The 57,671-nt window shown below is 42.0% G+C and carries 56 protein-coding genes, 1 tRNA gene and 1 riboswitch (1 of these 58 only partly in view); of the genes, 34 read left to right on the top strand and 23 right to left on the bottom strand.

The genetic code is table 11. The annotated features are described in order from the left end of the window. The 3 genes in view from HM003_07935 to HM003_07945 are tightly spaced (at most 32 nt apart) and all read right to left on the bottom strand, a layout consistent with a single transcriptional unit that may run on beyond the window. On the bottom strand, window positions 1–353 hold the 5' portion of the coding sequence (locus HM003_07935; protein MBX5329262.1) for a CoA-binding protein. The gene continues 91 nt to the left of window position 1, outside the view; the window shows 353 of its 444 coding nt (coding positions 1–353); its start codon is at window positions 351–353; the stop codon falls past the left edge of the window. Next, window positions 350–847, bottom strand: a complete 498-nt coding sequence (locus HM003_07940; GenBank protein MBX5329263.1) for a hypothetical protein — start codon at window positions 845–847, stop codon at window positions 350–352. The genes HM003_07935 and HM003_07940 overlap by 4 nt, the downstream gene beginning before the upstream one ends. Before the next feature lie 32 nt (window positions 848–879). After that, on the bottom strand, window positions 880–1,278 hold the full coding sequence (locus tag HM003_07945) for a hypothetical protein (protein ID MBX5329264.1): 399 nt from the start codon (window positions 1,276–1,278) through the stop codon (window positions 880–882). A 314-nt stretch (window positions 1,279–1,592) separates the two neighbouring features. Between HM003_07945 and HM003_07950 the strand changes: the two genes are divergently transcribed. The 10 genes from HM003_07950 to HM003_07995 all read left to right on the top strand — a co-directional run bounded on the left by HM003_07950 (window position 1,593) and on the right by HM003_07995 (window position 12,503). After that, entirely contained in the window at window positions 1,593–1,838 is a 246-nt protein-coding gene (locus HM003_07950) for a hypothetical protein (protein MBX5329265.1), read from the top strand. Between the two features lie 99 nt (window positions 1,839–1,937). Continuing rightward, window positions 1,938–2,939: an adenylosuccinate synthetase gene (locus HM003_07955; protein ID MBX5329266.1), complete on the top strand. Its 1,002-nt coding sequence runs from the start codon at window positions 1,938–1,940 to the stop codon at window positions 2,937–2,939. Between the two features lie 84 nt (window positions 2,940–3,023). Next, window positions 3,024–4,232 (top strand): MFS transporter, encoded by a 1,209-nt coding sequence (locus HM003_07960; protein ID MBX5329267.1) that lies wholly within the window; start codon window positions 3,024–3,026, stop codon window positions 4,230–4,232. Between the two features lie 80 nt (window positions 4,233–4,312). After that, window positions 4,313–5,452 (top strand): trypsin-like serine protease, encoded by a 1,140-nt coding sequence (locus tag HM003_07965; GenBank protein MBX5329268.1) that lies wholly within the window; start codon window positions 4,313–4,315, stop codon window positions 5,450–5,452. Window positions 5,453–5,864: 412 nt separating this feature from the next. Beyond that, window positions 5,865–5,942: transfer RNA gene (locus tag HM003_07970), tRNA-Asp, on the top strand. A 156-nt stretch (window positions 5,943–6,098) separates the two neighbouring features. Next, the gene (locus tag HM003_07975; GenBank protein MBX5329269.1) at window positions 6,099–7,370 is read left to right on the top strand and encodes a hypothetical protein; all 1,272 of its coding nucleotides are present in this window, start codon (window positions 6,099–6,101) and stop codon (window positions 7,368–7,370) included. A gap of 218 nt (window positions 7,371–7,588) precedes the next feature. Next, the gene (locus HM003_07980) at window positions 7,589–8,080 is read left to right on the top strand and encodes a hypothetical protein (GenBank protein ID MBX5329270.1); all 492 of its coding nucleotides are present in this window, start codon (window positions 7,589–7,591) and stop codon (window positions 8,078–8,080) included. 120 nt (window positions 8,081–8,200) lie between these two features. Further along, a complete protein-coding gene (locus HM003_07985) occupies window positions 8,201–9,121 on the top strand; it encodes a sodium:calcium antiporter (GenBank protein MBX5329271.1) in 921 nt (306 codons plus the stop codon). A 72-nt stretch (window positions 9,122–9,193) separates the two neighbouring features. Further along, the gene (locus HM003_07990) at window positions 9,194–10,444 is read left to right on the top strand and encodes a hypothetical protein (protein ID MBX5329272.1); all 1,251 of its coding nucleotides are present in this window, start codon (window positions 9,194–9,196) and stop codon (window positions 10,442–10,444) included. Between the two features lie 421 nt (window positions 10,445–10,865). Next, window positions 10,866–12,503, top strand: a complete 1,638-nt coding sequence (locus HM003_07995; GenBank protein ID MBX5329273.1) for a hypothetical protein — start codon at window positions 10,866–10,868, stop codon at window positions 12,501–12,503. A gap of 7 nt (window positions 12,504–12,510) precedes the next feature. On the opposite strand, the gene HM003_08000 is transcribed toward HM003_07995, so the two are convergent. The 5 genes from HM003_08000 to nucS all read right to left on the bottom strand — a co-directional run bounded on the left by HM003_08000 (window position 12,511) and on the right by nucS (window position 17,405). Beyond that, window positions 12,511–13,335: an ABC transporter ATP-binding protein gene (locus HM003_08000; GenBank protein ID MBX5329274.1), complete on the bottom strand. Its 825-nt coding sequence runs from the start codon at window positions 13,333–13,335 to the stop codon at window positions 12,511–12,513. Window positions 13,336–13,338: 3 nt separating this feature from the next. Next, a complete protein-coding gene (locus HM003_08005) occupies window positions 13,339–15,003 on the bottom strand; it encodes an ABC transporter permease subunit (GenBank protein ID MBX5329275.1) in 1,665 nt (554 codons plus the stop codon). A gap of 130 nt (window positions 15,004–15,133) precedes the next feature. Further along, window positions 15,134–15,667 (bottom strand): inorganic diphosphatase, encoded by a 534-nt coding sequence (locus tag HM003_08010; protein MBX5329276.1) that lies wholly within the window; start codon window positions 15,665–15,667, stop codon window positions 15,134–15,136. 47 nt (window positions 15,668–15,714) lie between these two features. Further along, a complete protein-coding gene (locus tag HM003_08015; protein MBX5329277.1) occupies window positions 15,715–16,614 on the bottom strand; it encodes an MBL fold metallo-hydrolase in 900 nt (299 codons plus the stop codon). After that, on the bottom strand, window positions 16,611–17,405 hold the full coding sequence (gene nucS / locus HM003_08020) for an endonuclease NucS (GenBank protein MBX5329278.1): 795 nt from the start codon (window positions 17,403–17,405) through the stop codon (window positions 16,611–16,613). Before nucS ends, HM003_08015 begins: the two co-directional genes overlap by 4 nt. A gap of 58 nt (window positions 17,406–17,463) precedes the next feature. Here nucS and HM003_08025 point away from each other — a divergent pair, with 58 nt between their 5' ends. The 3 genes from HM003_08025 (at window position 17,464) to HM003_08035 (ending at window position 21,657) form a co-directional block, all read left to right on the top strand. Continuing rightward, the gene (locus HM003_08025; GenBank protein MBX5329279.1) at window positions 17,464–18,024 is read left to right on the top strand and encodes a class I SAM-dependent methyltransferase; all 561 of its coding nucleotides are present in this window, start codon (window positions 17,464–17,466) and stop codon (window positions 18,022–18,024) included. A 253-nt stretch (window positions 18,025–18,277) separates the two neighbouring features. Continuing rightward, window positions 18,278–19,210 (top strand): 4Fe-4S dicluster domain-containing protein, encoded by a 933-nt coding sequence (locus HM003_08030; GenBank protein ID MBX5329280.1) that lies wholly within the window; start codon window positions 18,278–18,280, stop codon window positions 19,208–19,210. Between the two features lie 2 nt (window positions 19,211–19,212). Continuing rightward, the gene (locus HM003_08035; GenBank protein ID MBX5329281.1) at window positions 19,213–21,657 is read left to right on the top strand and encodes a hydrogenase iron-sulfur subunit; all 2,445 of its coding nucleotides are present in this window, start codon (window positions 19,213–19,215) and stop codon (window positions 21,655–21,657) included. Between the two features lie 36 nt (window positions 21,658–21,693). Here the strand turns inward: HM003_08035 and HM003_08040 are convergent, their stop codons facing one another. After that, window positions 21,694–22,953: an amino acid permease gene (locus HM003_08040; protein MBX5329282.1), complete on the bottom strand. Its 1,260-nt coding sequence runs from the start codon at window positions 22,951–22,953 to the stop codon at window positions 21,694–21,696. A gap of 180 nt (window positions 22,954–23,133) precedes the next feature. Here HM003_08040 and HM003_08045 point away from each other — a divergent pair, with 180 nt between their 5' ends. After that, window positions 23,134–23,607 carry a hypothetical protein gene (locus HM003_08045; protein MBX5329283.1) on the top strand — a complete coding sequence of 158 codons (474 nt, stop codon included), beginning with the start codon at window positions 23,134–23,136 and terminating at the stop codon, window positions 23,605–23,607. A gap of 46 nt (window positions 23,608–23,653) precedes the next feature. On the opposite strand, the gene HM003_08050 is transcribed toward HM003_08045, so the two are convergent. From HM003_08050 to HM003_08060, 3 genes are all read right to left on the bottom strand, one after another. Then, window positions 23,654–26,557, bottom strand: a complete 2,904-nt coding sequence (locus HM003_08050; GenBank protein MBX5329284.1) for a DEAD/DEAH box helicase — start codon at window positions 26,555–26,557, stop codon at window positions 23,654–23,656. Between the two features lie 15 nt (window positions 26,558–26,572). Next, window positions 26,573–27,346: a hypothetical protein gene (locus HM003_08055; GenBank protein ID MBX5329285.1), complete on the bottom strand. Its 774-nt coding sequence runs from the start codon at window positions 27,344–27,346 to the stop codon at window positions 26,573–26,575. A gap of 185 nt (window positions 27,347–27,531) precedes the next feature. Continuing rightward, complete coding sequence (locus HM003_08060; protein ID MBX5329286.1) at window positions 27,532–27,750, bottom strand: hypothetical protein; 219 nt, start codon at window positions 27,748–27,750, stop codon at window positions 27,532–27,534. 226 nt (window positions 27,751–27,976) lie between these two features. On the opposite strand from HM003_08060, the gene HM003_08065 reads away from it, so the two are divergent. The 4 genes from HM003_08065 to HM003_08080 are packed head-to-tail and all read left to right on the top strand — an operon-like array spanning window position 27,977 to window position 31,522. Beyond that, on the top strand, window positions 27,977–28,648 hold the full coding sequence (locus HM003_08065; GenBank protein MBX5329287.1) for a hypothetical protein: 672 nt from the start codon (window positions 27,977–27,979) through the stop codon (window positions 28,646–28,648). A 20-nt stretch (window positions 28,649–28,668) separates the two neighbouring features. Further along, on the top strand, window positions 28,669–29,409 hold the full coding sequence (locus HM003_08070) for a CdvA-like protein (protein MBX5329288.1): 741 nt from the start codon (window positions 28,669–28,671) through the stop codon (window positions 29,407–29,409). Between the two features lie 36 nt (window positions 29,410–29,445). Next, a complete protein-coding gene (locus HM003_08075) occupies window positions 29,446–30,345 on the top strand; it encodes a Snf7 family protein (protein ID MBX5329289.1) in 900 nt (299 codons plus the stop codon). A 10-nt stretch (window positions 30,346–30,355) separates the two neighbouring features. Next, window positions 30,356–31,522, top strand: coding sequence for an AAA family ATPase (locus tag HM003_08080; GenBank protein MBX5329290.1), 1,167 nt, complete (start codon window positions 30,356–30,358; stop codon window positions 31,520–31,522). A 128-nt stretch (window positions 31,523–31,650) separates the two neighbouring features. Here the strand turns inward: HM003_08080 and mobB are convergent, their stop codons facing one another. Next, complete coding sequence (gene mobB / locus HM003_08085) at window positions 31,651–32,181, bottom strand: molybdopterin-guanine dinucleotide biosynthesis protein B (protein MBX5329291.1); 531 nt, start codon at window positions 32,179–32,181, stop codon at window positions 31,651–31,653. Window positions 32,182–32,197: 16 nt separating this feature from the next. After that, a complete protein-coding gene (locus tag HM003_08090) occupies window positions 32,198–32,668 on the bottom strand; it encodes a hypothetical protein (GenBank protein ID MBX5329292.1) in 471 nt (156 codons plus the stop codon). 424 nt (window positions 32,669–33,092) lie between these two features. On the opposite strand from HM003_08090, the gene HM003_08095 reads away from it, so the two are divergent. Genes HM003_08095 through HM003_08105 form a run of 3 tightly spaced genes read left to right on the top strand, consistent with a single transcriptional unit; the run spans window position 33,093 to window position 35,259 of the window. Continuing rightward, complete coding sequence (locus HM003_08095) at window positions 33,093–33,800, top strand: hypothetical protein (GenBank protein ID MBX5329293.1); 708 nt, start codon at window positions 33,093–33,095, stop codon at window positions 33,798–33,800. Continuing rightward, complete coding sequence (locus tag HM003_08100) at window positions 33,788–34,864, top strand: hypothetical protein (protein ID MBX5329294.1); 1,077 nt, start codon at window positions 33,788–33,790, stop codon at window positions 34,862–34,864. The genes HM003_08095 and HM003_08100 overlap by 13 nt, the downstream gene beginning before the upstream one ends. A 50-nt stretch (window positions 34,865–34,914) precedes the next feature. Then, window positions 34,915–35,259 (top strand): hypothetical protein, encoded by a 345-nt coding sequence (locus tag HM003_08105; protein MBX5329295.1) that lies wholly within the window; start codon window positions 34,915–34,917, stop codon window positions 35,257–35,259. On the opposite strand, the gene HM003_08110 is transcribed toward HM003_08105, so the two are convergent. Both HM003_08110 and HM003_08115 read right to left on the bottom strand, forming a co-directional pair. Next, window positions 35,253–36,287, bottom strand: coding sequence for a hypothetical protein (locus tag HM003_08110; GenBank protein ID MBX5329296.1), 1,035 nt, complete (start codon window positions 36,285–36,287; stop codon window positions 35,253–35,255). The genes HM003_08105 and HM003_08110 overlap by 7 nt on opposite strands. Continuing rightward, window positions 36,284–37,033, bottom strand: a complete 750-nt coding sequence (locus tag HM003_08115; GenBank protein ID MBX5329297.1) for a hypothetical protein — start codon at window positions 37,031–37,033, stop codon at window positions 36,284–36,286. The genes HM003_08110 and HM003_08115 overlap by 4 nt, the downstream gene beginning before the upstream one ends. A 100-nt stretch (window positions 37,034–37,133) precedes the next feature. Here HM003_08115 and HM003_08120 point away from each other — a divergent pair, with 100 nt between their 5' ends. Then, complete coding sequence (locus HM003_08120; GenBank protein ID MBX5329298.1) at window positions 37,134–38,090, top strand: hypothetical protein; 957 nt, start codon at window positions 37,134–37,136, stop codon at window positions 38,088–38,090. Here HM003_08120 and HM003_08125 read toward each other — a convergent pair whose 3' ends face one another. Further along, the gene (locus HM003_08125; GenBank protein ID MBX5329299.1) at window positions 38,091–39,200 is read right to left on the bottom strand and encodes an ABC transporter permease; all 1,110 of its coding nucleotides are present in this window, start codon (window positions 39,198–39,200) and stop codon (window positions 38,091–38,093) included. Next, entirely contained in the window at window positions 39,197–40,141 is a 945-nt protein-coding gene (locus tag HM003_08130; GenBank protein MBX5329300.1) for an ABC transporter ATP-binding protein, read from the bottom strand. Before HM003_08130 ends, HM003_08125 begins: the two co-directional genes overlap by 4 nt. A gap of 170 nt (window positions 40,142–40,311) precedes the next feature. Here HM003_08130 and HM003_08135 point away from each other — a divergent pair, with 170 nt between their 5' ends. The 5 genes from HM003_08135 to HM003_08155 are packed head-to-tail and all read left to right on the top strand — an operon-like array spanning window position 40,312 to window position 45,685. Then, window positions 40,312–40,719 (top strand): molybdopterin dinucleotide-binding protein, encoded by a 408-nt coding sequence (locus tag HM003_08135; GenBank protein MBX5329301.1) that lies wholly within the window; start codon window positions 40,312–40,314, stop codon window positions 40,717–40,719. A gap of 1 nt (window position 40,720) precedes the next feature. Next, on the top strand, window positions 40,721–42,178 hold the full coding sequence (locus tag HM003_08140; GenBank protein MBX5329302.1) for a formylmethanofuran dehydrogenase subunit B: 1,458 nt from the start codon (window positions 40,721–40,723) through the stop codon (window positions 42,176–42,178). Continuing rightward, window positions 42,179–43,870 (top strand): formylmethanofuran dehydrogenase subunit A, encoded by a 1,692-nt coding sequence (locus HM003_08145; GenBank protein MBX5329303.1) that lies wholly within the window; start codon window positions 42,179–42,181, stop codon window positions 43,868–43,870. After that, window positions 43,870–44,694 (top strand): formylmethanofuran dehydrogenase subunit C, encoded by an 825-nt coding sequence (locus HM003_08150; GenBank protein MBX5329304.1) that lies wholly within the window; start codon window positions 43,870–43,872, stop codon window positions 44,692–44,694. Before HM003_08145 ends, HM003_08150 begins: the two co-directional genes overlap by 1 nt. 28 nt (window positions 44,695–44,722) lie before the next feature. Further along, window positions 44,723–45,685: a methenyltetrahydromethanopterin cyclohydrolase gene (locus tag HM003_08155; GenBank protein ID MBX5329305.1), complete on the top strand. Its 963-nt coding sequence runs from the start codon at window positions 44,723–44,725 to the stop codon at window positions 45,683–45,685. Here HM003_08155 and HM003_08160 read toward each other — a convergent pair. After that, window positions 45,678–46,253: a hypothetical protein gene (locus HM003_08160; protein ID MBX5329306.1), complete on the bottom strand. Its 576-nt coding sequence runs from the start codon at window positions 46,251–46,253 to the stop codon at window positions 45,678–45,680. The two genes, HM003_08155 and HM003_08160, sit on opposite strands and share 8 nt — an antisense overlap. Window positions 46,254–46,390: 137 nt before the next feature. On the opposite strand from HM003_08160, the gene HM003_08165 reads away from it, so the two are divergent. Together HM003_08165 and HM003_08170 are read left to right on the top strand one after the other, a co-directional pair. After that, entirely contained in the window at window positions 46,391–47,638 is a 1,248-nt protein-coding gene (locus HM003_08165; protein ID MBX5329307.1) for a hypothetical protein, read from the top strand. 16 nt (window positions 47,639–47,654) lie between these two features. Continuing rightward, entirely contained in the window at window positions 47,655–48,584 is a 930-nt protein-coding gene (locus HM003_08170; GenBank protein ID MBX5329308.1) for a serine/threonine protein phosphatase, read from the top strand. A 20-nt stretch (window positions 48,585–48,604) separates the two neighbouring features. Here HM003_08170 and HM003_08175 read toward each other — a convergent pair whose 3' ends face one another. After that, entirely contained in the window at window positions 48,605–48,841 is a 237-nt protein-coding gene (locus HM003_08175) for a hypothetical protein (protein MBX5329309.1), read from the bottom strand. Window positions 48,842–48,945: 104 nt separating this feature from the next. Between HM003_08175 and HM003_08180 the strand changes: the two genes are divergently transcribed. Next, entirely contained in the window at window positions 48,946–49,824 is an 879-nt protein-coding gene (locus HM003_08180; GenBank protein ID MBX5329310.1) for a RimK family alpha-L-glutamate ligase, read from the top strand. A gap of 15 nt (window positions 49,825–49,839) precedes the next feature. Beyond that, entirely contained in the window at window positions 49,840–50,616 is a 777-nt protein-coding gene (gene fdhD / locus HM003_08185; protein MBX5329311.1) for a formate dehydrogenase accessory sulfurtransferase FdhD, read from the top strand. On the opposite strand, the gene HM003_08190 is transcribed toward fdhD, so the two are convergent. The 3 genes from HM003_08190 to thiT all read right to left on the bottom strand — a co-directional run bounded on the left by HM003_08190 (window position 50,586) and on the right by thiT (window position 52,853). Further along, window positions 50,586–51,587: a hypothetical protein gene (locus HM003_08190; GenBank protein ID MBX5329312.1), complete on the bottom strand. Its 1,002-nt coding sequence runs from the start codon at window positions 51,585–51,587 to the stop codon at window positions 50,586–50,588. The two genes, fdhD and HM003_08190, sit on opposite strands and share 31 nt — an antisense overlap. Before the next feature lie 17 nt (window positions 51,588–51,604). Then, on the bottom strand, window positions 51,605–52,315 hold the full coding sequence (locus HM003_08195) for a hypothetical protein (GenBank protein ID MBX5329313.1): 711 nt from the start codon (window positions 52,313–52,315) through the stop codon (window positions 51,605–51,607). Between the two features lie 13 nt (window positions 52,316–52,328). Further along, a complete protein-coding gene (gene thiT, locus HM003_08200; protein MBX5329314.1) occupies window positions 52,329–52,853 on the bottom strand; it encodes an energy-coupled thiamine transporter ThiT in 525 nt (174 codons plus the stop codon). Further along, window positions 52,842–52,956: riboswitch (TPP riboswitch) on the bottom strand. (Overlaps the previous gene by 12 nt.) 75 nt (window positions 52,957–53,031) lie before the next feature. Between thiT and HM003_08205 the strand changes: the two genes are divergently transcribed. The 3 genes from HM003_08205 (at window position 53,032) to HM003_08215 (ending at window position 57,528) form a co-directional block, all read left to right on the top strand. Further along, window positions 53,032–55,479 (top strand): valine--tRNA ligase, encoded by a 2,448-nt coding sequence (locus HM003_08205; protein ID MBX5329315.1) that lies wholly within the window; start codon window positions 53,032–53,034, stop codon window positions 55,477–55,479. Between the two features lie 1,528 nt (window positions 55,480–57,007). Further along, window positions 57,008–57,190 (top strand): hypothetical protein, encoded by a 183-nt coding sequence (locus HM003_08210; protein ID MBX5329316.1) that lies wholly within the window; start codon window positions 57,008–57,010, stop codon window positions 57,188–57,190. A gap of 62 nt (window positions 57,191–57,252) precedes the next feature. Then, entirely contained in the window at window positions 57,253–57,528 is a 276-nt protein-coding gene (locus HM003_08215) for a hypothetical protein (protein MBX5329317.1), read from the top strand. Window positions 57,529–57,671: the final 143 nt, after the last annotated feature.

Consider the following 57,671-nt stretch of genomic DNA (forward strand, 5'->3'; position numbering starts at 1 on the left):
TCAGCCGCCTGCTCGTTAACGATTCCCAACTGCATCCAAACCACATACGGCACGCCATGCAGCTTCTTTAACTGAATTGCTTGCTCCACTAATGGCAAAACCTCCGCAGACGGTCTAAAAATGTCCACAACCTCAACACTTTTCTGCACTTCAGCCGGCATATCCAGCAAGCTCTTATAGCTTTTCTCTCCCAAGACTTCATTGGCAGAGGGGTTTACTGGTATAATGCGAAAGCCATGAGCTTTTAGGTATTCAGCCACTCTGTGGCTGTCTTTTGAAGGGTTTTTGGACAACCCAACAACAGCGACGGTTCTGTATCTTGTTAAAATCTCTTCAATAACATTTTGACTCAACTTTCCGGCTCCTTACAATAAAAGATTGAATTAATGGATTTACCAGCTTTGCGAAGAATTATTGCCACAAGTAATATGGTAAAGAGTAAAGTCAATAGCAGTAATGGATTCTGAAATTCGGGGATTTGCACTGGTCCATACCATGAACCGTATCCATCAATATTGCGGTGAGCTCGAACTGTTGCAGTTGGCGTTCCAGAAATAGCTCCTAAATTGCAGTGGACTATAAAGGTTGTTTCTGGTCGAAAGTTCACCGGAAAAGTTTGGGTATCTCCGTCAACGTTTACTTCTATGTAGTCAAGATAGTGTGGGATAGTTTGGCTCTGTGGAGAATGAGAAACCGTGACGTTCAAAACGGTGTCGCCGTCGTCGTTCCAGGCAATCACGTTTGTTACAGTTGGGATTCCTGCAAATGCTCGTGATGTGGAGTTCGCGATGTATAAGATTAACATGCCTAAAGCTATTATGTAAATGAGTCTTTTTGTTTTGTTCAATTATTCCACTTTCTAATTCTTACCAATCAAGGTTAAGGTATAAGATTTGTGTAGAGAAATATATAGACTAAAATGCCGAAGAGCAATGTCATTAGCCATAGAATCATAGTAACCCTCATTATTTTCTTTCTTTTCATGCAAGACTGGAAGGATGATTGTAAATGCCATGAAGCGACAAGCCAAACCGCAAAACTTTCAGCCAAAACTCCTAAGATTACGTGTGTCATGGTGACAAGAGAGAACAAGTTAAAACTGTAATTTAGTCTTAAAGAAGAAGGCAACATCACAACCGCAAATGAAGCCGTATTAAAAACCAACGCAATCAGCATCGTTATTCCATGCAAATACAACTTTCTCTTACTTTTCAACATAAGGCTTACAGAAAGTATAGCCAAAACAATAATCTGAAAGGCAAGGTTAACTTGAGCCACAAACAAATCCACAAACTTCACCGTAGTTAATAGTAAACATGACTAACGGTATAAGATTTTCACTTTAACTTATCTCTCTCCAGAATGTTGGAGTGTCGGTTCATAGAGTGTTTTAAAAGCAGAAAATGCGAAGCGTTTTAACTGCAGTTTGCGAGTGGAGGTGCGCGTATATGGAGCGTTGTAGAAACCCGTGGAATAAGGAATGTAAGAACCCTAACATTGAAGTTTACATTCTCTTCAAGGGAGAAAAAACACCCATTTGCAAACGTTGCTGGAGTAAGCTTGCGAATAAAGAGTTGGAGTGGTGAAAACTGATGGAAAGATTCAGTATGAACACGGCGAGATCCTTTCTCGGAAAAAACGTAAACCTTCACTTGAAAGACGGTTCAATTATAGTGAATGTTTTGCTTTCAGAGATTCTAAAAGACGAGTTTGGAAGGGTGACTTTCGTTAAATGTGTGCCTTACAAGAAAGAAAGCGAGTTCAAGATACCATTAAAGAGCATAGCATGGGCTGAACTTTTGAATCTCAACTTGATTCTCATCGGCGATAACAATTAGGACACAGCCGTAATAGCCTTCTATTTTTGGATAGTTTTTAAACGATATTGTTAAACAACCTTAAATAATTCTCGGCAGACTCTCTAAACGGCGATAAAAATGCCGTGCACAGTTATAGCTGGAGCCTTCTGGGGAGACGAAGGAAAAGGAAAAATAATCTCTTACTTAGCCTTGAAAGACAAACTTGACGTTTGCGTGAGAACGGGTTCTGTTAACGCCGCCCACACAGTATGGTATAAAGGTAACCGTTACGCGTTGCATATGGTTCCCGCAGCCTTTGTCTATGAAAAATGCCGTTTACTAATCGGTGCGGGTTCAAATGTTGAAGTTAAACAGTTACTCGAAGAAATAGAACAAACAGGCACCAAAAACCGCATAGGCGTAGACGCTCAAGCTTCCATAATCGAAGAAAAACACTCAATGCAAGACAAAGCAAGCGCACATCTCAAACAAGTCGTAGGCACAACCGGCAGAGGCGTAGGCCCAGCAATCGAAGAACGCGTCCGCAGAACAGCAAAACTTGCAAGAGACATTCCAGAACTCAAGCCATACTTAACAGACGTGTCGAAAGAGGCTAACGAAGCAATAGATAAAGGCAAAAATGTCATGCTCGAAGGAACACAAGGCTTGTTGCTTTCGCTTTATCATGGAACATACCCCTACGTGACAGGACGAGACACAAGCGCAGCAGCAATCTGCTCCGAAGCAGGAGTAGGTCCAACAAAAATTGATGAGGTCTTAATAGTATTCAAGTCCTTCATGACACGTGTCGGTGCAGGCCCACTGCCTGGAGAAATAACAAAAGAAGAAGCCATAAAACGTGGATGGTTCGAAACCGCTGCTGGAACAGGCCGTGACAGACGCTCGGCTCCATTCAATTTTGAACTCGCAAAGAAAGCTGTTATGCTTAATAGCGCAACTCAAGCCGCGGTCACAAAACTTGACGTTCTCTTCCCAACATGCAAAGGCGCGAAAACATATGATGACCTTCCAAAGGACGCTAAACAGTTCATAAAGGAAATTGAAAAATCCACAGGCATTCCAGTTGTGTTAATAGGCACCGGACCAGAAGCCTTAGACATAATTGACAGAAGAAAATAATCCTAATAACCTCTTAGGTAAAACAGATTTTCTCGACAAAAAGCATAAAACATCAACAATTATACTAAAGTAAAATTCCAACAATTGGAAGTCAGATTGTTGACAGCAGCTAACTATCGAAAAATTCTAAGGTCGAGCTTTCCATTTGAAGTGTTAAACAAAGACTTGAAACTAATTTTTACCTCTGACTTGTTAGGTTCTTTTGGTGACGGGCTTTACGCTTATCTCCTGCCAGTTTACTTGACTGAAAGCCTCGGAGCCAACGATGTAGAAGTCGGCATAGTCTATGCCATAGTAAGTTTAGTTGCAGCATTAACTTTGCTTGTGGCTGGAACACTTGCAGACAAGTATGACCGTAAAAAAATCATGATAGCCGGCTGGATAGCATGGGTGCCCGCACCCTTAATTTTCTCCCTCGCAAACAATTGGTTGCAAACATTACCTGGCATCGTTTTGTGGGGAGTTTGGCTCGGTGGACCAACAAGCACAGCATACATTGTAACAACTGCTGAAAAGACTAAGTTGACATTGACTTTCACTTTGATTTCTTCAGCGTGGTCTTTCGGTTACATTTTTTCGCCGGCTGTCGGAGGATATTTAGCAGGAACTGTTGGAATGCATGTTGTTTTTTATTTAGCCTTCGTTTTCTACGCTCTTGCAGGACTAGTCCTAGCCTTCATAAGCAGTCAACATGCAATTCGCTTAACTCAAGAACCATCAGAAAAGAATTACTCTTTCTTCAAACTTTTAAAAACAAAGAGGTTGCTCAAACTTTCGATTCTATTTGCTTCTCTAATTTTCGTCACACTCATGTTTAGACCGTTCATTCCCAAATTCCTCGCAGATGTCTATCGTTACGGCAAGTTTGAAATAGGCATCTTAGGCTCCATTTCCTTCTTCAGCTCAACAATTTTAGGCATCCTCTTAGGCAAGCTTGGAGATAAATGGAAAAAATCCGTTGCTCTCTCTATAGCTATGCTTCTAAGCAGCTTATCATTAATTCTTCTTCTACTGTTCAGCGAATTCTATATTCTAATAATCGCCTTTTTCCTAATAGGAGGCTCCTATATTCTGTGGTCTCTGATGAGCGCCATAATTGGGCCTCTTGCTCCAGAACACATGAGGGCACGATGGATTTCCATACCACAAACTGTCAGCATTTTCACCTCTTTCGTAGCGCCCTACGTCGGCGGCGTCCTATACAGCATTTCTCAATCTTACTTGTTTATAATAGCCGTAGTGGTAACGCTCTTTTTTTCATTGTTGGTTTTCTCGAAAGTTTTTGAGACGTAAAAAAAGTGCCACCAGCAAGTTTTGCGGAACTTTTATTTTTCAGCAGTACACTCGGTTATCGTTTAAGAGAGGTGAAACAGTTGAGCATCTCTAGTGAACGCGGTTTCAAGTTTTCTTTAACCTTTGTACTGCTAATGCTTGTTGTGGGATTGATTGCTGGAGGACTGGCCACATACCTAATAGCTTACCAGCAAATTGAGAATCTAAACAATGATATTGCAAATCTCAAAAATCAAGTCTCCAAACTGTGGGGTTTCCAAAACGCAACCTACCAGAATATCACAATTTATCAAAATGCCACAGCTTTAACAGAAATTTATGAACACGTAAAAGACTCAGTTGTTTTAGTGCGTGGAACAACAAGCTCAGGAACCGTTCAAGGCTCAGGATTTGTCTACAATTTCTCTGGCTTGCCAGTTGTAATAACAAATTACCATGTTGTCCACGGAACAATAACCGTGAGCGTAACGTTTTCGAACGGAAACGGCTATGCAGCAGAAGTAAACGGAACAGACCCCTACGCGGATTTAGCTGTTCTATTGGTCAACGCTCCACAAGAAGAATTCAAACCCATCGAAATCGTAAGCTCTTCAACATTAAAAGTTGGCGACCCAGTCATAGCAATAGGAAACCCCTATGGCTTAGTTGGGTCGATGACCACGGGCGTAATAAGCGCTCTTGGAAGAACAATAACAGAGGAATACACAGGCGGCTTCGGCATAGCCAACATAATACAGACAAGTGCGCCTATAAACCCAGGGAACTCGGGCGGTCCACTATTGAATTATAACGGCAAGGTCATCGGAATAACAACTGCAATAGTCGCAGACTCTCAAGGCTTAGGTTTCGCCATCCCCTCAAACACTATCCTCCGAGAAATTTATTCGCTTATAAAAGAGGGCACCTATGACGGGCACTCTTACATGGGCGTGAGAGGAACTGACATGAACTATGAAACAAGCCAAGAAATGGGTATAAACGTAACCTATGGATGGCTAATAGTCGAAGTCATATCAGACGGACCATCAGATGGAAAATTACAAGTCAACGACACAATAATCGCAATGAATATGACCCGCATCAAAAACGGCGACGACCTAGCAAGCTACTTGGAAGAAAACACGCTGCCAGGCGACAATCTAATAATTACAGTCGTAAGAGCCAACGTCACAGAGAATGTTACAATAACCTTAGAAAGAAGACCTAGCCCATTTACGTGAGAATCCATCGATGAATCGACTCCTCTTACAGAATTTTTTAAACAGAAGATTTTTTGAGAAAGGATGCCGTAATATTTGAGAGAGGTGAAGTTAAGGAACATGAGTAGAGAACAGAATTCCCGTAGAAAAGCCAAAGAGAGCGTCCGCCGTGACAAAGCAAGAGGGCATCAAACGAGAAGAACTCGCGGAGGAAAGAAACAGAAGAGAAGATAACGCTGTCTAACAAGTATGCAATTGCTTCTAGGTCGTCTATTTAGATGCTAATAGGATTTTTAGCGATGATGGCACGGGAAATGGTCTATGTTTTTTCTTGCCAGTTTTGCGCGTGGCGCTTTCAATTGAACTGTGCTTTTCAAGAAAGCTTAATTAATCAAGGTTTTTCTATTATTTTTCGGCGCTTTAGCCATTGGTAGCCCTGGTAGTATAGTCCGGTCTAGTATAAGCGGCTGTCGCCCGCTGGACCCGGGTTCAAATCCCGGCCAGGGCGCCATTCTTTTTGACAGTTTCATGTAAGGAAAGCATAAGAGCAAGTTTCGACCAGAATTTTAATGATAAAAAATTGAGCACTTCTTATAGGCAGACAGACAAGCGTTCACCCAACGTTTGGTTACTTGATATTTTAAAGGGTTCCAATCTTGGCGCTGATGTGAAATATGATGAAGATTTTTTGGTTACAAAAGCGTCCAGAAACGGCTTATGTGTTGCCTGTAAAGGCTCCAGATTTCTATGTGGCAAATCTCGTTGTCCAATAATTGTTAAAGCTAACTATTTTTTGAAGAGCATTCCATTAATGCAAAGCGAAGACATTGCGGGAGCTTCGCCTCCAAGCGTTTTTGTTGGAAGAATCGGCTATCCATATGTTTACGCTGGTCCGTTGGTGCCTCCAGTTGAAGAAGACACAAGCATCTATGACTTGCCAGAATTTTGGCTTGGAAAAACCATCGATGAGATTGTCGGTTTTCGTTCAATGCTCATTCGCGGAAAGCACCGTGTGAATGTGCGAAAATTCGAGGAAGCAGGAAAAATAATTGACAAAACTCGTGAATTAGCTTTAGCAGTTAAGCCCGTTGATGTAGAATTAATATTAACCAAGAAGCCCAGAGGCTTTCTATTTCTGGACGACGAAGTGCAGCCGTTCGGGCCGTCAGCGCCAATCCGCGACTTGCTTGTTGGCAACACCAGATGGGATCATCAAATAGAAAAGGCTTATAGTGACACTGACTTGAGGGCTGCAAATGCGGTTTTGGAGCTTTATGACAAAGGTGTTTTGGTCACGAAAATTCAGAGGGCTTTTAGTGTTGGCGCTTTCGGTTTGAAACAGAACAGACGACTTGTGCCCACTCGATGGAGCATAACAGCGGTTGATAGCATACTCTCAAAAGACTTGATGGAAAAGGTGAAAACTTTTCCTGAAATAAGCGAATATCGCGTTTATGAGTCTCGTTATCTGGATAACATTTTTGAAGTTTTGATGATTCCGAATGCGTGGAGTTACGAAGCAATAGAAGCATGGTATCCCGGCACAGTTTGGAACCCTAATGGCAAAAACGTTGTCATGTTCGGCGACTGGGAAGGCTACGAAGGAAGAACAACCTACGCGGAAATAGGCGGATGCTACTACGCTGCGAGACTTGCCGTTTGCGAACTGCTTGTAAAGGAAAGAAGACAAGCAACAGTAATCGTCTTAAGAGAAGCGCATCCAGGCTACATAATGCCAGTTGGCGTGTGGCAAGTGAGAGAAAACGTGAGAAACGCCATGCGTCAAAAACCTTTCACGCTCAACACTCTAAACGACGTCTTAAAGTTCATCGCAGGCAAATTCCAAATTTCCATACAACAATGGATAATGCGAAGCGAACTATTAAAAAACGCGCTCTTCCAAAAGAAAATAACAGATTTCCTAGAAAAAGCGCATTAATCCAACCTAAAGAACAATGTCTGGCGGCACGCATAATAAATATATACCGCAATAAAATAAACTGCTTTTTGTGGCGATTGACCACGAAAAGACCAAAACGCAAGGTCAAGCCGCATCCTACCCATTCTAATAGCCTATACAATGCCATTTTCAGTTTTGTATTTCACTCTTTCAAAAGCATAAATCGAAAAGTCAAGTCGAAACTACCAATTTGGCGCATGAATGAGGAAACAGCAGAACATGTTCACTCAGCAATTAGAGTGTTTAAAACGGTAGTTTTGCCATTAAGTCTTCTTTATCTATTCACAATTTTCTATTGGTTTCAAGAAAGCGTTATTGACTCAATGCTGTGGGGAATATTGATTTTCTTCTATAGCAATTTCCTTCCAGATCTGCCTTCCATATTTAGAAGAAAGAAAAACAGCCGAAAAACTGAAGACCTACCATGGTACAAGAAATATGCCCTTTTCTTTTTTGCGCCATTGCTAATTTGGATCCTGTTTTCTGGAATATACCCAAAATGGAAGACAACCGAAACGTTCCATAATTTCAAATCATTAACGATTTACGGAGCCTTTCTTTGTCTACTGGGTTTTTTTGCTTTTGTACATTTTCCAATCCAGATTGGAAACATAATCGAAATTCTCTCAATGCCGCTTTACGGTATTATAGGATATTTGACTCACCTAAAAGTTGACAAAATCTGGTAAAATCGCCCCATACAAGATTTCTTTTTCGAAAGCACTTTTCGGAAGAAAAAAATTAATTATTCGCGTTATTGTATATGTTAATTATTGTTGTCATGGTCTCTTAGTGAGTGGTCATGTTAGGTGATAGAGCTAATAATTCAAGTATCAATACTAATTTTGTCTTTAATTGTTCTAGCGATAGCAAGCCACTTCACAATAAAATACGTAGAAAACTTGATTATGCTCACAGGCTTAAGCGAAGCATCAGTTGGGTTCGCAATTCTGGCGGTCATGACTTCAACACCAGAAATTGCAGTAGCCCTCTTCTCAGCTATTCAGGGAACCCCGGGAATCAGCGTTGGAGACGTGCTAGGCTCAAACGTTTTTAATATATCTATGATAATCGGCATACTCGCAACACTTGGCTACCTAAAGAAATGCAGAAAAGATCTCATGATAAAATTGACAGACATTCTTATCTTAACATCAATAATTCCCTTCATTCTCATCCTATTTAATATGGCCAGTCGTTTTGTGGGCGCACTCCTTTTGGGAATTTTTGCCTTCAACATTTTCATCATGACAAGAAAAAGGACACCATCCGTTGATGAACCACTTACTGTTCACAATAAACTGGTAACTGTGCTAATGGTAATTATTGGAGTTGCAATCGTCATACTTGCAGCTCGCTTTGCGGTCTCTTCCGCTGTTAATATAGCAATTACTTTCGGGGTTCCCCCCATTACAATAGGCGCCAAAATAGTTGCAATAGGCACATCACTTCCAGAACTATCTCTTGATCTCACAGCAGCCCGACGTGGACGTATTCAACTTGCACTTGGGGATATCATCGGCTCTAATTTAACCAATCTAACTTTAGTATTGGGACTTCTCTTGATCTCTTCACCATTTACCGTGGATATATCAACCTTTGCCGAAATAATTCCTTTTGTGCTTATTACAACAGTTATTTTTTGGCGATATTTAACGAAAGGATATATTTCGCAAACTGTTGGAATAACTTTAATACTGTTATACGTGCTCTTTCAAGCAATTTTTTAAGTGTGATTTTATTTTAAGAGCAAAATTTCTTTAAGCTGAACAGCAAATTAAGGATAAAAAGGTTTGAGGTTAATGGATCCTGTTACGCTTGCATTGATATTAGGCGGCTCAATAATTGTAATAGGTTTTTTAACAAATTACATATTTGAACGCACAGGTTTTCCAGATATGCTTTTCCTCATAGTTTTGGGAATGCTTATTGGACCGTTGGCAGGTGTGATAAATGCTTCTTCAATAATGGGATTGGCACCGTATCTCGCTGCATTGGCTTTAGTTTTCATTTTGTTTGATGGTGGGATGGCTATGAATATCTATCGTGTTTTCTCTGAAAGTCCTAGGGCTGCAATTCTTGCTATAGCAGGTTTTGTAATGAATGTTGTTGTAACAACCGCGTTTATGATGTTCATTGTCATTCCAGATAGACCTCTGTTGTATTCTGTATTATTTGGAACGATGTTTGGAGGCAGCAGCAGTATAGTGGTGATTTCCCTAGCATCCAAAATTAAAATAAGCGAAAAATGTTCGACAATACTAAGTCTAGAATCCGCAATCACAGACATATTATGCATAATTTTCTCGCTCGTAGTGATTGAGATCTTGTTAAGAGGGACATCCTTAGAATTAATAACAATTGGTCAATCTATAGCTAGTAGATTTTCGATAGGAATAGTATTTGGAATAATTTTCGGTCTAGCATGGTTAAGCGTTTTGAAGAGAATTAGGGAGATATCCTACGCTTACATGCTCACCCTTGCCGTGGTACTATTAGCTTATGCACTTTCAGAATTCTTAGGCGGAAGCGGTTCACTTTGTTCCCTCTTGTTTGGCATAATGCTAGGTAATGAAAAAGAAATTTACCGAATACTCAAAATAGGAGGATCATCCGACTTAGCTGTTGACTTCGGATTAAAAAGGTTTGAATCTGAAATTGCATTCCTTCTGAGAACATTCTTCTTTGTCTATATTGGTCTTATAGTTACTATCAGCAATATTACAACAGTCATTCTCGGAGTAATTCTCTCGCTACTGTTATTGTTAACTAGACTAGGAGCCGTGAAACTTGCTACTATACGTTGTTTCGAGTTGATTAAAGAACGACCAATAATGGGCGTAATGCTAACAAGAGGACTGGCAGCAGCTGTGTTAGCAACATTACCCCTTCAATATTCAACACCTGAAGCAATTGCACAATATGGGTATCCAGCTGAAGTTTTCCAAAGCCTGTCACCTCTTTACATTAACTTTGCAGTCATGATAATTTTGACTACTGCAATAATCGCAACCGTAGGTATTCCGATTCTTAAATGGAGAGCAGAAAAATAATCCATTCAACCAACTTTATCCATTCAAGTCAAAATGTTCTTCTGAAGTTCTTTTTCTCGATGCAAAATCGCTTAAACCTCATTAGTAAATCTATTTAGACAGTTTTTTGAAAAACAAGTCAACATTGAAATCTGATAGAAAATTTTTTATAGAAATCACAAAGAATTAGGAGTTTGAGGTCGCAATCGTGTCTGGATCCAAAACAAAGAAGAAAAAGGGGAAAACAAAGAAAAAGAAGTGAGCAAACGACCACACTAGACTAAAAATCCCCATTTTTTAATTTTCTTTATTGAATGGTGCGTTACTATGGAGTTGGCATGGAATGTTTCAGTTGTGAAAATCGAAATTATCACAAGGAGATTATTAATATTTATAAAACATTTAAATTAACTTTGCATTAACAATTATTAATGGTGGAAATTTGTCTCAAAAAACTGGAATATTAATTTTTCCATTTTCGGCTCTCTCTGAAAATCGCAGAGAAGCGTTCTCAGAAGAAATGGAGAAAGCTACTATCTATTGTTTTGCTGAGTTAGAACGCGAAAAAGGCGGAGGTTTAATTCTGAAACAGCCAGCAGAAAAAATAGCTTTCATATCTGAGCTTTGTTATCCTTTCTGGCTTATTCCTTGGAGTAAAGTTAACCTTCTTTTCGACGGGTTAAGCACCACAACTTACACTTTGACTTACAACGCTATTCCAGACGTAAAGACGTTCATCGAAAACATCGAAAGAAGCTCAAAAATCTTAGAAACATACATGGCTTTTCTGGCTGATAACATCAACTATTTCCAAATTCCCGAAGGCGCAAAAGAAATTGCAATAAATGGTCTCATCAGCGACCCGAGTTTCCTCAGCGAATTTGCTTTATACCTTAATGAAGCCACTCAAGTTGAAACATCCTTGTCAGATTTGACCATGTTATCACCCACTTTGGAAGAATCCTCTATTCTTTCTTCACTGCAAGAAATTGAAAATCTCAAATCCACGTTTAAAGAAGAAATTGCCGCTCTTTACGACAGCATGAAACTATTAAACAACACAACACGCAACTTCACTAAAACAATTAGAGCCAAAATAAAAACAATCAAAGACGAATTCAACAGAGAAATCAAGAAACAAGAAGCCATTGTAAAACCTAAAGTAGACCGCATAAACGAAGAATACAACGAGAGAATAGCTAAACTCGCAAAAGACATTGAAAAGCAACTTCTTCCGTTACAGAAAGAGAAGGTCAAATTTGAAAAAACAAAAGAACAAACGCTTAACAGAATTGAACGCTACAAATTAGAAGCAAAAACACGAGCGGCAAGCAAGGATGCTGCCGGCGAACGAAAATGGAAAGAAAAAATCAACGAAGCCAAAAAAGAACTCTCCGACATCGAATCGAAGATAAAGGATGTCGGAAGAAGAATAAAAGAAGTGGAAGATAACAAGTCGACTGAAACTATAAGGCTGAAGTCTGAATGGGAAGCCAAAATAAAAGAAGCCAAAAAAGATTTGTTAGAACTCGAAGCTTCTCGTGACTCTAAAATTCAGTTTAACAAGCAAGAAATAGAAAAACTGGAGAAGATGACCACAACAATAATTGAGCAGATAAATAAGATGGCTAAGATGAGAGAAACAGGGCTTGCTGGATTTGAAAAGCTTGGAATCGAACAAAAACATAAACAAAACACGATAATTTATGTGCCGTTATATTTAGTCTGCTACGCCTCCGAAAAAGGCAAACGCTTCGTAGTTTTTCCTCCATCCACTGTAAACAGCATAAGCTTCTTAACAAAACTCAAAGGAGTTCTAGGCAGAGCCAAAATTAAACAGTTACTTGTCCCACGCTTCAAAACTCTAAGCTCACACTTCTACAAACTTCCAGCCTTAATCGAGCGAAACGCAGTTCTTGAAAGAGAAATAAACGAGAAAGGCAGCAGAACTGACATTTTGAAAGTAGAATCAGCGCGAGAAGAAATTCAGAATACCTTAAAATCGCTAAAAGAGGAAGGTTGGCTTTCAGAAAAAGAATACGAAACTTTTGCAAAAGCCTATTCAAAAATTTCTTCTTAGTGCAGAATTACTTTAGTTTGTTTTTCTTTTTTGCTGTTAACGACAAGGGGCTTTCGTCTTTTTGTATAATCTTACCTCTTTCCAGTAATTCTACAACGTCATCTACAAACTTGAAATATACTGGGTCTCTTAGGTATTTGGAACGAGGTCTTGGAATGTCAACCTTCACTTCTCCAATGACTTTTCCTGGTCGGGGCGACATCACGATGACTCTATCTGCCATAAAGACGGCTTCTTCAACATTGTGGCTCACCATTAAAAACGTGTTTGTCGGTAAAGCAGGATTTCGCCAAATGTCAAGCACTAACTCACGTAGAGTTTTGGCAGTGAGTTCATCCAGCGAAGAGAAAGGCTCATCCATGAGCAATACTTCTGGTTTCAATGCTAATGCTCTCGCAATTCCCACGCGTTGCTTCATTCCGCCTGAAAGGTCATGTGGATACGTATTCTCGAAACCTTCAAGCCCAACCATCTTTAAGTATTCTTCGGCGACATGCTTTCGCTTTTCTTTTTCCATGCCAAGCACTTCTAATGGCACTTCAACGTTTTCTAAAGCGGTTTTCCATGGAAGTAGACCGAAAAGTTGGAAGACCATAGCTATTTTTGGGGTAGGCTGGGTAATAGGTTGTCCACGAAACAATATTTTGCCCGAATCTGCTTTTTCTAAACCTCCGATGATTCGGAGCATGGTGGATTTCCCGCAACCTGAAGGCCCTACTAGACAGACGAACTCATCATTTCCAACAGAAAAACTCACATTATCTAATACCAGAACTTTTGATTTTTCCATCAGGAATGCTTTCGTCACGTTTTCTACCTCAAGCACTGACAAAATTTACACCTCGACATGATACTTTTCAAATTTTCTGAGCAGACGCCGCCAAAGGAATGCTTCCATTGAGAGCACAATTATTGCAACTATGCCAAGGAGAAAGATTAGCATTACAGTATTTCCGTATTCATATCCTGCCTTGTCCAGTAATGAGCCTAGACCTGGGACTGAAAGTGGTGAAATAGTTGGTTCAGTTGACGGCATGTATTCTGCAAATATTATAGTGTTCCAGCCTGTTCCCCATGAGAGTATGCTTCCAGTAACTATCGAGGGCAATATGGATGGGATGACTATGTGAGTTATTCTCTTAAAACCTTTAAACCCGAAAATTTGACCAACTTCTTTTATTTCTGTGGGAATGTTTTTCACTGCGCTTACAATATTGAGGAACATATACCATATCATGTCGAGAACCAACATAAGAATGCACGTAAGCTCGAGAGCAATTCCAGGGACTCCGATAAGTCCATTTAGTCCAAGAAAAATAACAGGAAACAAAGCTAGAATAGGCACTCCCTGTCCAATATCATATAAAGGATAGAAAATAGCCGCGAATCTCTTGTGCTCTGCAGCCAGCACTCCCATACCAATGGCTACTACAAGAGAGATTCCATATGCTATGGTAAGTCTTCCCATAGTCAAGGCGATTAACAATGGCAGCCGACCCAACTCTTCCGCTGGTGGCTCATTGAATCCTCCGCGAATTACTGCAAAGGTTGGTAGCTGACCGGACACAATGTATAAGGCGAAAAAAATCCCCGAAAAAGCCAGGATGACAGCAAGGAGTTTTTCGATGCGGGTGTATTTTCGCAAACGTTGAGAAACGATAAAGAAAGATTTTGGCCAATGAAGCCTTCCGAAGTGCAGCCAACTGGTTGACTTTAGAATTCCAAGTTTTCCAACTCCTGAAAGGTCCATTCTAAATACTGGTTTGAAGGTGCCTGTGCTTGCTCGTTCCATAAGCTTATGCCAAGTCAAAGTATTGAAGTATACGACAATAAAGGTTATGAATATGAGGAGAATTATGGAGAGAGTCATGTCTTGATAAAAGTAGGCAGCCCTCGCAAGAAGATATCCTAATCCGCCAGAAGGCGGTGCAACAACATTCCCTTTGTACTGAATGTATTCTGCTGCAATCATAAAAAACCAACCATCGCACCATGCAAGGTTTGCCCCTGAAATTACTGCTGGGGTGATTGCTGGCAACACTACATGCCTAATATATCGCCATCCTGTTAAACCGAAACTTCGTGCTGATTCGACAACGTTTGTTGGTATGCCTCGTATGGCTCCAAGTACTCCGAAGAAGATAGCCCATGCCATGGATGTGAAGAGCAAGACTATGACAGATATTTCAATGCCGAAGGGGCCTAATGCAAACAAGAAGCCAATCACCATTGGGAAGTATCCGAGTATGGGAATTGACTGCAGAAGGTCTATGAGAGGTGTGAGAATAAACGATGCTATCTTGTTTGTGGCTGCTAATATGCCAAAAGAAACTCCCCAAGCTATTGAAATCAACAGTGTAATTACGATTCTAGAGATTGTGCTGAGAGTGTAAAGAGGAAGATTTTTAATCTCTGAATATCCAATAAAAGCCACGATTAGCCAAGTCATCATGCAGAGGATGATTAGTCCACCGACAAAGCTGATTATGTACTTTCTCAAGTCTCATTCGCCAGACTAACCTAAATCATAATAGCGAGAACGCTTGGGGAGAGATTTAAGAATATCGCATGTTAGGAATGTGTTAGAAATTAATGTTTTAACAGTGTCTTGAGTGTGGTGAAGAACTCGATTAAGTTACGTTAATTTCTTTAAATCGTTTAATAGCATAGTTCACAATTTTCGTGGTTTCCTCAGCGTTTTTCCATTCCTTAAACTTCACCCACTTATGCGGTTCTAGTCGCTTGTAGGTTTCAAAGAATTCCTGAATTTCTCTAAGTTTATGTGGATGCACATCACTGATGTCATTATATCCATCGAATCTTGCATCGTTAACAAGCACAGACAATAACTTTGGGTCTATGCCGTTTTCATCTTCAATTATTAATGCTCCTATGACTCTCACTCTAACTATGCATCCAACTTCAAGTGGCTCGTAACTTAACGCCATTATGTCCAGCGGGTCTCCATCATCAAACCACGTTTGTGGAACAAACCCATACTCCACTGGAAAGACTACAGATGAGGGTATTATGCGGTCTAAAACAAACTGTTCCCATTTAATGTTATATTCGTATTTGTCTCTTGAACCACCGATAACTTCAACCACCATGTTTAGCAGTTTTGGCGGTTTATCGCCTGAAGGAATATCTTTCCAAACGTTCATTTGCTTAAACCTCAAGCAAAGTATCAAATTTATTGATTTATGCTTTTTTAGGAAAAATTATTGTTTTTGCCTTTCTTGTCGCCATATTTTGCATACAATTCCTTTCTTAAAGCTTCCAGCATTTCGATTTTTCTTCCACAAAATTCAGCAGCCGTGACAACTTTCACTTTACGCTTTTCTGCAGCTTCATAAACTGGCTTTATTCTTAACTTGTAATTTAAATCGCGCAGAAAATGATGGTCCAAAACAAGCGTGTTAAGGCTTAATTTGTTTATGGCTTTAACAAGGTTGTTGTTGGAGATTTCAAGGCTTTTGTATGAGTAGCGAAAGCCAAGCATGTAAGTCATTGGGCCATCAATAAACAGAATGTCTGGCTTTTCTTTCAGTATGAATTTAATTTGTTCTGGAAGCGAAGGACCTTCCACATCAGACGTGTAAAGAAATTTGTCGTTGCCGCTTTTTATGCTAACTTCAGTAACGTATCCAAGACGTGGGTTTGTTCCGTGACAGACAGCTTTTGAAAAAGTTATGTGTGTTTTTCCTATTCGAAAATTTTTCCCATCAGCAACCTCAAGTTTTTTGGGCTTCTCTCTTATTGCTTTCAGAAATAAAGCTGCTCTTTCCCTTTGACTTAAGTTTATGTTCTCTGTTGGATGTTTTATGAAAACTATCTTGTTCTTGTAAAGTTCTGGAGCGTCTGGGTCGTGGTGGTCGTAATGGTAATGTGTTACCATTAACACGTCAGCTTCTTTCGCTTGGCGCTTTATCCTTTTCCAAGCTTCATCAAGCTTCTGCCATTCCAGAAAATGCGGTGGCAAACCATAACGGATGGGTCCCAAAGCTGCTCCGGGGTCGATTAGGATTTTTAAGTCGTCTGTCTCGATGAATGTTGCCATTGAACGAACGCCTAGACTGTCGAAGGCTAAGGGAACAATTTTCTGAATCATTGCTTTGTTTCCTCTGCGAAGAATGCCTCCAGTTTTCTTGTTTCACTTTTCCTTAGAATTTCCGCACACTTCTTTGGGTCTAAAGGTTTAAACTCTAACCCTAAAGTTTCAAGTAGTCGCTGAACGTCTTTAGCTATGTTTGGCGCCGCAAGTATTCCACGTATTTCGCGGTTTGCCTTTTCTTTTATTGCATCAATGTATTTTGCAAGCTGTATTGCCGCTTCCTTACCAGCAGTTTTACGTTTAACCTCCACAACCACAAGTCTTCCATTCTTATCTACACCATAAACGTCAACAAAACCCGGCTCAACCTTCTTCTCATAGCTTATGGGTTTGAATCCTTCCTCCAAAAGTGAAGGCTTCATCAAAATTGCTTTATGCATGTCTTCTTCGCTGGCGTAAAGAGAGAATTCGCCTGAGTCAACAAGGCTCATAACTGAGACCATGTTAATCCTGTCGAAGGACACGTTAACTGATTCGCGTGGTTTTTGCCTCACTGCACGAATTTCTAGAATGTCGTTTTTAGTTTGCACGTGGAAGATGCATCCTGGTGGTTGCCAATTGACTGGTTCGTAGCCTACTGAGCGGTGGACAAGAAGCGAACCGTCTTCCTTGATTATGAGAATGCGTTCGCCCGGTTCAAGCTTCGATTTTGCTCTGCCGAAGTAATTTACCCAACAATTGCCGATAACTAGAAGTGTTTTGCGTTGAGAGATTGCTTCTCTGGCTACTGTTTCTGCTTCTGAAGTGTTTGGATTAATTAGAACGTTCAGAGGTTTGTTGTTTGACACGGTTTTCTCCAATACTTTTAGAAGGTTCGTGCCTACATAAGATTTCTTAAGGATTGCCATGAGCGAGTGGGACAAGAAACGCGAGATAATGCATCGTTATGATGTGACAGCGCACATTTATGACATGCGGTATGCTGAAGAGCAAAAGGCTAAGTTTCAAACTGCGTTCAAGAACCTTAAGATGGAAAGACTGGGCTTGGTTTTGGATGTTGGGTGTGGTACGGGGCTTTTGTTTGATTCTGTTGCTGACAGAGCAGAAATCGTTGTTGGCGTGGACCTTTCCAAAAAGACGATGCTCAAGGCGAAGGAATATGCTAAAAGATTTTTGAATGTGCATTTAGTATTGGCTGATGCTGATAAACTACCTTTTCCAGAGGACTTTTTCAATCACGTTTTCGCTTTCACGTTACTTCAAAACATGCCAAATCCACCAGCGACTTTGAAAGGAATTGTAAGAGTTGCAAAAGCAAAGGCGGTAGTTGTGGTTACGGGTTTGAAGAATGTTTTCTCTCGTGAAAGTTTTGAAGAGTTGCTTAGAGATGCTGGCTTGAAGGTTGCTGTTTTAGAAAGTGAAAACTTAAAATGTCATGTTGCAGTTTGCAAAAAAATGGTAGATTAAGACTTTGTCGATTGGGTTTTTGGTGTTAATGTTTATTGTGCACGAAAAACATTGGTAAGTGCGCAAGTTTTACCTGCAAATTTGCTTTAAACATAATTGAAACAAAATCAAGGTGTCCATGCGAATCATGATTCTTTCCATGCTTTTCCATCACTTTTCACGTGATTGACAACTAAACTATATATGAAAGTAAAGAATTAGAACTATAATTCCACCGAATTCACAATGTGCTATTCGAATTGGTGGGTTGTAGATGCCTCTAAAAACAATAAAAAAGAGCACACAAGAAGCGTTAACATTAGAATGGGTTCTCCATGTAAAAAATTACAAATTGAATCTTGACAAAAACCTTTGTGTAGGATGTCAAATCTGTGCTTTAGCTTGCCCTAAAGAAGCAATCAAACTTGAGAAACAGCCCAAAACGCAAGGAGAAAAAGCCAAAAGGGCTAAAGTTGACATTGACTTGGCAAAGTGTAATTTTTGCGGAATATGCGACATACTATGCCCATACGGTGCAGTAAAAGTAACTTTGAACGGTCAGCATATTCTTTCAGTGATTGAAAAGGAAAGCTTTCCGCAACTGATTCGTGATATTCAAGTGGATGCAAGCAAATACCCCACAGAGAGTTTAAAGTGTGAAGAGGCATGTCCACTTAATCTGGTTAAGATAACATGGTTCACACCAGATGGAAAAACGGTTGAAAACGTCAAGAAGCTTACAAAGAAAGAAAGGAAGGGCCTTCAAGTTAAAATTGATGTGGACAAGGAGCATTGTCCGTGTTGTAGAATATGCGAGTTCAAATGTCCAGAAGGTGTTATGCGCGTTAAGAAGTTTATTCATGGCAAAATCGCTATTCATGCTGAGAAGTGTCCGGAAGGCTGCACGGACTGTCTTGATGTTTGCCCAATAACTGGGACGCTTTACTATTCTGATGAGGATAAGAAGGTGCATGTGGACGAGATGTTTTGTGTTTATTGTGGTGCATGTAAAGTTGTTTGTCCCGTTGAGGATGCTTTAGAGCTTAAACGAACGAGAATAATTCATACTCTTGTTCGTTCTGGTGCGTGGAATAAGGCTTTGGAAAGGTTGGCTTCGCCGATTGAGGTGACTAAGGAGTTGAAGGCTAAGGGTTCTCGGAAAGGAATGGAATCTGTTGAGAAAAGACTTGGATGGAAGGGTGTGTAGGTATGGCTGAAAAGAAGGTTGAGTTTGAGGAGCCGCGAATTGGCGTTTTCATTTGTCACTGTGGTTTAAACATAGCTGGCGTAATAGACATAAAAGAACTCGTTGAATATGCTAAGACGTTGCCAAACGTTGTTTACGTTAAAGACAACCGCTACACATGCGCAGACCCTGGACAAGAGGAGATTAGGAAGGGAATTAGGGAGCATAAGCTGAATCGTGTTGTTGTTGCGGCTTGTTCTCCGCGTATGCATGAGCCTACTTTTCGTAGAACGGTTTCTGATGTTGGTTTGAACCCATTTTTGTTTGAGATGGCGAATATTCGTGAATTTTCGTCTTGGTGTCATCCGAGCACGCCGAAGGAGGCTACGGAGAAGGCTAAAGATTTGATAAGGATGGCTGTTGCGAAGGCAAGATTGCTGTATCCGCTTCAGACGATTGAGGTTCCTGTTACGAATAAGGCTTTGGTTATTGGCGGCGGCATTTCTGGGATGAATGCTGCTTTGGATTTGGCTGAGATGGGTTTTAAGGTATACTTGCTTGAGAAGGGCGAGAGCATTGGTGGTCACATGGCGCAGTTGGATAAGACGTTTCCGACGCTTGACTGTTCTATTTGTATTGAAGGTCCGAAGATGGTTGATGTTGGAAGGCATCCGAATATTGAGATAATTGCTTTTGCTGACTTGTTAAGTGTTAGTGGTTACATTGGCAATTTCAAGGTTAAGATAAGGAAGAATCCGCGTTATGTGATTGCTGCTAACTGCACGGGCTGTGGCGAATGTAAGGAGGCTTGTCCGATTGAGTATCCTAACGAGTGGGACATGAATTTAGGTGTTAGAAAAGCAATTTCTGTGCCCTTTGACCAAGCAGTTCCGCTTGTTTACACGATTAATAAGGATTATTGTATTGAGTGTTACAAGTGTGTTGATGCTTGTGGAGCGCGGCAGGCGATAAATTTTGAGCAGAAACCCGAAGAAATTGAGTTGGAGGTTGGGGCGATTGTTGTTGCGACTGGTTATGATATTTATTTGCCTTATGATATGCCGCTTTATGGTTATGGCAAGTATCCTAACGTGATTACTTCGCTTGAGTTTGAGAGGCTTATTCTTGCTGCTGGTCCTACGGGTGGAAAGGTTGTTCGGGCTTCGGATGGGCAGAAACCGCATAGTGTGGCGTTTATTCAGTGTGTTGGTTCGCGGGATAAGAACAAGTATCCGTATTGTTCTAACTTTTGTTGTATGTATACTTTGAAGCATGTTGTTCAGCTTAAGGAGAAGTATAAGCAAGATGTGGAGGTTTACGTTTTTTACATGGATATGCGTAGCAACTTTAAGGGTTATGAGGAGTTTTATGACCGTGCACGTGAGTTGGGCGTGAACTTTATTCGTGGACGAGTAAGCCGTATTTTGGAAGTTCCTGAGACGAAGAATTTGCTGATTCATGCTGAGGACATGACGCTTGGTGAGCCTATTGAAGTTGAAGCGGAAATGGTTGTTTTGGCAACTGCGGCTATTCCGAAGAAGGGCACGGATGAGATTGCGCGGATTTTGAATTTGACTCGTGGAGCTGATGGCTTTTTCATGGAAAGTCATCCTAAGCTTAAGCCTATTGATGCGCCTACTGATGGGATTTTTTTGGCTGGTGCTTGTCAAGGACTTAAGGATATTCCCTACAGCGTTTCACAAGGCAGCGGTGCGGCTTCGCGTGCTGCGACTGTGCTTTCTAAGCCTAAGTGGAAGATTGAGCCGATAGTTTCTGTTGTTGACCCGAGTAGGTGTAGGAATGTTAATACTAAGTGTGGGATTTGTGCTGAGCGTTGTCCGTATGGTTCGATAAAGGTTGAGGAGAAGAAGCCAGCGGAAGTTATAACTGCCATGTGTCACGGTTGTGGAACGTGTGTTGCTGAGTGTCCTGCTGACGCGATTACGCAGATGCATTTTACTGATGCGCAGATTTTGGCTCAGATTAGGGCTGCTTTGGAGAGGGAGCCTGAAGATAAGATTTTGGCTATTTTATGCAACTGGTGTAGTTATGCGGGTGCGGATTTGGCTGGCACGAGCAGGTTTGAGTATCCGCCTGTGATTAGACCTATTCGTGTTATGTGTTCTGGCAGGGTTGACCGTGATTTTGTTTTGGAGGCGTTTAGGCTTGGTGCTGGTATGGTTTTGATTGGTGCTTGTCACTTGCCTTATGATTGTCACTATATTAGTGGGAATTGGAAGATGAAGGCTAGGATGGATGCTTTGGCGCCTATGTTGCAGAAGCTTGGCTTAAGCCCTGAAAGGTTCCGTGTGGAGTATGTTTCTGCTGCTGAGGGTGTGAAATTTGCTGAGGTTGTTCGTGAGATGGCTGCGCAGATGCAGGCTTTGGGTAGGGAGAAGATTAAAGTGGAGAATGCGAAGTTGCGTCCTGTTTTGGAGAACATGTTGAAGAGGAAAGAGAAGAAATAGGTGTGTGGAGAGGCTAGACCCCCCTTATTTATAGGTTCAACTTGTGGTTAGGTGTTTTTTCGCTAAGTAGACAACTACGCCTACGCCTAGTCCTGCTGCGCCTATTATCCACGCTTCAAGTGGGATGAAAATCATTAAGGCTAGGCATGTGATTGTGCCTAGAACAGGAATACATCTTGGGCACAGTCTTTTCTGCGTTTTCAATTTTAGTGCGGACACGTTTGCTAGTGTGTAGTAGAAGAGTAGTGCGAAGGTGCTTATGGCTACGACTCTGCTGAGGTTGATAAACAAAGCGAGTAGCGTCATTGCGGCGCCGATTATCCAGATTGAATAGTATGGCGTGTTAAATTTTGAGTGGAGTTTGCTTAGGGCTTGTGGGAGGTCTTTTCTTCTGCCCATTGCGTATGCCATGCGCGACACGCCTAAGATTGAGGTGAGTAGGACGCTTGCTGTTGCAAGTAATCCGCCGGTTGAAACTGTGTAGACTGCGGTTGTGTTTCCTGTCATGCCTATAGCGTCTGTTAATGGTGATTTTGAGGCAGAGAGGTTTGGCGCGCCTATGAGTCCGATGGCTACGATGCCGACGAGAATGTAAACGAGTGTGGAGATTGCCAATGACAATAGTATGGCTTTTGGAACGTTGCGTCTTGCGTCTTTTACTTCTTCTGCGATTACGGCGACGCGTGCGAAGCCTCCGTAGGCGAAGAAAATGTAGAAAGCGCCAGAGAGCACTCCGAAGTTGAAAGGTGTGAATGGGGCGAAGTTTGCATTGTTTATGTGTGCTACGCCGACTATTACGAAGAGTGCCAAGATGAGTAGTTTTGCGGCAACTAGAATGTTGTTGATGAGGGCTGATTGGCGTATGCCAAGAAAGTTGAGCACTGTGAAGGCGATGCAGAGAAGCGCGGCAATCACGTTTGGCGGTAGAGTTGGCGTTATTGCTGTTAGGTAGTATGCGAAGCCTAAGGAGACCGCGGCGCCTGCAAACGTGTTTGATAGTATCCACATCCAGCCTGTTAGGAAGCCTGCGAAGGGCGAGATTAGCTGGTAAGTGTATTCGTAGATGCTTCCTTCCTTGGGCTGCCAAGCGGTCAATTCGGCGAAGCTTAACGCAGTGAAGAGAGCGATTACTGCAGCTATAAGCATGGAAACGATTAAGGCTGAACCAGCCAAACCAGCCGCAATACCCGTAACAATAAAAATGCCAGCACCTATAATCGCACCAACACTAATCGCAGTAGCATCAAACAAACCCAAAGAAGCTTTAAGTCTGTGTTGAGTTTCCTCTGCACTCATACAAGCACCAAGTGTAGCAATTGTTTTTTTAGAAGATGAAAGTTATTAAGACTTAACCTTCGTCTCTTCAAAATTATCATCACACGTCATCTATAACCAAGGCTTAGCTTTCACCAGAAATGCGGAAAAGTTATAGCTGAATCCAGAAGATTATTGTTGGCTGGTGCTTGGGTGTAAATAATGGTTCATATAAAAGACCTCTTGAAATATAATGAGATTGTCAGACGCAAATATTTTGAAAGTTGCATCAAACTTTCTTGGGATGAGTTCACCAAAAATAGGGAAGCAAGTTTCAACTCAATTAGGAACATATTTGTGCATACACTGGGTGCGATTGATTATTGGTTGGATTTTCTGCGGAAAGAAAACCTTAGGTCAAAGAAGAAATTCGATGAATACAGGACTTTCGATGAGGTTAGAGCCTACATGGAACATGTTGAGAAGCGAATGCAAGAATATCTTGATTCACTGTCAGATAAGGGACTCCAAAAAACATATCGAATTGCTGGCGAAGACCACAAAACGATTAAACTCACTGCTGAAGATATTTTGGTTCATGTTTTTGAAGAAGAAGTCCATCATAGGGGTGAACTGATAGCGCTATTTTGGCAAATGGGTATTGATCCACCTCCAATGGGATGGAAAGGGCTGTAGAGTGCCAAAAATGCCTAATCGCAATTACCTTCACATTGTTTTGAAATTACTGCTTTTCTTGTCTATCTTCCCAGTATTCTCTCGTTCGTAAATACTGAATCTTTGCTTTTAGTAGGTCCATGTAGAATTCGTCTTCTTTCATGTGCATCTTTCCCAGTATCCTAAACGCTGTTTCTGGTCCAACACCTTTAACTTCCAAAGCTACTATCGCTTTCTTGCCATAACTTAGCACTAAATCTGCCGTGCGCCTCGCATCCCTCAACTCTTTAAGTTCCTCTTCTGCTAATTCCTTGTCTTCACGTCTTTTCTTCAAAATTTCACGCAAACGCTTCGCATCTTGACTCGGATAAAGCAACGCCAAAAGTTCCGAACCACATTTTTCGCATGCTGGTTTTTCTGGCAAACTCCTAATCTTCTTCTCGCCCGTCCATTCTCCACACGATATGCAAAGCAACTTTGCAGTTCTCGCCTCTATTGCCTTTTTCATCTTGTCAATATTGCTTAGCAAAACCTCTTCTGGAGCCATCAGCTCCGAAATGTCAGAATACATGGCGAGTATGCGATAGGCTAGTGGTGTGGGCTTTTCAGAACGCCAAACAGTGCTAACTTTCACATTCCCATCCTTAATGTTATGCATTATCTCTTTAACTTTCGCCACATTCACCTTCTCCAACAACGCCTCACGCAAAGTCTCATCATAAACCGGCGTGTCCTTAAACTGACCAACAAGCTGACCCTGCTGTTCAGGACCCATCGTTTTCCCACGAGGCAAAGCTCCAAACCTTTCAGCAACAAACTTCATCTTGTAAGAAAACGGAAACCGCACTTCCAAATAGTCACTAAAAGCCTTATCCACTTCTTCATCTGACAAACCAAACAATAATGCGGGCATCTTCTCAACGTCCCGCTGCGCCAAACTCCTCGGCATTTCAACAAGTATCCTATATCCATCGTTCCACCAGCCAACAATCAATTCCTTATCCGAAAGCACTGAGTCGAAAATGCTGCCTAAAGTGCGGTTTACAATTTCGCCGAAACTTGCATGGACTATCAGATACTTGTCGAAGGCTTCAACAAGAATGTGATTATTCGTTGGTAATGGCGCGCCTTGCTTCAGATGCTCCGCAACCTCTCTAGCAGCATCCAACAAAGCCGTCTTTTCCACTTTAAGCTTACCAGCAAGCTTCTCCGCTACAGCCTCTGCCTTATCACTTTCTCGCAACGCATCCCTAATCACTTCACGCAGTTTGCCAGTTTCCTGAGCCAACTCAAAAGGCACAGGCAAAATCTCCCCATCCCAACCAGGAATCGCAGCAAACGGGTCTTCGGCAGGAACAACGTAAACCGTGCCAGTCTCATCCTCTATCTGCACTATACGCCAAACCTTTCCTCTAACAATAAAATTCAAGCCTACGCGAGCTCTTAGTGCCATGAACTCGTCGCCCAAAGTGCCAATCTTTCGGTCAGAAATCACGTTTATAATGGGATAGCGTTTCTCGTCTGGAATCATAGACAAATTCTCAAAGTAATAACGCCTACTCTTTCGGGCTCTTCTCAAAACTTTTCCTTCTCTGTCAAACCTTAATTCGTCAAGGCTGTCTAAAAAGTCTATCACGTCCAAAAGTGTTTCTTCCTTAAGATTGCGATAAGGATAAGCCTTGCGCACGGTAGCCAACACCTCTTTCGTTGTCAAAACTCCCTTATCCATAAGCAACCCGACCACTTGATGCGCCAAAACATCCAAAGCGCCTTCATGAATCAAAACCGGCTCAACCCTATTCGCATAAGCGTTTCTTACAGCCGCTGTCGATTCCAAAGTGTCGTCTGGAAAAGCCGTGACAATGACGCCTTCAGAAAGCATGTCAAGTCTATGCCCACTACGCCCAACGCGTTGAATTAGGCTGCTCACTTGCCTCGGCGAAAGATACTGAACAACCAAATCCACATTGCCTATGTCTATGCCAAGCTCCAACGTGCTCGTGCAAATAATCGCCTTCAAAACCCCCGCCTTAAAATCATCCTCAATCTGCACGCGCTCTTCCTTCGACAAAGAACCATGATGAACCGCAATGTCCGCTCGTCCAAGCTGACCAAACTTGTGACCAAGCATCTCCGCATTTGTCCGACTATTCACAAAAATTAATGTTGACCTGTGACTATCAACAAGCTCTAACACTCGCCTTATTCTCGCCGCCGCCTCAGGCGAAGTCCGAAGTTTACCAGCCAACTCGTAATCCGCATCAGTCGGCAACGGACTCTCCACGTTATAACTGTAACCTTTAGGCGGCAACGCCTCAACAATTCGAACCTCTCGACCAGCTCCAGCAATAAACTGCGCAACCTCTTCTGGGTTTCCAACAGTAGCCGACAAACCAACCCGCTGAAACTCTTCGCCAACAACATCAAAGAGGCGCTCCAAAGCTATTGAAAGCTGAACGCCACGCTTACTCGACGCTAACTCATGCACCTCATCAACAACAACATGCCTAACACAACTCAAGTGCTGCCTCATGCGCGCGCCCGGAAGAATCGCCTGCAAAGTCTCCGGCGTAGTCACAAGCATCTGAGGCGGCGAAATCGCTTGTCTCCTGCGCAGTTTCATTTCTGTGTCGCCATGCCTAACCTCCACCGTTAGGCCTAACCTCTGAACCCAAAAAGACAAACGCTTCAGCAAATCACGGTTTAAGGCTCTTAAAGGCGTGATGTAAACTATTGATATGCCCCTCTTCTTTTCCTGTTGAATCAGCTTAGAAAAGATTGGAAGAAGAACCGCTTCAGTTTTGCCGCTTCCAGTAGGTGCAATCAAAAGCACGTTTTCTCCAGCCAGAACATGTGGAATTGCCTTTGCCTGCGGAAGCGTCGGCTCAGCGAAGCCTAATTCGGCTAAAGCGTCTCGGATAGGCTTGACGAGTGAAAGGAAAACGTTTGAGTTCGCATGGTTACTTTTCATTTGCTCGTGCCAAAACTATATTGTCAAGGAAAGCTTTAAACTTGCATCTTCACGATAAGCAACAGCCACTTTTCTCTCAAATCTTCCTTGCGTTAGCATGTCACCGAACACTTCAACCAACAACTCGTTTCGGGAACAGAAAAACACCTCGCCCTGCCCGTTTATCCAAACATGCAGTCCTCTCGTTTTTTCTTTGTGAAGAAAATGCAAGAATACATGCGTTTTTTCCACATGTAACATGCTCAACGCGCTTGGTCCTTCCAAAGACGAAAAAAGCGCATTCAAGGCGTCATTAACATCAGCCTTTTCGGTCAACAATTCTTCAAACAAGTGTGGAATCACTTCCGAGTCTATAAGTTCAACTTTTTCAGACTCGAAACTATGCGCTTTAAGAGCCTTTCTAATTTCCTTATAATTCGTGACGCTACCATTGTGGGCTGAAATGATGGTCAAATTTGGATTGCACTTTGCAATGTAAGGCTGAGCGGTTTCCCTAAAAGAAGAGCTTGCCATAAACTGGGGACTCGGCATCCGCACATGCGCGATTAGAACAGACACCTCTTTTACGCCGAAAATTTCAGATAAACGCTTAGCAGGCGAACCATTTACGCTTCCAATTTTTTCACAAATAACTTCTCCATTTTCCTTAAGAACGGCAATTCCTGCTCCGTAGCCTCCGACAGGTTTCGGTTCCGATGGGTATTGGTGAGTTTCCAGTTTTTCGAGTAGTCTGAACACGTTTTCCGTGGCGATTGGCGTTTTTAGAGCGAAACCGAATATGCCGCACATTTGCAGTGTCTTCCGTAAGCGTAAATAACATGAACAATTATTTCAATATGTTGGACGATGAGGTAATCGAGGTACACTGACAAAGCGGATGATTGCTTTTTCCGCTCCTGAGTCCAAAACTTTTTCGCGTAGAAGAAGTCAACTAAAAATCGCGAAATAAGAGGAGAGAGGGGTAAGAGCGATTTTTACTTTTCTGATGGTCCCGTGACGTAAGCCCATATGCTGACCATGACAAGCGTTAAGCAAGCGCCGGCGAATCCTGAAATTACGTATCTAGCTTTGAGGACTTCTGGCAGCACTGTCATGATTGCTGGAATCACGTATTCCGCTGTTATGTCAGCGATGACTCCTGCAGCGAATCCGAGGGCGGCTACTATGAGGAAGATTTTCATTCTGTCTTTCAACTTTTTCACCTTTGCCTTACACTTGATTTCTAAGCCTCTTTTTAGTCTAACTTACACATTTTTGTCTATTACGCAGAAATCAGCAACTTTACCTTTTAATTGGAAAATTAAAGCTCAAAACGCTTTTCGCTTTGACATATAGCTCTACGTATATACGTGCATATTTTCACCATGTTAACAATGCATAATATCGTTCTGCGCATCCTTCTTTTTCGGAGGTATTAATTTGTCAGAAAGATTCGCAAAAAAATGGGAAACTAGAAGAGACGAACAACCATTCACAAACCGCATCAAGGAGGCAGTCAGACCGCCAGGTCCACTGAAGCCGCGATTGGACTTCGCAGTTAGACGCATTGAATTGCAAGTTCAGAAACTTGACCAAGCAACTGAAAGGTTCAGCCAAAGGGACAAGGCAATATTCGCAAGAATAGTCGATGCTTACACAAAGCATGACACTGCACGCGCAAACGTCTTCGCAAACGAGCTGGCAGAAATACGCAAAATGGAAAGATTAATTATTAACGCAAGACTCGCACTCGAACAAATAGTATTAAGATTACGCACTGTATCAGAACTTGGAGATGTAGTATCAACCCTAGGACCAGCAGTCGGCGTTTTAAGGTCAGTGAGAGCAGGACTTGTAAGCGTATTTCCAGAAGCAGAAAACGAACTCGGAGAAATTGGCAACCTACTCAGCGGTATAATGATTGAAGCTGGACAAAGCTCAGGAATGACATTGAACTTTGACGCAGTAAACGAAGACGCACAGAAAATTCTCACAGAAGCCGCCACAGTCGCAGAACAAAGAATCAAAGAAAAGTTCCCAGAACTCCCACCAGGAATTCCGGGACTCCCAGCAGCTTCCTTAGGCGAGAAAGCACCAACCGAAACCTCTTAAAAATATAGGGGAGAAAAACCATGCCACAAGACCCCAATCTTTTTCTTTCCGTTGGAAAACAAATTAAAGACGAATACGGACGAGTAGTAGGCAAAGTAGCCTCTTTTGCAGTCTCTCCTAATGGAAAATTCGACGCTGCATTCATTGAGCAGGGCGACGGAAAATTCTTGAAACTTCCCGCGGACCACCTGAAATTTGACGGTGCCGAAATAACACTCATGTCTAAAATAAAAGCGAAAGCATCCCTCTTATGTGACCAGATACCACTTTTATGGCGAAAAGACCAAGCCCTCAAAGAATTGGTTGAAAAGAAGAAGATTTCGCCTGAACTTTATGAAGAACTTCACAACAGCTTTGAGGGAGCACTAACTCAACTAAAAACCGAAGCACAATCTATCATTGAAGAAATAAACAGAGAAATTGTCAGATGTACCGAAGAGACAAGAGAGCTGAATTACGCTCTGGTGCATCTGGAAATCGAGCACGAGATAGGAAAAATCGACGACCAATATTATGGAGCCGCCTTCGCAATAATCCAAGAAAACCTGAAACGAGTCAACGTGGAGAAAAACGATTTAGAACTCACGAAAAACAAACTTTCAAACATTCTACTCGGCGAAGACCTAAAAACCGCAGAACCACCGAAAGAGAAGGCAAAGATTGAAGCTCCAAAAGAATTTGCTCCAGTTTCGTCAAGTCCTGAACTCCCAGAACCCCCAGTAGTCGTTTATGTAAAGGAAATAGGAAGAAGCGGCATATAGGCCAGCAACTGACGGTGGCGGGCGGAGGGACAAAAAATCAAAGGTTTTCTTCATCCGAACCCTCCACCATTTCGGGAAACAGTTGCTAAGTCAATTCAAACCCTGAAAGTTCAACGCAACAAACTTGATCAAGCAAGTTTTCGTCTCAAGGAAAGAGACAGAATTCTCTTTCAAACATGCATTACTGCTTTAAAAAACAAGAACAAAGAAAAAGCAGCGATTTGCGCGAACGAAATCGCAGAGGTTCGTAAACTAATAAAGTTTCTTTATAATGTTGAGTTAGCCATAGAACGCGTAATTCTCAGACTTGAAACCATAAAAGAGTTAAGCGACATTGTAATCGACCTGAAACCTTCCTTAAAGCTTTTGCAGCGGGTGTCACAGGAACTGTTTGAAGTTTTGCCTGACGTTTCTTCCGAACTAAACAAGGTCAACGAAGAAATAAGCGAAACATTGTATTCGACGCGAATAACTGCTGACAAGTCAGTAATACCAGTTAACAGAAAAACGCCCGGAGGAGAAGAAATACTAAAAGAAGTGTCGGGCTTTCTAGAACAAAGACTCGCGGAAAAACTTCCCGAACCGCCCGCTACAATTACAGAGCCCGAAACTGAACAGCCCGCATTGAAAGAAATGGTTGCGTTAGCCGCTAACTGTTCGCAGGCAGCGGGTCAAGAAACTGTGACAGAGCATGACGGAAATTCTTCCCAAACCCTCTTTTCTTATAAAAAAGCTGAGATTCAAGAAATCTCCTTAAAAATTGAGAATCCACTTTTAGAGGATATGCTTCTTGATTATGTAAGGAAATGTAATGGAGAAATTGACATAGCGCGCTGTTCTACAGATTTGAAAACTTCTGATGAGGAAGTTAGAAAAGCGCTTGAAAGTTTAGGAGCGAAAGGAAAAATAAAAATTGAGTTAAGAACTGGAGAGTAGGAGTGAAAAAATTTTGAGCGCCTCGCAAGAACTTGAGAAAGCCGCAACAAATTACGCGTTAGAAGCAGTGCGCTTAGACAAGCAAGGTTCCAGAGGCTTGGCAATAACAATGTATCAGAAAGCCATAGAAAGCCTCCTCAAACTTGTCCAACTCTATCCAGAATACAGCTTAAACAAAGTTTACATACAGAGAGCAATTGCCTACCAAGAGCGAATAAAAGCGTTACAAGGAGCAGTTTCGCCCGCAGAATTTCGCGAGGAAACCCAAGGTTCCGAAAATGCAAAAACTACGGAAGGCGGCAAATCAAGCTACGAGGAACTGATAGTAACTGAAAAACCAAACGTAAAATGGGAGGAAGTAGTCGGATTAGACAATGCCAAAAGAGCCGTGAAAGAAGCAATAGTTTATCCAGTTCAAAGACCAGACTTATTCCCATTAGGATGGCCACGTGGGATTCTCTTGTTCGGACCGCCAGGCTGCGGCAAAACTCTCTTGGCTGCCGCGGTTGCCACAGAAATAGACGCAACTTTCATTTCCATCGACGCAGCCTCAATAATGTCTAAATGGTTAGGCGAGGCCGAACAGAATGTCGCCAAACTTTTCGGTTCAGCTAGAAAATCAGCAAATGATGGAAAACCATCCATAGTTTTCATTGACGAGTTAGATTCTCTGATGGGTGCACATTCAAACGAAGTTGGCGGAGAAGTACGCGTTCGAAACCAGTTTCTGAAAGAGATGGATGGAATAGTTGACAAGGGCAAAAATCTTCACGTTTACGTGATTGGAGCCACGAATAAACCGTGGGACTTGGACTGGGCTTTCATCAGAAGATTCCAAAAAAGAATTCTGGTGCCGCTTCCAGACCATCACACTCGCTTGATGATGTTCAAACTTTACACAAGCAATCTGCAACTCGCCGCTGACGTTGATTTGCACGAATTAGCACGATTATCTGAAGGCTTTTCTGGAAGCGATATAAGAGACGTCTGCCAATCAGCACACCTAAAGCTTATAGGCGAATTCTTCGAATCAGGCCAAGCAACCAACAAACAAGCCAAGCCTAGACCCCTAAGAATGGACGATTTCAGACTGATACTGGAAGAGAGAAAACCAAGCGTTTCGCTTGACATGCTATCCTTGTATAATAGATGGTTTGAAGCCTTCAAGGCTCTTTAGGAGGGAGATGACAGCAAAAACTGTTGGGTGGAAAGGTTTGGAGAAACCCTTTATAATTTTTGTAAAAATCTCCTTTCTCCCCCTCAAACAGAATCTCCAAACCCCACAACCCAACAAAAACCAACGCATTAACATTTTTTGATGACTAACTTCTCAACAATATCTGCAATTTTCTCGGGATTCTTCAACACATCCACATAGGGAACTTTCAAGTTCATCTTTTCCGTCGAATAAGGACCAGTAAAAGCCAAAACAGGTTTGAAATTGCTCAAGATTTCCAGCGTTTCATCCTTAGATTTTACAACTGCAATTTTTGGTATGTTCTCGTTCTTGTTTACAAGTTTTCTAAATCCTTCAAGAATAACTACATCGTGATCTTCACACTTTTTCAAAATTTTCTCTAATGAAAAATCCGCTTCGTTCACTTTTTCTATCGTTGCTATTTCATGCAACGCCACGCTTATGATTGTTTTCGCTCCAGCCTGAGCAAATCTCCATGTATCCTTATCTTTTTCGTCTATTGTGAAGTCTGGCTCTGGAATGTGTTTTACTGCGGCGACTTTGTAGCCTCTTTTTGTCAGCTCTCTTGTTAAGGCTTCTATTATGGTTGTTTTTCCAGAACTTTTGCTGCCAACTACTGCCACTATTGCCGCTTTCAATTCTTTAACGCCTTTGTTACCTTAGTTCTTCTTTGAAGATTTCTTCTAAAGTCTTCTTGCTTACATTAAGCTTTTGGGAAAGGTCTTTCACCCAGCTCATGTATTTTCTGAAAATGTTCTGCAATATCTCTGCCTTTTCACTTTCTGACAAGTCCTTTTCTTCAGCTAACAACAGCGCGAACCATCTGCCAGTGTCTGACAATTGATACGCCTTAACCCATGTTGTACGCTGTTCAGTTTCGATTTTCTCCATGTTTTCTGCTAAAATTCCAAGGTTTGTCAGCGATTTTAGAGTTTCAATTATTGTTTTGTTTGAGTAGGCAAGTTTTCTTACAAGTTCTTTTTGGTAGATTTTGTTCGATATGCCTCGGCTGAGTGAAAATTTTAGGATGTCAACTGCGGCTTTTGAGCCGAAAATTGCGCTTAATATTTTGCTTTTTTGTTCGGATGGAAGAAACACTACATAAGGATGTAAACTTTCTTTCACACGGGTCACGTTTAATGCTCTGTTAGGATTTGATTTTAAGTTTTATGTTGCATGTGCAATAGACTTTTTAACATTCTCTTTCATCATTTTATCAAGGTGCACGAAAACGACTATCAAAGACTGGGTTCCAGCAGACGGCGACACCATCGCAACCAAAGAAGGCTTCATACTCAACGTCTTCGGCTATGAACATCCACAAAACCGCGTTTTCGCCTTCCTAAAGTACATTCCATCCAAGTTCAAAACGCTCTTTCAAATCGAGTTTCTGGAACAAACATGGAAATATGAGCAGCTGGAACTTTTCCGCGCCGAAAAACTCTACACTGCCAAAAATTATCAAGTTTTTCTTGAAACTTTTCGGAAAAACTTTCCAAGTTACGTATATTTCTGTCCTTTCAGAAGTAAATATGTAATAAGTGCGCCGTTGAGTTCGATTGAAAAGGTCTATGTTCCACGGGATTGCTTGGCCTCTATAATTAAGCAGAAGCAGCATGACAGCTTGCAGAAGATGACCTTGGATTTTGTCAATCTGTTGTCTGACGAGTCTGGCATAGCTATTGAAGATTTCGGCGTTCACGGCTCCATAGCCCTTAACATGCACTCGCCAAAATCCGACATAGACATCGTTGTTTATGGAGCAGAAAACTTCCGCAAACTAGAGAAAACAGTAGAAAGGCTTGTTGAAGCTAAAAAGTTAAGTTATGTTGTCAATAACCGTTTAGACGCCGCGAGACGTTTCAAAGGGCGCTTTTCTGGGAAGATTTTCATGTACAATGCAGTTCGCAAAAAAGAGGAGATTCACACGGAATATGGCACTTACAAATTCACGCCTTTAGCTCCATTAAAATTCGCATGCACAGTTAACGATGACACTGAAGCCATGTTCCGCCCAGCAATCTACAAAATAGAAGACTACACACCAGCAAATCAAACCTCAACCCTTCCAAAAGAAAAAACCCCGATGCTCGTAGTTTCAATGATTGGATGTTATAGAAACGTTGCGCGGCGAGGAGACAAAATTAAGGTTGCCGGGATGTTGGAGCAGGTTGAGGGCGTTTGCACGGACGAAGTTTTTTATCAGGTTGTTGTTGGAACTGGCGTAAGCGAGGAAGAGTACATTTGGCCAATTTGAAACTTAGAGACCGCGACGCGATAATAACCAAAGAAGGTTTGATTTTTCGTGTTTTTGGCTATTCTCACCCCGTAAACGCCTATGTTTGCGATGTTGAATATGCGCCAGCAGAAATTTTCAGGTCTGATAATCCCAAAGCGTTTAGAACTGATGGAAAACGCGTCTTCTTTAAGTTTTATGAAGATGAAGGCTGGAAATTTGTTAAAGACAATTTTCCAGAGAACATGATATTTTTGCCTAATATCGGTAAGAAGGTTGTAGGTGTTAAATGTGCAAATATTATGGAAACGCGGAAACCAAATGAAGGGCTTGTGAAACTTGTTGAAAAAGAGCCGAAAGACGAGCTTTTTAACGCTTTACAAAACGTTTTGAAAATTGTAACTGAGCATGCGGGCTTGTCAAGAAATAATTTTGGTATCTTCGGTTCTCTCCTTCACGGATTTTACCATCCAAAGTTTTCTGACATAGACTTAATCGTTTATGGCGGAAAAAACTTGACAGAATTGCGAGAAACTCTTCTGGAGCTTTATTGTGACGGAAATTCTCAATTTAAGAATGAGTTTGAAAACGATGATTCAACAAAAGGGAAAGCTTGGAGATTCAGAAATTACAGCGCCAAAGAGTTCGTTTGGCATCAGCAGAGAAAACTGATTTATGCAGTGTTCAACGACAGACAAAGTGGAAGAACTATAAAGGCAGAGTTTGAACCCGTAAAAGACTGGAAAGAAATACGCGAAGCACATTTTCTTGAAGGAAGGATTGTGCTAAAGGGCTGGGTTAAACTGTTTGCGCGTATAACCGAAGACTGCGACTCGCCTTTCATTCCTTCAATTTATGGTATCGAACCCTTAGAAATTATAGAAGGAGGCACTGGCGTTGACGAAATTGAGCGTGTAGTGTCTTACATGGAAGAGTTTCGCATGCAAGCATTCAAGGACGAAAAAGTCTATGTGGAAGGAAACTTGGAAGAAGTTGTAACGTCAAACAGTAGTTTTCATCAAATAACGCTGACCTATTGCCCAAGATACTACGAGCAAGCCCTTAAAAGCATAAACCAAAAGTAAATTTTAGTAGCGGAGGTTTAAATGTGACATCTCACTACATGAGGTGCATTGTGAAAGGATCTTTTGAAAATGTTTTTACAGTTTTAAGTAACGCCTTCGGCAACGTGCACACAGAACGATTCAGCAACTCTCATGAACCATCCATCGGGGTTATTTTAGGCGAAGAGTACTTCTTTAGAGTTAACAGTGACGTTGCTGTTCTCATAATTGTAGAAAGTTGTTCAACTGATGAAGCGAGAATTGAAATCATTTCGTGTGCTGGAGGAACTGGGCTTCTTGAAATTTCTTACAGTGCTCATTCAGCCTACGTTAATGAAGTGAAAAACTTTCTCGTGAGCAACGGATTCGAAATTAAAGTTGAAGAGGAAATTCCCTACTACAAGGCTTCTCATTGACATTTCAGAATCATATAATCTGAAGGTTTATTGCCTAGCAGAAGTCTAAAATATTCTCGGTTTTGCCTCTTGTCCGCCACACGCTCAATTTTTCCTTGTGCAACCACCGTTTCGCCTTTTCTGGCTTGTTCGCAGAATCTTCCTCTGAAGGAAGCGATTTCCTCAATTAAGCCTGCGTGTGTGCCGTCTAAAATTTGGGTGTTCTTGAGTTTGTAGGTACAGGGCGTGAAGATTGATTCGGAATCGTCTGCTATTTCCGCTTTTATTCTTGCGTAACCAACATTTCTGTATTGGACTGTTCCGTAACTTTCGTTAATTTCGTTCCAGTCCTTAATTAAACGCACGAAATAGTCGCGGTTTCTGAATTTTCCTTGCAAGACCTTCCTTTTTTCTGTCAGCACAAAGTCTTCAAAACTCATTCTTGTGTCTTTTACGCGAAACTCATACAGCTTCTGCAATTCTCTTGTCGTGTATTTTTTCGCGTCACTTTTTGCGTCTTGCATCAAAGACTTTAACGCTTCATAGGCTTTACGGCAGTTTTCAGCTCCATAAATTATCGGGTCAATGTCAGAACTTTGCGTGTGCAGTTTAACAAGAAGCGAACCAGAAATCCCTATTTTAGCCCAAGGAATTTTCGCTTGATTTTTTAAAAGTTCTAAGAAACTTAGCGCGTTCCTTTCCAAAGCGTCTAATCTTTTGCAATAGCGAAGTTGTCGTAAACGGTTGACAGGCTGATAATGACGTTTCACATCTTCCAGTGGCACTTCACAAAGCTTCTCGTCAAAAACTGAATCGTAAACAATGTACTGAGGAAAATTCTGTTCAAGAAACTTGAAACGCTCAGAAATACTATAGATTTTTCTATAGACGCTCTTTCCACGAATGCGGTCGCCACAAGAATCTGGAATAAACCGTGGAAAAGCAATTACCTTGCCTAAACGATGAACTAAACCCTTAACATCAAATATTATTCTGTTTAAATCTTCGATAATGTCTCCTTCTCTTGTCTTCATTAGTTGTTTTCTCATGCTTCACTCTTTAAAGTATCTATCGTCAATGTTTTTATATTTGTTCTCTTCAAGGCTAAGAGTACTGCTGTGCCGATAATTGCTCCAGCGAGGCTGTTTAATGAGTCAGCAATTGCATAATAAACTGTCATCGGAGCCCAGAATGGATATAAATCCGGAATACCCCATCCTAAAACCCAAACAGCATTATTGTTGCTGACCGCAACTTCTCCTCCTATCCGTGCAGTCCAAGCTAGACACCATAAGGCAATTGCCAATTTTGTAGGATTATTTCGGGCGGTTATGGTGCTTGTGATCCATTTTCTTATAGGAGGCACGACTATGAACACGGCGACAGGTATGAATTGCCATGTTATTAGAGGCATTAGTTCGTACCACGCGAATGGGTGAGCAAACCATACGATTATTTGCGCCACAAAAATCAATGTTGCTTCTTTCCATCTGTTAAATAATACAAGTCCACCCATCAGAGCGGACATGGTTGGACCTAAGAAGGTGAGTAAGCCCATGTTTGTTGCTGGATTTACGTATGGGACAAGCCATCCGAAAATGAAGCCTGAAAGAGTGCCCCATAAGGGCCCTAGCAAGGGAGCAGTTAAAGATGAAAATATTATGCCTGACAATGTTATCACAGCAGGTGTTCCTAAAACAGGATAAGTAGGTATTAACGCAAGTGCAAGCATTAAACCCGTCCAAATGCCTGCTAAAGCTAAAAATAATGAGTTAGTAACATATCTTTGAGTCATCACGGTACACCTAATGTTCTAATTTTCATTGCTGTGTAGTTTTTTACACAACATTAATAAAACTTTCGCGCAAAAGTTATATGCAGAAAAAGGAGCACTCATGCAAATGCATCCCAACGAAAAAGCAAAACACATTTCAAAATGCTTAGAGTTAGCTATACTTTTTGAAGTCAGCGCCGACAAGCCTGGCAACGTAAATTTGATTGTTGGTTTTGAAGGAACCCGCCACGAGCATTTTCTTGCTTCCGCCGTGGCTGCCGCGCCCTTTTTTGAGGTAGCCGCAGAGCGTGGAATCGCCGTTTCTCAAGGAAGAATGCAGCTTAGCCAACTGGGCATAGGAGAAATCATTCGAGACTGCATAGCCAACATTAACGCTTGGCAACGAGGCGGCAACACGCTACTCGGCGCAATAATCCTTTTCACGCCCATCGCAGCTGCTGCGGGAATGACTCCCACCGGGCATGGACATGTTTTTGAAATTCAAAGACTGCGCGAGAAATTGAAGCTTGTTGTTGAATCAACCACGCCGGAAGACGCAGTTAACGTTTATGAAGCCATTAAAATTGCGAATCCAAGCGGTCTTGGCAAGGCTCCCGACCTTGACGTTAACAGTCCAGATTCAGTGGACAGAATAATGAAAGAGAATGTTTCACTCTATCAAGTCTTTAAAATAGCCTCAAGCTACGACAATGTTTGCTCCGAATGGGTTAACAATTACCCAACAACTTTCGACGTTGCTTATCCTTACTTAATGAAACAGATTAACGAAAACAAAGACTTGAACACGGCTATAATTCACACATTTCTAAAGGTTCTGGCTGAACACCCAGACACTTTCATAGCTAGAAAGGTAGGCCTAGAAAAAGCAAAAGAAGTCTCCAAGATGGCAAGGGAAATCTTAAACCTCGGAGGACTCGCAACCGCAAAGGGCAAGGAAAGCCTTCGCACGTTTGATTTGAATCTTAGAAGATTCGGTAACCATTTCAATCCTGGAACAACCGCTGACATAATCGCCACTGCGTTAGCGCTGTGCATTCTTGGCGGATACAAGCCCTAACTATTCTTTTTCAACCCATCTTTTGTAGAGAAGAATTCCAACAACATATAACGCGATTGCTGAAAGGCTGAGCATCGCTATTGTGAAAGTTAAATCAGCTAAAACAGCATTTCTTATCATTATGTTTCTTAACGCTTGAGCCGCATATGTCATCGGAATGAACTGACCAATCTGTTGAAGGTATGTCGGAAGATACTCCAGTGGGAAATACATTCCCACAAAGAATTGAAGCACTATGGCGATTGTTGTGGCTGCGTTTGACGCTTCTTGGGGAGACCTACCAATGCAAGATATGATTAAGCCCAAGGCTATACCGTTCATTGAGCCCAAAAAGAATATTGGAAGAAGCAATGGGATGTTCCAATTGAGTTTTGGGCCAAGCAGAAACGCAGCGAGGATTGCCATGACGAGGATTGATATTGTTGTTTGAAAGAGTGCAGCCAAAGTTTTGCCGAAAAGCATGTTTATGGGGCGAATCGGCGAGGCTCTAATCTTTTTAAGCGTTCCCCTTTCGCGTTCATAGACTATAGCGCCTGTGGAAACCACCATGCTCGAGAACAAAAGCGGATAGGTGAGCATTCCTGGAACAATGTTTTCTTTATAGCCTATCTCTTTTCCGAAAATTGCTTCTTCCTCTACCCCTATGGGTTCCGTGTAGGTTCGATTAATGTACTTCTTATAATATTCTTTAAGAAAGGTTGCAACTCCGTCGCTGATGAGTCGAGCCACGTCAAGATTAGTTTTATCCAGTATCAGCGTGATGTTTGCGTGGCCACTCAACGTAAGGTTTTGCGTGAAGTTTTGTGGAATAATGAGCACAGCACGTATGTTAGTTGCATTCAACTCCTTTTCTGCTTCTGCTCTATCTGTGAAGTTTCTTACATTCAAGAATCCCGTGTTGTTGAGTCCTGAAATTATGCCTTCTGTTATTGGCGTTTGGAAATCTTCATTTACTATTCCAATGTTAGCGTTGAACGGTATTTCTCTCCCAAAAATTGCGGTGAAAAGCAAGAGTATCATCACTGGGAAGGCTATAGTCCAGAAAATCGTGCCTTTTTCTCTGAAAAATTGCTTAATGTCTTTAACAGCTATCCCTATCACTGAATTCATTGCGACTCCTCCATTAACTTGCGCCCAGTCAACTTTACAAACACATCTTCCAATGTGGGCTCCACAACCTCAATTTTTTCCGTCAAAATCTTCTGCGAGATTAACTTCTTTGACACTTCCGGCATGATTTCCCAAGGGTCTTTAGAAAAAATCTGAATTTCGTTTTCTTTTGTAACACAATGGTAACTTTCAAGGATTTTTAATGCCTTTGTTGTTGAAGCATCCTTAACTCTAATGTGGATTGACGCTTCTCCGCCTATGATTTCTTTTAAAACGTGAGGTCTATCAAGCGCAACAATTTTTCCCTTATCCATGATAGCGACTCTATCGCAAAGCTCGTCAGCCTCATACATGTCATGTGTGGAAATGAGCATGGTTTTTCCGTAGTCTTTCAAATCTCTGATGAGCTCCCAAAACTCTCTTTTGACGTTCGGGTCAAAACCCACAGTGGGCTCGTCTAAAATTACAATTGGGGGGTCGTGAATGATTGATGCAGCAAGATTTGCGCGTCTCTTCATTCCTCCAGAAAGCTCCTTAACTTTTCGCCGCATAAATTCCCCAATTCCCAAAAATTTGGAAAAAAACTCAACTCTTTCTTTAAACTTCTTTGAGCTTAACGAGTAAAGTGAAGCGGAAAAGGCAAAATTTTCGTAAACGCTCAACAAATCATAAAGTAAAGTTTCTTGGGGACAAAATCCTATGAAACTGCGAACCTTATAGGGTTCTTTGATAAGGTCAAAACCGAGAATGGCAACTTTGCCCTTGTCAAATCTTCTCAAACCACACAGTATTTCCATTAACGTGGTTTTTCCAGCGCCGTTCGGACCTAGCAATCCAAAGATTTCTCCTTCAAGAACATTGAAGGATACGCTGTCTAAGGCTGTGATTTCGCCGTAATGTTTCGTTAAACCTTCAACTTCTACAACCGTTTTTTCACCCATCAATTATCAACCTTAATCTGCCTAAAACGTTCCAGCAATCGCGTCTCTTGTTTAAAAGTGTTTCCTTCCGCAGAACTTAAGATAAAAGTTAATTAGGTTAAAATTAATGTATTTTCTTTTCAACACACATCGAACTTCATTGAGAAAAACGTAAAAGTTGTGGTTGCCTAATGGAACAAAAGTCCAAACTATATGTGACGCTGCTTACTGGACGAACAATAGAGCAGGGAGTGGCAAAAGAACGCGGAAAAGCCTCAAGCGAATATGCAGAAAGCGTTTCTGTTTGTTACATGGACCCGGAAGATATGAAACAGCTTGGAATTAAAGAAAAAACTAATGTTCAAGTTTCAACAGAATACGGTTCTGTCGTGGTTAAAGCCTTAAAATCGCTTAGGGCTCCGCATCCGGGAATTATTTATATTCCTTATGGTCCATGGGCGAACGTTGTGGTCAACCCTGAAACGCATGGTATTGGTATGCCATCATTTAAGGGAATTCCAGCAGAAATCGAGCCAACGCCAAACGTGCCCGTGCTAAATTTGGAGGGGCTCTTAAAGAAACAGTTTAGGAAGGGTTAAAATGCAAGTAGTTAAGGCTGTAACTTGTCCGGTTTGCGGCAGCTTATGCGACGACATCGAATTAACAATAGACAGCGGGAAGATTGTTAAGGTCAAAAATGGCTGCGCCATGTGCGAATCAAAATTTCTGGGATACTGCGGCGAACACAGAATTTTGAAGCCGCTTATTAGAAGAAATGGCGAACTCGTTAAGGCTTCTATGAAAGAGGCTATTGGAAAGGCTGCTGAAATCCTAGCGGAAGCCAACTATCCAATACTGTACGGGTGGAGCTCAACAAGCTGCGAAGCAACACGAGTCGGGCTTGAATTAGCAGAAGAAATCGGCGGAGTAATCGACAACACAGCAGTAGTATGTCATGGGCCATCCCTTTTAAGCGTTCAAGAAGTAGGAATTCCATCCTGCACTTTGGGACAGATTAGGCACAGAGCAGACCTTGTTATCTACTGGGGAAGTGACCCTTGGAGTGCTCATCCACGGCACATAGAAAGATACACAGCCTTTTCTGAGGGCAGATTTGAAAAAAGCGAGTGGAGAGGATACTTAACAAAACTAAAAGCTCTAATAGGTAGGAAGAAAATTGAAAGCACCTTGAGAAGGCTTTTCCTCAAGAAAAGGCCTTCGGTTTCTGCGGCTCCAGAAGGCAAGGTTTGCCCGACAATTTCTAGAGCTGGGAGAAAATTAATAGTTATTGATGTTAGAAGGACTAAATCTGCTGAAATGGCTGACTATTTCATTCAAGTTGAGCCAAACAAGGATTATGAGCTTCTCCAAGCCTTTAGAAGCCTCATTCGCGACCAAGAACTCGATGTTGACAAAGTTGCCGGCGTTCCAGTGGAACATCTTGAAGAAGTTGCCGATGCAATGGTCGGGTGCAGTTTTGGAGCGCTCTTTTTTGGTGTCGGTTTGACGATGAGTAGGGGTAAGCTGAAGAACATAGACGCTGCGCTTTCTTTGGTTCGCGACTTGAACATGCGCACTAAGTTCATAATAATGCCGATGAGAGGACACTTCAACGTCACTGGCGCAAACACTGTTTCCACATGGCAGAGCGGTTATCCTTACGCAGTGGATTTTTCTCTTGGCTATCCACGTTATAATCCAGGCGAAACATCAGTTATGGACGTTCTTTTGCGCAGAGAGTCAGATGCGGCTTTGGTTGTGGCTTCTGACCCCGTGGCGAATTTTCCAAGAAAAGCGGTTGAACACTTAGTTGAGAATCCGCTTATTGTGATTGACCCTCACATGAACGCTACGGCTCAGATGGCTGACGTTGTTTTTCCATCAGCATTTGTCGGAATAGAAGCAGAGGGAACAGCCTATCGCATGGACCATGTGCCGCTTCCGCTCAAAAAGGTTGTCGAACCACCGCGTGGAGTGTTTTCAGACGAGGAAATTTTGCGGAGGATTCTCTCCGAGGTCAGAAAAATAAAGAAAGCCAAAACCACGGAGGAAGCGTAAATGGAACTTCTGATAAAGAACGGTTTTGTCTACGACCCTCTCAACGGCGTTAACGGCGAAAAAATGGACATCGCCATTAAAGACGGCAAAATAGTTGACAAAGTCAACGAGCGTAAAGCACGGAAGATTGATGCTTCCGGAATGATTGTTATGCCAGGCGGAGTGGACATTCACTCGCACATTGCTGGTTCAAAGGTTAACGCTGGAAGACTTTTGAGACCTGAAGACCACTTTAAGGATTTTGAACCCAAAACGCTTGTGACAAGGTCTGGTGTGGGCTATTCGATTCCCTCCACTTTTACAACTGGTTACCGCTATGCTCGGATGGGCTACACAACAGTGATGGACCCGGCGATGCCTCCTTTAGAAGCCAAACATACGCATGAAGAGTTTAACGACACGCCAATAATTGATAAGGCTAGTTATCCGCTCCTCGGCGACTGGTGGTTTGTGCTTGAATATTTACGCGAAGGAAAAATTGAGGAATGCGCAAGGCACGTGGCTTGGATGCTAAACGCAACGAAAGGCTACGCGATAAAACTTGTCAACCCCGGCGGTTTGGAAGCTTGGGGTTTTGGTCACAACGTTAAGGGTTTAGATGATCAAGTTCCATATTTCTGTATCACACCCCGTGAGATTATACATGGGTTATCAAAAGTGAATAAACTGCTTAACTTACCACACACAATTCACGTTCATACTAACAATCTTGGAAAACCTGGAAACTACGTTACGGCTCTTGAAACAATGAAATGCGTTGAAGACTTAGCCCTTGAGAATAAGCCCGTGATTCACATTACACATTGCCAGTTCTCTGCCTTTAAGGGTGATGACTGGCGAACGTTTGAGTCTGGAGCTGAAGAAATCGCAAATTATGTTAATGCGCATTCTCATGTGACCATGGACATGGGTCAAGTAATATTCACAGACACGACGACAATGACAGCGGACGGCCCCTTCCAATACAATCTTTATGAACTTAGCGGAAACAAATGGGTCAACCATGACGTGGAAACCGAAACCAGCAGCGGAATAGTCCCCTTCCATTACAAGCGCAAAAGCTACGTCCACGCAGTCCAATGGTCAATTGCCTTGGAACTAGCCTTGCTAATCAAAGACCCATGGAAAATTTTCATGACAACAGACCACCCAAACGGCGGACCATTCATCGCATATCCAAAAATAATCGCGTGGCTCATGAGCAAAAAAGCCAGAGAAAATACTCTAAAGAAGATTAATCCAAAGGCAAGAGCCAGAAGCCTTCTACCATCAATTGACCGCGAACTAGGCTTTTATGACATGGCAATTATGACGAGAGCCGGACAAGCCAAAGCTCTGGGGCTCAAGAACAAGGGTCATTTGGGCGTCGGCGCAGACGCGGACATAGCCATATACAATTTTAATCCAGAAACAACAGACTCTTCTAAAAAGTATAAGAGTTTGAGAAAAGCGTTCAAAAGAGCCGCTTACACGATTAAGGATGGAAAGATAGCGGTTAAAGATGGCGAAGTTGTGAAGCATGTTGAAGGCTCCACAATGTGGCTTGATGTGCAAACCTCCGAGCCTGTTGAGATAACAGAGAAAATGAAGCGAAGATTCAAGGAATACTGGACGGTTGAATATGAAAATTATCCAGTAACAGAGCATTATCTTGAGGTTTCTCGCCAAATAATTGTGAAGGCTGATGTTTAATGATAACGCTGTATCCAAAAAAAGAGTTTAAATTTCCAACAATCGCCGACTGCATAAACCCAGAAGTTTTCCAAAACAAAAAACTCGAAGAAATAGCACGATTGAGCATCTGGGAAGGAAACAGACAGAAAAAACTTGCAGACCTCTTCAACATTGAAGAAACCCGAACAGAAAACCCCTCTGGAAAAGAAGTCATAACTATAAAGGGTGACGTAGGCAAAGTCCGCCGAATAGGCGCAAACATGAAAGATGGAGAAATAGTCATTCACGGAAATGTAGGAATGCATATTGGCGAAGAAATGAAAGGAGGCAAAATAACTGTGTACGGCAACGCTGGCGGATGGGCAGGGTCAATGATGAAAGGAGGAACCATAGAAATTCACGGGAATACTGACGACTATTTAGGAGCTCCCTACCGCGGATGCAGCGAAGGCATGCATGGCGGAAAAATAGTTGTCTACGGCAACGTTGGAAACGAAGCTGGTGCTCACATGAGGAAGGGCATAATCAAAATTTACGGAAACGCTGGACAGTTTGCGGGCTTCCGAATGCGTGACGGAACCATATACGTCGAAAAAGATTCTGAAGGCAGAGCGGGCGCTTGCATGACAAACGGGAAAATAATTGTCGGCGGGTTTTTAGAGTCTCTTTTGCCAACTTTCACAATCGACAGCGTCAAGGACAAGGTTAAAGTTGAAGAAGGCGAAACAGCCCAGGGACCCTTTTATCTCTTCTTGGGAGACTTAACGGAAAACGGAAACGGCAAACTTTATGTCTCCAAAACCAAAAATCCACATTTAAGCCACTACGAAAGGTTTCTCTAAACTGCTAAAAGTTAAGGAGAAAAGTTTCATGAAAGAAAAGTTAAGCGTTAACCGTTTGGCATGGAAACTTCTCGAGAAACTGTGTGCAGACCCTAATCTTTATGGAGTAAAAGTTGAGGAGACAGATTCTGGAACAGTCATTGTGGACGCTGGAATAGACGCTAAAGGCGGCTTTCAAGCGGGAAAAATCGTTACTGAAATATGTATGGGCGGATGTGGAAAAGCCAAAATAACCCACATGCAATATGGCGAATTGTGGCTTCCTTCAATATTCGTTTGCACAGACCATCCAGTCATCGCCACTTTGGGTTCACAGTTTGCCGGTTGGCAGATAAAAGAAGGCGACTATTTCGCGATTGGTTCTGGACCTGGAAGAGCTTTAGCGTTAAAGCCTAAGGAAATTTATGAAAAAATAGGTTATAGGGATGATTTTGATAAGGCGATTGTGGTTTTGGAAACTGAGAAACCTCCGCCAGAATCCTTGATAAACAGGCTTGCGAAAGATTGTAAGGTTTCATCGGGAAATTTGGCAATAATTCTAACGCCAACAACGAGTATAAGTGGGTCAACGCAAGTTTCTGGGCGAATTGTTGAAACTGGAATTCACAAGCTTAGCCGAGTTGGCTTGAACCCAAACGTGATTCGTTATGCTTGGGGTTGCGCTCCCATTTCGCCTGTCCATCCAAAATTTGCTAATGCGATGGCGAGGACGAATGATGCAATTCTTTATGGTGGAATAACCTATTACGTGGTTGAGTATGAAAATGAAGAAGAATTGAAGCGAATCGTGGAAAGCGCTCCTTCCAAAGCGTCTAAAGATTATGGGAAACCTTTCATGGAAATCCTCAAAGAAGCAAACTACGACTTCTACAAAATCGACCCAAACCTCTTCGCGCCAGCAATCGTTATCGTTAACAACGTAAAAACTGGCAAGCTGTTCAAAACAGGAGAAATTAATGTAGAAATACTGACAAAATCTTTGATTAGCTAATTGCTACTTTTTTGCCAAAAAACCTGCCTATGAACTCGTTAAAGCCGCGGTTGCCTATTAACGCTCCCATTAAAAAGCTCATTATGACTATTTCTAGCACGGCTTTGGGCAATATGTAGTAGATGAATATGAACGCTCCTCCACTTCCTAAGAAGAAGGGCATTAAATAAGCAAAGTATGCATAAGTGTAGAGGCATTCTGGGATATAAGAAATGAAAGTTGCTGGAATAGCAACAATCGATGAATACTGTCTTTCGCGTAAACGCAAACTTTTAGAGAAGATTCCTGCAGCCAAACCAGTCAAAGCCTTTCCAAGCGGCAAACCAACAAGTCCTAACCATGAACCCATACCTAACGGTCCAAACATTATTCCTGGAAATATGCCTACGAAAAGTCCAGAGACAAAACCTATTATGGGACCGCCATAGAATCCGGCGATATATGCTGCTACGAGAGAGAAGTCAAGAGCTACTCCTGGGGCAAGTTGTCCTGTGTAGTAGGATATTGCAAATAGAACGTTTCCAAGCACTCCCATCATTAGTATGAATGAAACTATTTTCGCGTTCATTCTTCTTCCTCTTTAAAGTGTTTGTAAGTTTTGGCATTAATTATTTAAGAGTAGCTACTCAAAAAAGAGTATTGCGGAATACGCGAAAACTTGAAAAATAAATATTGCTTATGCATATCCTCTAGTGGGAAACATCTTTGACCGAAGTTGTAAAGTTCTCCTCAAAGGAAATCAAAGGCTGGCTTGAAAAAGAAACAAGCTCCATTTTCATACCAGTTCACGCCAAAGCAGAAAAACTGCTTGGAGAAATGCGTAAAGCACTTGAAAGTCTTTCCGACTCTTCAAAAATGCTTCTTGATAACAGCGCTAAAGAAATTGAGAAACGAAACATGAAAACTTACGGCAGAGCACGCGCCCTAAACAAGCTTGCGCACATGTTCATTGACAGGCTAAGGCAGATTAGAGTTCCAGAAAAAGTTACCTACGACAGCCTTCAACAATTTTTTCAAGAAACCCAAAAAGCGTTCGCAGTAACCGAAGTTGATATTAGAAACTGGTTTCCACGAATATCGCCATTCTTTATTCTTGACAGAAGAAAATTCCAACTTGTTTTCGAAAGGTCAAAAGAGCTGCTTAAAATGCTTGGCGATTTTCTAGCGAGAGAATACGTTAAAACGAAAACTTTGGAAGAAACCTTCCAACTCATAGACAAACTTCACTCCCTCGAAAATCAACTCGTAGACCTAAAAGAACACAAACTAAAAACTGAAAATGAAAAGGCTTTGGTTAAGAAGGAAATCGCTGACACGCAACAAAAAATTGCCGAATTAAAAAGCAAAGGTGGCATAGGTCAACTAAGCCAAATAGACGCTGAAATAGAAGCTTTAAGCATGGAAGTAAAACATAGCCTAGGACACTTACAGAAACCCTTCATAAAACTCCAATCACTAACCCTTCACGGCAGCGGAAGCGGATTAACCCCCGAAGAAGTCAAAAAACTTAGTCAGTATTTGGAGAATCCTTTTGAAGCTCTTGCAACCGAAGAAAATGGTTATCCGCTGTTAAGACAGATTTTGCAAAAACTTGACCGCGGGTTGTCGGAAGATAAGCTTAAGCTTAAGCCAGATAAAACGCGAAAAGCCAAACAAGCAATAGAGAATATCCTCAACAAGAATTCCTTAGAAGGTCTCCATCAAAAGTGCGTTAACTTGAGGATGCAGAAAAGTCAGCTTTCAACATCTTCAGAAGTGGCTGAAACAAAAAACAACTTATCCAAGCTTCAGGAACAGCTTGAAAATCTAGAACGAAGAAGCAAAAGCATTGAGTCAGAAGAAAACGCTGTAGAACAAGCACGTAACGAAACGCTAGAAAAAATTCGCGCTCACAAAAGTCAAATAGAAAAGAACATTTTCAGTTTTATGGGAAGAAAAGTTCGCATCGAATAGTTTGAAGGCTTAACATTTGCAATTTGACCTTACACAAATTGTCAAGGAAGCTTTAGAAGTCAAATCTGACACTTTTATGAATTTGGTTGAAGACGCTACACGTGTGCTTTGCAAAGAAAATGGAAAAGTTGGCAATCTCGACATTTTAGGAAGACTGGTCAAACTCAAACCTCTGGGCGAAGCGCTGGTAATCGGCGACTTGCATGGAGACCTAGAAAGTCTAATCGACATACTTAAAATGAGCAATTTTCTCCAGAAAATGAGCCAAAACACTGATGCACTTCTAGTTTTTCTTGGCGACTATGGAGACCGCGGCGAATACTCCACAGAAATCTACTACACCGTTCTGAAACTGAAACTGCTTTTCCCAACACAGGTTATTTTGATGCGCGGAAACCATGAAGGACCCGAAGACCTCATGGCTTCTCCGCATGACTTGCCCGTGGAGTTTGAAGTCAAATTTGGCGAAAAATGGACAAGCGTTTACGCGAAAATTCGTGAGTTGTTTGCTTGCCTTTACAATGCTGTTTTGGTGGAAGAGCGCTACTTAATGATTCACGGAGGCTTACCTTCTCAAGCAAGAACCATTGAAGACTTGGCATTTGCTCATGCTACGCATCCGAAACAGCGAATACTTGAAGACATTTTGTGGAGCGACCCAAACGATACAGTTAAAGAATTATGCGCGTCGCCGAGAGGCGCGGGAAAACTATTCGGCGAGAAAATAACTAATGAAGTGTTAGAGAGGTTCAATGTTAAGATTCTGATAAAAGGACACGAGCCCAGCGAGGAAGGTTTCAAAATCGACCACAATGGTAAAATTTTAACCTTATTCTCTCGGAAAGGGTCACCATACTTCAATGTTTCTGGTGCTTATTTGAATGTGGAACTTTCCAGAAAATTCCAAAATGCAAAAGAACTAATCCCTTACATTCACAAATTCTAACCTGCTATTTGGCTCAGCAATCACTTGGCAACGATAAAAACCAATTCTGATTTAAATTCCAGTCGCTGAATGTTCCGGTTTTTCTTTTCTATTGACTTATTAAATGAAGTCTTATAGTGTTTTTGCATGTCCTTTTCTCGTCTTCCCGAAGTTTTAACGGGAAAAGACACAACAAGAAATTTCGAGTTAAGCACTTCTAAAGTTTTTAATCCAGCCGATTTCTGGATTTGTTCGAGGCATGGTAAAGTGTTGAACACAAGCCAAGTCCGTTTTTAATGCACGCCAGCATTTTTTACACGGAAACTTTAAGAATGCAGTCTCGTAGCATCTTTAACGGATTTAAACTTGAGAAGGTTCGTTTTTGAAGATTGGAGTTGTAACGCGAAATAGAAACTCATGGAGTTCAACACAACTTCGAGAAGCACTAGCTAGACATAACATTCCTCATTTATGCTTTAGTTTTCCACGGTTAGCTGCTCGCGTCGGATACAAACCACACGTAAACCTCGGTAACTTCGCCCTTTTAGAAGAATTGAACGCCCTAATAATCCGCCCAATCGGAAGAGGCTCACTAGAAGAACTAGTTTTCAGAATGGACATGCTTTACAGACTTCAACGCTTAGGCATGTACGTTATAAATCCTCCTGAAGCAATCGAACACTGCGTTGACAAATACGACATTCTTGCAATTTTGGAAGAAAACGGCATACCTGTTCCACGCACAACCGTCACTGAAAATGTTAATGAAGCTTTGAAGGCTTTTGACGAGCTCGGCGGAGATGTTGTTGTCAAGCCGCTTTTCGGTTCAAGAGGTATAGGCTCCACTCGAGTTACAGACGCGGAAATTGCCCACACAGTTTTCCGAAACATAACGTTTTATCACGGCGTAATATATCTTCAAGAGTTTGTGCACCATGGCTTTTCAGATATTCGCGTTTTCGTTATTGGCGACCGCGTGGTGGCTGCTATGCGTCGTGTTGCGAGCAGTTGGAAAACAAATTACAGCCAAGGCGCTAAGCCATTATCAGTAGAGCTTGAGAAGACACTTGAGGATATGGCGGTTAAATCCGCACAACTCATTGAATGTAAGGTTGCGGGTGTAGACATTCTAGAAAGTCCGAGAGGACCCTTAGTCGTGGAAGTTAACAGTCAACCTGGATGGAGAGGGCTACAATCAATTACAAAAGTTAACATTGCAGACGAAATTGTCAATTTTGTCGTGTCAGAGCTGAAAAAATAGGAGAGACTTGTTGAAATGTGCGAAGTGGAAATTGTTAAAGTTGACGTTTCAACAAAAAAAGTTCAAAAAATGAAGGATTATGTTGCAGAAGAAAAGCCTCTGCCTATATTCATAAACAGAACCCACTATGCAACCATTTACTGTTCTCCAGCAAACCTCAAGGAGTTGGCGGTTGGCCACCTGCTAACGGAAGGCATTATAAAATCGGTTGACGAAATTGAGAGCATAGTTTTCAAAGCAAATAATGTCTGCCATGTTAAACTAAAACCAAACATAGACTTGGAAGAGAGACTGAAACTTTCTCGACATTTTTCACGCATAATTCTCTCCGCCTGTGGTGGCCCATACCAACCTTCAACTAGGCTTCCAAAAATAAAGTCACATTTGAAGATTAAAGCTGAAACAATACTCGAGTGTGTCAGAAACCTAAACTTTACGGCTGAGACTTTTAGAAAGACCGGCGGAACACACGCGGCAGCGATTTACAAGAGAGACGGGGTTCTCGTGGCATTCGCCGAGGATGTTGGACGCCACAACGCGGTCGACAAAGTAATAGGCTCTTGCGCTCTAAACAAGATTGATTTCAGCGATTGTTTGCTTGTTTTGAGTGGACGACTAACAGGCGACATGGTCTTTAAAGCTGCCAAAGCAGGTTTGCCAATAGTGGCTTCATTGGCTGCTGCTCTAGACTCTGGAATCGCTGTTGCCAAGAATACAGACTTGACTTTAATAGGGTTTGTTCGCGGAAAACGCATGAACATCTACAATTTTCCAGAAAGAATTCTCTCATAAGGGTCGTCAGCCTTTTCTGGAAACGGCATCTCTTTTCCGTCCTTAACGAGGATGCGGCGTGATTTTTTCGTGAACACTCCCAAAGAACTTGCTTCAATACCCTTTGCGAGCAGTTCCTTCTGAACCTTGTCTTTTGCTTCTGGGTTAACAGCCGCCAGTATTGTGCCCGTTGAAGACATTGAGAGTATTTGTTCATTTGAAAGCTTAAAACATTCGCATAAAGTTTTGACTTCATTTTCTATTGGGATTTTTTCGAAATTTATTTTGAAACCGACTTTTGACGCTTCCGCCATCTCATTTAACGCTGCAGTTAGCCCGCCTTCTGTGGCATCATGCATGGCGTGCACACCACCAATCTTGGCAAGTAGCAACGCCTCTTTAACGCAACTCTGCGTTGTGACAAATTCTGAAAGTTCTCGGGTTCTTGTCTCTCCAAAGAGTCTTTCAGCCAGTGCTGTGTGCGTTAATGCAAAGTTTACTGCTATTTCTAGGCCGATTGGTTTGACGCATAAAATGTGGTCTTCTGGTTTAGCACCGCCGGGAGTAATCAATTTTTCTTTTTCTATTGTTCCGTATGCGGTGCAAACGCCAACAAGCGTTGACAGTCCTTGGTAGGTTCCTGTATGTCCTGTTACAACAGCCATTTTTAACTCGTCAGCTGCTTTACAAGTTTGGCGCATAATGTTGTAGAAAGTTTCGGGCTTTGTTAATGACGCACCTAGAAGGTTTATTGTGCAGAATTCTGGTTTCGCTCCGAAAAGCGCTACGTCAGAAGCCGCGTAGTGTATTAGTAACCATCCGAACCATTTTTCTGGAACGCCAATGCACGGGTCAGTTGAGACAACTAAATACTTATTGTCTAGCAAATGCACGCCTGAATCAAATCCTGGTAAAGGCGGAACGACAACTCGCGAATCTTTTTTTATACAGCTTAGAAGTTTCTTCAGCTCTTTAGTGGCTAGCTTTCCCATTTTTCCAACAGATCCGGTTATTTTCTTAACAGTTCAATTCCCTTGCTTGTTATTTTGAAGGGAATCCATTCAAGAGGGTGATGGCATCCTTCCATTTTGACTATGCGAAGTTCGCGCTGGCATTTTTCCTCGTTAAATCTGAAGTAGAAAATGTTGTGAGCTTTGTTCAAGTCTAAGTCTGTGGCTCGTTGAGTTGCAATGTCCTTTTGGGTGGCTGCTGTCATTATGTCGATGTTGACTATGTTGTCGTAGTGGCACCAGTTAATTGTCCAATCTTCAATAGGCTCCATATATTTCAAGTCGTACAAGGCAAAGAGTTGTTCGCTGAAGTCTCCTGCGGCAAATCGTGTCACCTTTTTTTCAGAAATTAATTGGTCTATGCGTTTCATTTCTTCGAAGTTATCCAAGCTAAAGTATATTACTCGAGGGTCTTTTGGGTAAGGTTCAAAATGTGGGAAGGCTTGTATTGCGATGAATTTGCCTTTGTCAATGTAGGGTTCAATGTTCCATCCGAAAGATTTGAAGTATGCTATTAAACGTGGAAACGGTTTGTCCATGACATCATAAGCTACTGTTTCGCCTTCCTTCAATCCTTGCCAGAGAAACTGCATTGCAAAAACAGTCTTTCCCGTTCCTGATGGACCATAGAGAATGTTTCGTGAGCCCGATTCGATTCCGCCGCCTATTAATTCATCAAAGCCCTTAATCCCTGTCTTCAACTTCGCCATTTTGGGCTCGCTCTCATAGAAATATTTTCAGCAATTTGCTTTCTTGCAGCAGATAAATTATGTAGATGCTTATTGCAAGCTCTGGTAATATGTACCCTCCATTGTAGAATGCTGAGTATACTATTGGAGACATTCCTTCTGGCGCATAGCTGCCAAAGAAAATCACGCCTGAAATGAAATGTGCTAGGAAACGTCCCCAAATGCCTACATTGACACCGACGAACGGGCGATTTTGGAAGAAACCAGCCAATCCAAGCATGCCAAACGCGATTGGGTAATCCAGTAGCACTTGAGCTGGGTGGTATATGAATGGCTCAACCGCTAACTGTACAAGACCATAAACCACCGCTGCAAACAAGCCTACCTTTGCCCCTCTTCTTAACGCCAACCAGAGAATTGGCACCATTGAACCAGCAGTCACAGATCCACCTTCTGGAAAACTGAACACCTTAATGTAGCTCAACGCAGTCGCCAAAGCAACAAAACTTACAACTTCCGCAATTATTTTAGTTGAAGATGTAGCTTTACTTTCTTTCATGTTTTTTCCCTCCGCCAGTATTACCTGGATCAGGTTCTAAGGGTCGACAGCTCTCAGCCGTCCTCTCAGCCGGGTCACTTTCCCAGCTCCCCTAAACCTTGCGGGGGATAATGTTATTTAGTTGTATATTTATTTTTCCTAAAGTTAGCGTGTGTTGGGATGTTGTAGCATGAAGTCTTTGCCTAAGGAATTTGACATCATCAAGATTGAGCGGAAGTGGCAAGAGAAATGGGAAGAAATGGGTGTTTATCGTTTTGACTGGAAAGATACGAAGCGTCCAGTTTTCAGTATTGACACTCCGCCGCCGTATCCTTCTGGCGAGTTTCACATGGGAAACGTGTTAAACTGGACATATTTTGACATAGTTGCCAGATACAAGCGCATGAGAGGCTACAATGTTTATTTTCCGCAGGGCTGGGATTGCCACGGTTTAGGCATTGAGGTTCAGGTGGAAAGAGAGCATAAAGTCAGAAAGAGAGATGTGCCTCCGGACAAGTTTCGGAAATGGTGTGAAGAGCTTGTTGAAAAGTACATTGCGATGATGAAGGAGGGCGTGATACGCTTAGGATGCAGCGTAGATTGGACAACGGAGTACCGCACGATGAACCCGGACTACTGGAGATGCACACAATTGAGTTTCATAATTCTGTACAAGAAAGGCTTCATGTATCAAGGAACACATCCGGTGAATTGGTGTCCCCGCTGCGAAACAGCAATAGCGGATGCAGAAGTGGACTATGAAGAACGAGAAGGCACACTTCACTACATTAAATTTCCATTAGAAAACAGCAGTGAGTATTTGCTTATAGCCACGACACGCCCAGAATTCATACCTGCATGCGTTGCAGTGGCAATTAACCCATCAGATGACAGATTCAACAAGCACATCGGCAAGAAAATAACCGTGCCAATCGTGAACCGCACAGTCGAGATAATCCCAGACGAAAACGTTGACCCGTCCTTTGGTACGGGCGTGGTGATGATTTGCACCTACGGTGACAAAGAAGACGTGAAAACCGTAATCAAACACAAACTCCCCGTCATAGGGCTCTTAAACGAGAATGGAACTATAAACGAGAACGGCGGCAAATACGCGGGCTTAACAATAAGCAAAGCCAAAGAAGCCATAGTAAAAGATCTCCAAGCCGCTGGATTGCTGGAGAAAACTGAACGTATTAAGCAGGAAATAGGCGTATGCGACAGATGCGACGCTCCAGTGGAAATACTTGAACGCAAACAATGGTTCATGAAAACACGCATCCTAACCGACAAAGTTGAGGAAAAAGCAAAACAAATCACGTGGTACCCAGACTACATGAAAATCCGCTTAATAGATTGGGCACGTTCGCTTGACTGGGACTGGGTGATAAGCCGCCAACGCGTTTTCGGAACACCCATACCCGTTTGGTACTGCAAAAACTGCAACGAAGTAATCTTGGCAGATGAAAGGTGGGTTCCAATAGACCCGAAACTCGAAAAGCCACGAATAGACAAGTGCCCAAAATGCGGCGGTAAAGAATTCATTCCAGAACGCGACGTTTTCGATACGTGGATGGATTCTTCAATTTCTTGTGCCGTGCATGCTGGTTGGCCAGACCGCGAAGACTGGAGAAGATTGTTTCCGGCGGACTTGCATCCTTCTGGCATAGACATTATTCGAACTTGGGCTTACTATTTGATGGTTAGACACTTGGCTTTGTTTGACGAGGAACCCTACAAAAGCTGTTTAATTAATGGTATGGTTTTGGGTTCCGACGGCAGAAAAATGAGCAAATCATTGAAAAACTATGTTGCAGCGCCCGACGTGCTGGACAAGTACGGTACAGACGCTGCTAGACAATGGGCTGCTGGCGGTGGAGCAACAGGCTCAGACATTCCCTTCCGTTGGCCTGATGTTGAATATGGAAAACGCTTCTTGACTAAACTCTGGAATGCCGCAAAATTCGTTAGCAGTCAACTTGAAGATTACAAAGAAGACGAAGAGTACGAGTTGCAACTTCTAGACAAGTGGATTCTAAGCAAGGCTCAAAAACTCACGCAACGAGTGACAGAAGCGTTAGAAAAATGCCAATTCAACATAGCCCTTGAAGAAATTCGTAACTTCACGTGGCACTTGTTCTGTGACCAATACATTGAAGCCGTGAAGGACAGGCTTTACAAGCCAGAAGTTTACGGAGAAAAAAAGAGGAAAGCAGTTCAATTAACGCTCTATAATGTTCTCTACCGCATAATTCAGCTTCTTGCTCCAATATCGCCTCACATTACTGAGGAAATCTACGACGCAATCTACAAGGAAGAAGTGGGCGAAAAAAGCTTGCAATTGACCGCATGGCCAACACCAGATGAGAAACTGATAGACGAGGGTTCGGAGAAGAAAGGAGATTTGGTAATGGCTGTCATAACCGAGATTAGACGCGAAAAAGCAGAGAAAAGAAAACCCTTAAACGCGCAAATAAAAAAGCTAAAACTTTACGCTGGAAAAAGCGAATTCGCCAGAATACTCAGCGAAAGCAAAGAAGACATTAAGGGAACATGCAAAATCACTTACATGGAGATTTTGTCGGAAAAGGGTAAAGGCAGACAGATCCCAGAGAATCTAGCGATAAGTTTTATTTGCGAATACTAGCATTACATCTTTTTAACAAAACATTAGCGCATTTTCTATATTCGTTCTATTCTTCACAGAGGTATAGTTAACAGTGAGTGTGAAATGACTAATAGAGAAAAGGAGATTTTTGTATACTTGTTTATTAAACCGATTGATCTTGCATTGCGCAGTTTATTCAAAGATTTTGTCATCTAAAGAATTTTTAGTACAATTAGTGAATCAATTGAAAGTATATTTTGGCTTTTCATAGAATGCTTTCTTATTTTGTTGTTATCACTATTCGATAATTTGTATATTTTATGTATCTTTTGATAAAAAAAATGATAATTTTATTTTAAATAGAACAAATATCCGTAAAATATATAAATCATTCCAGAGTCTATTGTTAGATGTAAATCAGAAGGAGAAAGGAAGATGTAAAAAAAGGAATAACAGCAGTGATGCTCGCAATAATTCTTCTGAGTACATTTTCAAGATTAGTTCCCATATCGCCTATCAACGCAGAAGGTGAATCATCTGAAACAATAGATGTTTCTCTGCCAAAACAGCTTACAACAGATCCGAAGTTTGACAGGAATCCAAGTTTCTTCAAAGCAAATGATGGAACATGGTGGGTGTTCTTTGCTCGCGGACGCGGTGATCCATCATTGCCTGGTTACAATCCTGATACTGATTATTATGACATCTGCTATGTCACGTCCACAGATAACGGGTTAACATGGACTGAAGATGCATTACCGACCATTCCTGCTGGTCATGGCATGGGCGCTTTCACCCCTGCAGCTTTTCAAGATAGCAGCGGCAAGATTTGGGTCTTCTACGCAGCAAATGGGGTAGGCGTTTTCTATTTCACTTCTACAGATAATGGTGCTACATGGACAGGACCAACCGCTGTACCCAATGTTCCCGGCTACACTATAGATAATCACATGGACGCTATAAAGGCCAACAACGGCGATATTTGGATTTTCTTCACGTGCTACCCTGATAATGCCCTATACGCAAGAAAATATGATGGCACAAGCTGGTCAAGCCTCATATTCGTAGCAGACCCACTCAGTTACACCGCCACTCCAAGAGCGTTACAAGAAGAAAGCGGCGCATTCAAGATTGTTTACATCGCCGGGGATCCACTTCAGATATATTTGGCTACTTCAACCGATGGCATAATCTGGACAAACTCCCCGATCATAAACACTCCAAATGATGACTATGACCCAGCGCTAGTAAAAGATGGCACAACATGGCGAATATTCTTTGCACCCTACGTTCCAGCTAATGACCATCAATGGTTAATGACTGTATCTTCAGCTGATCTTACCACGTGGTCAACCCCTGTGTATGTAACTGCTGGATACCATGGATCTAACAAGTGGTGGGACTTCTATCCTGAAGCAGTTAAAATTGGATCCGACTTGCTGCTTTTCTATGCGTCAATGAGAGACGGAGCGCAAAGGGGTGACGGCGAAATATACATGTACAAGGTAGACTGGGACTTAACACATGATCATTATGAGGCTATTCAACCAGCAATAGACGCCGCAAGATATGGAAAAAAGGTGAAACCTCTGGAAACGTGCAAAAAATCGATGGAATCCTTGTGGACTGTGACCGCGATGCTTTGCTATTTCTGGTTGAACAGAAGGGAAACGTTTGCCACACCGGAAAGGAAACTTGTTTTCACAATTGGCTCAAGGAAGCGCGCAGCTTAGAGAAAACTGAAAAATAGAACTCTCCAAAGCAACCGCCAAAAAATAAACAAACTGAAAGACTGGTGATAATAGTACCGGAATGGCGTCAAAAACTGAGTTCAAAGAAATCTTTCAATTCAAAGAAACGAACTGCACCATAATAAGCGACAATAAACGCGCAATTAAAAGAGCCATCGTATCAATCAAATACCACCGAAAGAAAATAGAGGAGTACGCTAAGAGCCATCCTCTATTCTACTATTCTCTCAAGCCAATTCCAGTGAGCAATGCCCCTCTGGCAGTTAGGATTATGGCTGAAGCGGCTGAAAAGGCAAACGTCGGCCCTATGGCTGCTGTCGCAGGAGAATCTCCCTAAAGGCGCTGTTTCTATTACATGTGTAATAGGCACTCTCAAGTCTTAGGTGCAAGTCTCCCTTAGATCATCCTAGCCGCTTGATTATCTTCGCCCTCTAGCTGGCATAAACTCCAGCTGATAGCGAGCCTCGCTCCCTCACCTTC

It is taken from the genome of Candidatus Bathyarchaeota archaeon A05DMB-5 (assembly GCA_019685655.1).
Lineage (GTDB): Archaea > Thermoproteota > Bathyarchaeia > Bathyarchaeales > Bathycorpusculaceae > DSLH01.

Bases quoted from the DNA above. Each gene is read 5' to 3' on its own strand.
- HM003_07950 (MBX5329265.1), top strand. From the start codon at position 1,593: ATGGAAAGATTCAGTATGAACACGGCGAGATCCTTTCTCGGAAAAAAC.
- HM003_07955 (MBX5329266.1), top strand. From the start codon at position 1,938: ATGCCGTGCACAGTTATAGCTGGAGCCTTCTGGGGAGACGAAGGAAAA.
- HM003_07980 (MBX5329270.1), top strand. From the start codon at position 7,589: ATGAATGAGGAAACAGCAGAACATGTTCACTCAGCAATTAGAGTGTTT.
- HM003_07990 (MBX5329272.1), top strand. From the start codon at position 9,194: ATGGATCCTGTTACGCTTGCATTGATATTAGGCGGCTCAATAATTGTA.
- HM003_08010 (MBX5329276.1), bottom strand. From the start codon at position 15,667: ATGAACGTTTGGAAAGATATTCCTTCAGGCGATAAACCGCCAAAACTG.
- HM003_08015 (MBX5329277.1), bottom strand. From the start codon at position 16,614: ATGATTCAGAAAATTGTTCCCTTAGCCTTCGACAGTCTAGGCGTTCGT.
- HM003_08025 (MBX5329279.1), top strand. From the start codon at position 17,464: ATGAGCGAGTGGGACAAGAAACGCGAGATAATGCATCGTTATGATGTG.
- HM003_08030 (MBX5329280.1), top strand. From the start codon at position 18,278: ATGCCTCTAAAAACAATAAAAAAGAGCACACAAGAAGCGTTAACATTA.
- HM003_08035 (MBX5329281.1), top strand. From the start codon at position 19,213: ATGGCTGAAAAGAAGGTTGAGTTTGAGGAGCCGCGAATTGGCGTTTTC.
- HM003_08040 (MBX5329282.1), bottom strand. From the start codon at position 22,953: ATGAGTGCAGAGGAAACTCAACACAGACTTAAAGCTTCTTTGGGTTTG.
- HM003_08045 (MBX5329283.1), top strand. From the start codon at position 23,134: ATGGTTCATATAAAAGACCTCTTGAAATATAATGAGATTGTCAGACGC.
- HM003_08050 (MBX5329284.1), bottom strand. From the start codon at position 26,557: ATGAAAAGTAACCATGCGAACTCAAACGTTTTCCTTTCACTCGTCAAG.
- HM003_08055 (MBX5329285.1), bottom strand. From the start codon at position 27,346: ATGTGCGGCATATTCGGTTTCGCTCTAAAAACGCCAATCGCCACGGAA.
- HM003_08070 (MBX5329288.1), top strand. From the start codon at position 28,669: ATGCCACAAGACCCCAATCTTTTTCTTTCCGTTGGAAAACAAATTAAA.
- HM003_08110 (MBX5329296.1), bottom strand. From the start codon at position 36,287: ATGAGAAAACAACTAATGAAGACAAGAGAAGGAGACATTATCGAAGAT.
- HM003_08115 (MBX5329297.1), bottom strand. From the start codon at position 37,033: ATGACTCAAAGATATGTTACTAACTCATTATTTTTAGCTTTAGCAGGC.
- HM003_08120 (MBX5329298.1), top strand. From the start codon at position 37,134: ATGCAAATGCATCCCAACGAAAAAGCAAAACACATTTCAAAATGCTTA.
- HM003_08125 (MBX5329299.1), bottom strand. From the start codon at position 39,200: ATGAATTCAGTGATAGGGATAGCTGTTAAAGACATTAAGCAATTTTTC.
- HM003_08130 (MBX5329300.1), bottom strand. From the start codon at position 40,141: ATGGGTGAAAAAACGGTTGTAGAAGTTGAAGGTTTAACGAAACATTAC.
- HM003_08135 (MBX5329301.1), top strand. From the start codon at position 40,312: ATGGAACAAAAGTCCAAACTATATGTGACGCTGCTTACTGGACGAACA.
- HM003_08140 (MBX5329302.1), top strand. From the start codon at position 40,721: ATGCAAGTAGTTAAGGCTGTAACTTGTCCGGTTTGCGGCAGCTTATGC.
- HM003_08145 (MBX5329303.1), top strand. From the start codon at position 42,179: ATGGAACTTCTGATAAAGAACGGTTTTGTCTACGACCCTCTCAACGGC.
- HM003_08150 (MBX5329304.1), top strand. From the start codon at position 43,870: ATGATAACGCTGTATCCAAAAAAAGAGTTTAAATTTCCAACAATCGCC.
- HM003_08155 (MBX5329305.1), top strand. From the start codon at position 44,723: ATGAAAGAAAAGTTAAGCGTTAACCGTTTGGCATGGAAACTTCTCGAG.
- HM003_08160 (MBX5329306.1), bottom strand. From the start codon at position 46,253: ATGAACGCGAAAATAGTTTCATTCATACTAATGATGGGAGTGCTTGGA.
- fdhD (MBX5329311.1), top strand. From the start codon at position 49,840: ATGTGCGAAGTGGAAATTGTTAAAGTTGACGTTTCAACAAAAAAAGTT.
- HM003_08190 (MBX5329312.1), bottom strand. From the start codon at position 51,587: ATGGGAAAGCTAGCCACTAAAGAGCTGAAGAAACTTCTAAGCTGTATA.
- HM003_08195 (MBX5329313.1), bottom strand. From the start codon at position 52,315: ATGGCGAAGTTGAAGACAGGGATTAAGGGCTTTGATGAATTAATAGGC.
- thiT (MBX5329314.1), bottom strand. From the start codon at position 52,853: ATGAAAGAAAGTAAAGCTACATCTTCAACTAAAATAATTGCGGAAGTT.
- HM003_08215 (MBX5329317.1), top strand. From the start codon at position 57,253: ATGGCGTCAAAAACTGAGTTCAAAGAAATCTTTCAATTCAAAGAAACG.